55 protein-coding genes (1 of these 55 only partly in view) are annotated in these 57,135 nt (G+C 60.1%); 42 read left to right on the top strand and 13 right to left on the bottom strand.

The window, feature by feature from the left end:
• Positions 1-403, top strand: the 3' portion of a protein-coding gene (locus B7E11_RS00290) for a 50S ribosomal protein L25 (protein ID WP_080831654.1). It extends 239 nt beyond the left edge of the window; the window shows 403 of its 642 coding nt (coding positions 240-642); the start codon falls outside the window, past its left edge; it ends in the stop codon at positions 401-403.
• Between the two features lie 153 nt (positions 404-556).
• On the opposite strand, the gene B7E11_RS00285 is transcribed toward B7E11_RS00290, so the two are convergent.
• Positions 557-757, bottom strand: a complete 201-nt coding sequence (locus B7E11_RS00285; protein WP_080831653.1) for a hypothetical protein — start codon at positions 755-757, stop codon at positions 557-559.
• 167 nt (positions 758-924) lie between these two features.
• On the opposite strand from B7E11_RS00285, the gene pth reads away from it, so the two are divergent.
• The 4 genes from pth to B7E11_RS00265 all read left to right on the top strand — a co-directional run bounded on the left by pth (position 925) and on the right by B7E11_RS00265 (position 6,653).
• Positions 925-1,497: an aminoacyl-tRNA hydrolase gene (pth, locus tag B7E11_RS00280; protein WP_080831652.1), complete on the top strand. Its 573-nt coding sequence runs from the start codon at positions 925-927 to the stop codon at positions 1,495-1,497.
• A 71-nt stretch (positions 1,498-1,568) separates the two neighbouring features.
• Complete coding sequence (locus B7E11_RS00275) at positions 1,569-1,799, top strand: anti-sigma-F factor Fin family protein (protein ID WP_080831651.1); 231 nt, start codon at positions 1,569-1,571, stop codon at positions 1,797-1,799.
• A gap of 260 nt (positions 1,800-2,059) precedes the next feature.
• Positions 2,060-5,584 carry a transcription-repair coupling factor gene (mfd, locus tag B7E11_RS00270; RefSeq protein WP_080831650.1) on the top strand — a complete coding sequence of 1,175 codons (3,525 nt, stop codon included), beginning with the start codon at positions 2,060-2,062 and terminating at the stop codon, positions 5,582-5,584.
• Entirely contained in the window at positions 5,571-6,653 is a 1,083-nt protein-coding gene (locus B7E11_RS00265; protein ID WP_176220551.1) for a peptidylprolyl isomerase, read from the top strand. Before mfd ends, B7E11_RS00265 begins: the two co-directional genes overlap by 14 nt.
• Before the next feature lie 139 nt (positions 6,654-6,792).
• Here the strand turns inward: B7E11_RS00265 and B7E11_RS00260 are convergent, their stop codons facing one another.
• On the bottom strand, positions 6,793-7,872 hold the full coding sequence (locus tag B7E11_RS00260) for a TIGR03943 family putative permease subunit (protein WP_080831648.1): 1,080 nt from the start codon (positions 7,870-7,872) through the stop codon (positions 6,793-6,795).
• Positions 7,873-7,892: 20 nt separating this feature from the next.
• Complete coding sequence (locus B7E11_RS00255) at positions 7,893-8,900, bottom strand: permease (protein WP_245809585.1); 1,008 nt, start codon at positions 8,898-8,900, stop codon at positions 7,893-7,895.
• Between the two features lie 407 nt (positions 8,901-9,307).
• Between B7E11_RS00255 and urtA the strand changes: the two genes are divergently transcribed.
• From urtA to urtE, 5 genes are all read left to right on the top strand, one after another.
• Complete coding sequence (urtA, locus tag B7E11_RS00250; RefSeq protein WP_080831647.1) at positions 9,308-10,600, top strand: urea ABC transporter substrate-binding protein; 1,293 nt, start codon at positions 9,308-9,310, stop codon at positions 10,598-10,600.
• A gap of 127 nt (positions 10,601-10,727) precedes the next feature.
• Positions 10,728-11,633 carry an urea ABC transporter permease subunit UrtB gene (gene urtB, locus B7E11_RS00245; protein ID WP_080831646.1) on the top strand — a complete coding sequence of 302 codons (906 nt, stop codon included), beginning with the start codon at positions 10,728-10,730 and terminating at the stop codon, positions 11,631-11,633.
• A gap of 40 nt (positions 11,634-11,673) precedes the next feature.
• On the top strand, positions 11,674-12,783 hold the full coding sequence (gene urtC, locus B7E11_RS00240; RefSeq protein ID WP_080831645.1) for an urea ABC transporter permease subunit UrtC: 1,110 nt from the start codon (positions 11,674-11,676) through the stop codon (positions 12,781-12,783).
• A complete protein-coding gene (gene urtD / locus B7E11_RS00235) occupies positions 12,734-13,519 on the top strand; it encodes an urea ABC transporter ATP-binding protein UrtD (RefSeq protein WP_080831644.1) in 786 nt (261 codons plus the stop codon). The genes urtC and urtD overlap by 50 nt, the downstream gene beginning before the upstream one ends.
• Complete coding sequence (gene urtE / locus B7E11_RS00230; RefSeq protein ID WP_425430046.1) at positions 13,491-14,204, top strand: urea ABC transporter ATP-binding subunit UrtE; 714 nt, start codon at positions 13,491-13,493, stop codon at positions 14,202-14,204. Before urtD ends, urtE begins: the two co-directional genes overlap by 29 nt.
• 259 nt (positions 14,205-14,463) lie before the next feature.
• Here urtE and B7E11_RS00225 read toward each other — a convergent pair whose 3' ends face one another.
• Genes B7E11_RS00225 through B7E11_RS00195 form a run of 6 tightly spaced genes read right to left on the bottom strand, consistent with a single transcriptional unit; the run spans position 14,464 to position 19,741 of the window.
• Positions 14,464-15,051, bottom strand: coding sequence for a helix-turn-helix domain-containing protein (locus tag B7E11_RS00225; RefSeq protein ID WP_080831642.1), 588 nt, complete (start codon positions 15,049-15,051; stop codon positions 14,464-14,466).
• Positions 15,052-15,098: 47 nt separating this feature from the next.
• The gene (locus tag B7E11_RS00220; protein WP_080831641.1) at positions 15,099-15,971 is read right to left on the bottom strand and encodes an agmatinase family protein; all 873 of its coding nucleotides are present in this window, start codon (positions 15,969-15,971) and stop codon (positions 15,099-15,101) included.
• A 30-nt stretch (positions 15,972-16,001) separates the two neighbouring features.
• Positions 16,002-16,793 carry an ABC transporter permease gene (locus B7E11_RS00215; RefSeq protein WP_080831640.1) on the bottom strand — a complete coding sequence of 264 codons (792 nt, stop codon included), beginning with the start codon at positions 16,791-16,793 and terminating at the stop codon, positions 16,002-16,004.
• Complete coding sequence (locus B7E11_RS00210) at positions 16,783-17,610, bottom strand: ABC transporter permease (protein WP_080831639.1); 828 nt, start codon at positions 17,608-17,610, stop codon at positions 16,783-16,785. The genes B7E11_RS00215 and B7E11_RS00210 overlap by 11 nt, the downstream gene beginning before the upstream one ends.
• A gap of 5 nt (positions 17,611-17,615) precedes the next feature.
• Complete coding sequence (locus B7E11_RS28630; RefSeq protein WP_176220550.1) at positions 17,616-18,701, bottom strand: ABC transporter ATP-binding protein; 1,086 nt, start codon at positions 18,699-18,701, stop codon at positions 17,616-17,618.
• Positions 18,677-19,741: an ABC transporter substrate-binding protein gene (locus B7E11_RS00195; RefSeq protein WP_080831637.1), complete on the bottom strand. Its 1,065-nt coding sequence runs from the start codon at positions 19,739-19,741 to the stop codon at positions 18,677-18,679. Before B7E11_RS00195 ends, B7E11_RS28630 begins: the two co-directional genes overlap by 25 nt.
• A 369-nt stretch (positions 19,742-20,110) precedes the next feature.
• Here B7E11_RS00195 and spoVT point away from each other — a divergent pair, with 369 nt between their 5' ends.
• The 10 genes from spoVT (at position 20,111) to spoIIE (ending at position 30,427) form a co-directional block, all read left to right on the top strand.
• Positions 20,111-20,653: a stage V sporulation protein T gene (gene spoVT / locus B7E11_RS00190; protein ID WP_080831684.1), complete on the top strand. Its 543-nt coding sequence runs from the start codon at positions 20,111-20,113 to the stop codon at positions 20,651-20,653.
• Between the two features lie 233 nt (positions 20,654-20,886).
• Positions 20,887-22,611 carry an oligosaccharide flippase family protein gene (locus B7E11_RS00185; RefSeq protein ID WP_080831636.1) on the top strand — a complete coding sequence of 575 codons (1,725 nt, stop codon included), beginning with the start codon at positions 20,887-20,889 and terminating at the stop codon, positions 22,609-22,611.
• Positions 22,612-22,618: 7 nt separating this feature from the next.
• The gene (gene yabN, locus B7E11_RS00180) at positions 22,619-24,100 is read left to right on the top strand and encodes a bifunctional methyltransferase/pyrophosphohydrolase YabN (RefSeq protein ID WP_080831635.1); all 1,482 of its coding nucleotides are present in this window, start codon (positions 22,619-22,621) and stop codon (positions 24,098-24,100) included.
• Between the two features lie 171 nt (positions 24,101-24,271).
• On the top strand, positions 24,272-24,544 hold the full coding sequence (locus B7E11_RS00175) for an HU family DNA-binding protein (RefSeq protein ID WP_080831634.1): 273 nt from the start codon (positions 24,272-24,274) through the stop codon (positions 24,542-24,544).
• Positions 24,545-24,547: 3 nt separating this feature from the next.
• A complete protein-coding gene (locus B7E11_RS00170) occupies positions 24,548-24,829 on the top strand; it encodes an RNA-binding S4 domain-containing protein (RefSeq protein WP_080831633.1) in 282 nt (93 codons plus the stop codon).
• 675 nt (positions 24,830-25,504) lie between these two features.
• Complete coding sequence (gene yabP / locus B7E11_RS00160) at positions 25,505-25,786, top strand: sporulation protein YabP (protein ID WP_080831631.1); 282 nt, start codon at positions 25,505-25,507, stop codon at positions 25,784-25,786.
• Positions 25,783-26,376 carry a spore cortex biosynthesis protein YabQ gene (gene yabQ / locus B7E11_RS00155; protein WP_080831630.1) on the top strand — a complete coding sequence of 198 codons (594 nt, stop codon included), beginning with the start codon at positions 25,783-25,785 and terminating at the stop codon, positions 26,374-26,376. The genes yabP and yabQ overlap by 4 nt, the downstream gene beginning before the upstream one ends.
• Before the next feature lie 156 nt (positions 26,377-26,532).
• Entirely contained in the window at positions 26,533-26,841 is a 309-nt protein-coding gene (locus B7E11_RS00150) for an FtsB family cell division protein (protein ID WP_080831629.1), read from the top strand.
• Positions 26,842-26,963: 122 nt separating this feature from the next.
• Positions 26,964-27,404, top strand: coding sequence for a S1 domain-containing RNA-binding protein (locus B7E11_RS00145; RefSeq protein WP_080831628.1), 441 nt, complete (start codon positions 26,964-26,966; stop codon positions 27,402-27,404).
• Positions 27,405-27,883: 479 nt separating this feature from the next.
• Positions 27,884-30,427 (top strand): stage II sporulation protein E, encoded by a 2,544-nt coding sequence (gene spoIIE, locus B7E11_RS00135; RefSeq protein ID WP_080831626.1) that lies wholly within the window; start codon positions 27,884-27,886, stop codon positions 30,425-30,427.
• A 301-nt stretch (positions 30,428-30,728) separates the two neighbouring features.
• Here spoIIE and B7E11_RS00130 read toward each other — a convergent pair whose 3' ends face one another.
• Positions 30,729-31,913, bottom strand: coding sequence for a helix-turn-helix transcriptional regulator (locus B7E11_RS00130; protein WP_176220549.1), 1,185 nt, complete (start codon positions 31,911-31,913; stop codon positions 30,729-30,731).
• 162 nt (positions 31,914-32,075) lie between these two features.
• Between B7E11_RS00130 and B7E11_RS00125 the strand changes: the two genes are divergently transcribed.
• Entirely contained in the window at positions 32,076-32,957 is an 882-nt protein-coding gene (locus tag B7E11_RS00125; RefSeq protein ID WP_080831683.1) for an SDR family oxidoreductase, read from the top strand.
• Positions 32,958-33,008: 51 nt separating this feature from the next.
• Here the strand turns inward: B7E11_RS00125 and B7E11_RS00120 are convergent, their stop codons facing one another.
• Both B7E11_RS00120 and B7E11_RS00115 read right to left on the bottom strand, forming a co-directional pair.
• Positions 33,009-33,998 carry a sigma-70 family RNA polymerase sigma factor gene (locus B7E11_RS00120; RefSeq protein ID WP_176220548.1) on the bottom strand — a complete coding sequence of 330 codons (990 nt, stop codon included), beginning with the start codon at positions 33,996-33,998 and terminating at the stop codon, positions 33,009-33,011.
• Between the two features lie 14 nt (positions 33,999-34,012).
• Entirely contained in the window at positions 34,013-34,459 is a 447-nt protein-coding gene (locus B7E11_RS00115; protein ID WP_080831623.1) for a carboxymuconolactone decarboxylase family protein, read from the bottom strand.
• Positions 34,460-34,639: 180 nt separating this feature from the next.
• Between B7E11_RS00115 and B7E11_RS00110 the strand changes: the two genes are divergently transcribed.
• From B7E11_RS00110 to ftsH, 5 genes are all read left to right on the top strand, one after another.
• Positions 34,640-35,395, top strand: coding sequence for a vWA domain-containing protein (locus B7E11_RS00110; RefSeq protein ID WP_080831622.1), 756 nt, complete (start codon positions 34,640-34,642; stop codon positions 35,393-35,395).
• Entirely contained in the window at positions 35,379-36,296 is a 918-nt protein-coding gene (locus B7E11_RS00105; RefSeq protein WP_245809584.1) for a serine/threonine protein kinase, read from the top strand. The genes B7E11_RS00110 and B7E11_RS00105 overlap by 17 nt, the downstream gene beginning before the upstream one ends.
• A 35-nt stretch (positions 36,297-36,331) precedes the next feature.
• Positions 36,332-37,750, top strand: a complete 1,419-nt coding sequence (gene tilS / locus B7E11_RS00100; protein ID WP_080831620.1) for a tRNA lysidine(34) synthetase TilS — start codon at positions 36,332-36,334, stop codon at positions 37,748-37,750.
• A 63-nt stretch (positions 37,751-37,813) separates the two neighbouring features.
• Positions 37,814-38,353: a hypoxanthine phosphoribosyltransferase gene (gene hpt / locus B7E11_RS00095; protein ID WP_080831619.1), complete on the top strand. Its 540-nt coding sequence runs from the start codon at positions 37,814-37,816 to the stop codon at positions 38,351-38,353.
• Between the two features lie 100 nt (positions 38,354-38,453).
• The gene (gene ftsH / locus B7E11_RS00090; protein ID WP_080831618.1) at positions 38,454-40,454 is read left to right on the top strand and encodes an ATP-dependent zinc metalloprotease FtsH; all 2,001 of its coding nucleotides are present in this window, start codon (positions 38,454-38,456) and stop codon (positions 40,452-40,454) included.
• 75 nt (positions 40,455-40,529) lie between these two features.
• Here the strand turns inward: ftsH and csaA are convergent, their stop codons facing one another.
• On the bottom strand, positions 40,530-40,862 hold the full coding sequence (gene csaA, locus B7E11_RS00085) for a chaperone CsaA (protein WP_080831617.1): 333 nt from the start codon (positions 40,860-40,862) through the stop codon (positions 40,530-40,532).
• A 235-nt stretch (positions 40,863-41,097) separates the two neighbouring features.
• Between csaA and nadA the strand changes: the two genes are divergently transcribed.
• The 16 genes from nadA to lysS all read left to right on the top strand — a co-directional run bounded on the left by nadA (position 41,098) and on the right by lysS (position 56,794).
• Positions 41,098-42,036 (top strand): quinolinate synthase NadA, encoded by a 939-nt coding sequence (gene nadA / locus B7E11_RS00080; protein ID WP_080831616.1) that lies wholly within the window; start codon positions 41,098-41,100, stop codon positions 42,034-42,036.
• 35 nt (positions 42,037-42,071) lie between these two features.
• Positions 42,072-43,688 (top strand): L-aspartate oxidase, encoded by a 1,617-nt coding sequence (gene nadB / locus B7E11_RS00075; RefSeq protein ID WP_080831615.1) that lies wholly within the window; start codon positions 42,072-42,074, stop codon positions 43,686-43,688.
• On the top strand, positions 43,681-44,580 hold the full coding sequence (nadC, locus tag B7E11_RS00070) for a carboxylating nicotinate-nucleotide diphosphorylase (protein WP_080831614.1): 900 nt from the start codon (positions 43,681-43,683) through the stop codon (positions 44,578-44,580). The genes nadB and nadC overlap by 8 nt, the downstream gene beginning before the upstream one ends.
• A complete protein-coding gene (locus tag B7E11_RS00065) occupies positions 44,577-45,341 on the top strand; it encodes a type III pantothenate kinase (protein WP_080831613.1) in 765 nt (254 codons plus the stop codon). Before nadC ends, B7E11_RS00065 begins: the two co-directional genes overlap by 4 nt.
• Before the next feature lie 27 nt (positions 45,342-45,368).
• Entirely contained in the window at positions 45,369-46,247 is an 879-nt protein-coding gene (gene hslO / locus B7E11_RS00060) for an Hsp33 family molecular chaperone HslO (protein ID WP_080831612.1), read from the top strand.
• A gap of 13 nt (positions 46,248-46,260) precedes the next feature.
• Entirely contained in the window at positions 46,261-47,169 is a 909-nt protein-coding gene (locus tag B7E11_RS00055; RefSeq protein ID WP_080831611.1) for a peptidylprolyl isomerase, read from the top strand.
• Between the two features lie 172 nt (positions 47,170-47,341).
• The gene (cysK, locus tag B7E11_RS00050; protein ID WP_080831610.1) at positions 47,342-48,280 is read left to right on the top strand and encodes a cysteine synthase A; all 939 of its coding nucleotides are present in this window, start codon (positions 47,342-47,344) and stop codon (positions 48,278-48,280) included.
• A 181-nt stretch (positions 48,281-48,461) separates the two neighbouring features.
• Complete coding sequence (locus B7E11_RS00045; protein ID WP_080831609.1) at positions 48,462-50,054, top strand: anthranilate synthase component I family protein; 1,593 nt, start codon at positions 48,462-48,464, stop codon at positions 50,052-50,054.
• A 19-nt stretch (positions 50,055-50,073) separates the two neighbouring features.
• A complete protein-coding gene (pabA, locus tag B7E11_RS00040; protein WP_080831608.1) occupies positions 50,074-50,655 on the top strand; it encodes an aminodeoxychorismate/anthranilate synthase component II in 582 nt (193 codons plus the stop codon).
• The gene (gene pabC, locus B7E11_RS00035) at positions 50,652-51,539 is read left to right on the top strand and encodes an aminodeoxychorismate lyase (protein ID WP_080831607.1); all 888 of its coding nucleotides are present in this window, start codon (positions 50,652-50,654) and stop codon (positions 51,537-51,539) included. The genes pabA and pabC overlap by 4 nt, the downstream gene beginning before the upstream one ends.
• Complete coding sequence (gene folP / locus B7E11_RS00030; protein ID WP_080831606.1) at positions 51,536-52,402, top strand: dihydropteroate synthase; 867 nt, start codon at positions 51,536-51,538, stop codon at positions 52,400-52,402. Before pabC ends, folP begins: the two co-directional genes overlap by 4 nt.
• A gap of 6 nt (positions 52,403-52,408) precedes the next feature.
• Positions 52,409-52,801, top strand: a complete 393-nt coding sequence (gene folB, locus B7E11_RS00025) for a dihydroneopterin aldolase (protein ID WP_080831605.1) — start codon at positions 52,409-52,411, stop codon at positions 52,799-52,801.
• 7 nt (positions 52,802-52,808) lie between these two features.
• Positions 52,809-53,315 carry a 2-amino-4-hydroxy-6-hydroxymethyldihydropteridine diphosphokinase gene (gene folK, locus B7E11_RS00020; protein WP_080831604.1) on the top strand — a complete coding sequence of 169 codons (507 nt, stop codon included), beginning with the start codon at positions 52,809-52,811 and terminating at the stop codon, positions 53,313-53,315.
• A 3-nt stretch (positions 53,316-53,318) separates the two neighbouring features.
• Positions 53,319-54,347, top strand: coding sequence for a tRNA dihydrouridine synthase DusB (gene dusB, locus B7E11_RS00015; protein ID WP_080831603.1), 1,029 nt, complete (start codon positions 53,319-53,321; stop codon positions 54,345-54,347).
• Positions 54,348-54,592: 245 nt separating this feature from the next.
• Entirely contained in the window at positions 54,593-55,069 is a 477-nt protein-coding gene (gene greA, locus B7E11_RS00010; RefSeq protein WP_080831602.1) for a transcription elongation factor GreA, read from the top strand.
• Between the two features lie 222 nt (positions 55,070-55,291).
• Positions 55,292-56,794: a lysine--tRNA ligase gene (gene lysS / locus B7E11_RS00005; protein ID WP_080831601.1), complete on the top strand. Its 1,503-nt coding sequence runs from the start codon at positions 55,292-55,294 to the stop codon at positions 56,792-56,794.
• The last annotated feature ends 341 nt before the right edge of the window (positions 56,795-57,135 follow it).

The raw sequence follows: 57,135 nt of genomic DNA, 5'->3' as shown, positions 1-57,135 counted from the left end.
CGCCTTGAACGGGGAAGTGCTTCATGTCGATTTTCATCAAATCAATCTGAACGAGAAGATTCAAACGCCCGTTCGGCTTGATTTTACCGGCGAAAGTCCCGGCGAAAAGGAAGGCGGCATGCTGCAAATCGTCATGCACGAGCTCGAGGTGTCGTGCGTAGCCAAAGATTTGCCCGACCGGCTGACGGTGGACGTAAGCTCGCTCCAGCTTGGCGATCACTTGACCGTAGGCCAGATTCCTCTGCCGGCCGGCGTGACGGCGGCGTCGGAAGCGGATATCGTCGTCGTCTCCGTCCTCGCCCCGCAGAAAAACCTTTCCGAAGACGAGGTCGAGGCGATGGACGACGCAGCCGAGGAGAACGCGCAGCACAGCAAAGCCGCGAATACGGTGGACGTCGATTGAACGGCGCAAGCGAATCGAATCAGGCAACCGAAAGAGCGCGGACGGCTCACAGCTCCGCGCTCTTTTTTCGCGATCGGGATAAAAGCGCCGCGCCCGCCCGTCTGCTGCGAAGACGGCGGGCGCAGTGCCGAACCTTCTTCCGCCGTCCGTTCTTCAATAGCCGGGACGGGAAACGAAAGTGAATTGTTTGCGGCTGTAAAAAATGTTGTTGATCTTCACGAAGTCTCTGCCATAATATTCGATAAGTCCGATGTCGCTGTGCAGCCGCCCGCGATAAACTTGAATCGGAACTTCCGCGGACATGTGATCGTAGAAATGATTATCGTCGAAGATCATCTGGCCGTTCATGTACATGAATTCGCCTTCTTTCTCCAATGGTTTTATCAAGCTGTTGCATTTAGCGGTTATCTGATTTTGCTGTCATTATTTAGGACACGCAAGCGGCGGATTTCGTTGCATTCCCCCGCAAAAAGGCGTACGGCGCCGAAACGGACTCTATGAAGCTGGAGGGGCACCCGAAAATGAAGTGGATTGTCGGACTCGGAAATCCCGGTTCGGAATACGAAGCGACCCGGCACAATGCCGGATTCATGGTCATCGACGAGCTGGCGAGACGCTGGCAGACGAACGTCGGCCAGAGCAAGTGCAAGGCGTTGATCGGCGAAGCTCGCGTCGGAGGAACGAAGGTCGCGCTCCTGAAGCCCATGACCTACATGAACTTGTCCGGAGAGTCGGTCCGCGCTTTTATGGACTATTACAAAGCCAGGCTGGAAGACGCCATCATCGTTTACGACGATCTCGATACGGAGACGGGGCGGATCCGGCTTCGCTATCAGGGAAGCGCCGGCGGCCACAACGGCATTAAATCCATCATTCAGCATACGGGCACGCAGACGTTCAACCGCGTCCGCATGGGCATTTCGCGCCCTCAGCCGGGATTTCGGATCGTGGACTACGTGCTGTCGCCGTTTGCGAAAGCGGAGCAGCCGGACGTGCGGAAAATGGTCGAGGAAGCTTCCGACGCCATCGAGTATTCGCTCACTCACCCGTTCGAAGAGACGATGGCGAAATTCAATGCCCGCCAGAACGCTTAATTTTGGCGAATCGGGGACATACTGAAGAGGAACGCGGGAAGCCGCATACCAACTCTTTAGGAGGCATACATATGGCAGTAAACTATGTTTGCCGACATTGCCGCATGCCGCTCGGAAGCTTCGAGAACGGGCTTGTCCCCGAGTACAAGCTGGGCCTGCAATTCTTGACCCCCGATGAACGAAAGCGTATAATATCGTATAATTCCAATGGGGACGTTACGGTAAAAGTCATCTGCGATTACTGCAGCGAGACGTTGGATCAGCATCCGGAACTTTCTCTGCTGTCCAATCCCCTTCAATGAGCCTATGAATGCGTTGCGGCGTCGAAACGGAGGCCTTGGCATGAGCCGGGGCTTCTTTTTAACGATACGGAACGTTTTTCTCGCTTGGATCTCCTGGAACGAGTGCGCCCGGGTGCGTGGAGGGCGCAGTCGTTTTGCTTGCGTTACAATCCTTCGCGGATAGCGAATATCATGAATAAGGCGCTGTTGCGAGCGAAGCCGACCGTCTGCACGCTGTCTTTTGCAGCGGAAACGCTTTACGTCAGAAAGGGGAACCCGTCATGAAGGCGCTGTTGAATACGTTTGCGACCGATCCCGATTTGATTTCGGTGCTTTCCGGCGTGCGAAGCGGCATGCGGGAGCAGCTGGTGGCCGGCATGTCCGGATCGGCGCGGCAAGTGATGATCGCGACGATGTACCGGGAGCTTAAGCGGCCGATGCTCGTCGTGACGCACAATATGTTCTCCGCCCAGAAAATAGCGGAAGACTTGCAGGAATGTTTGCCGCAAGGAGAAGTGCTGCTTTATCCCGCCAACGAGCTGATCGCGGCGGAGACGGCCATTTCGAGTCCGGAAATGTCGGCGCGGCGAATGGATGCGCTGCTTCAACTCGCGGAAGGATTCCGCGGGGTCGTTGTCGTGCCTTTTTCGGGGGTTCGGCGGTTTCAGCCCGATCGCCGCACGATGGCGCAGGCTTCCGTCAAGCTTGCGGTCGGCGAATCGCTGCCGATGGAGACGTTTTTGAAGCAAATGATCGGTTTGGGCTACGAACGCGTCGACCGCGTCGAGCAGAAGGGGCATATGAGCGTTCGCGGCGGCATCGTCGACTTTTTCCCGTTAACCTCGCCGGTCGCCCTTCGCGTGGAATGGTTCGACGACGAAATCGATTCGATCCGCACGTTCGACCCGACCGATCAACGGTCGATCGACAAGCTGGACGAAACCCGCGTCAGGCCCTGCCGGGAAATGATCGCGGACGAGCGCCGGTTCGCGAACGCGGCCCAGCATGCCTTCGAACTGCTCGAGAAGCAGCTGGAACGGATGACCGATCGCCAGGCCAAGGATCGGCTGCGTTCGGAAATTGCCCGGGAAATCGATTTGCTTCGGCAAAACGTTTATTTTTCCGAAATCTACAAATATATCTCTTTGCTTTACCCGGAACGCCAGACGCTGCTTGACTATATTCCCGAAGATACGCTGCTGCTGATGGACGAACCGAACCGGTTGAATGAAACGGCCCGCCAACTGGAACGAGACGAATCGGAATGGTCGACGCATCTGCTGCAGCAGGGCAAATCGCTGCCCGGCTTCGTGCTGGCTGTGGAAGCGGAACGGGCGCTGTACCCGAAATCGTATCAAGTCGTGTACTTGTCCTTGTTCGTCCGGCAAATTCCTCACACCCAGCCGCAAAATATCGTCAATTTCGTCTGCCGGTCGATGCAAAATTTCCACGGACAAATGAACGTGCTCAAGGCGGAAATGGAACGCTGGCATAAGAGCGGCTCCCAAATCGTCATGCTGGCCGGCAACGGCGAGCGGGCAGACCGGATGAAGCGGGTGCTGGAGGATTACCATATCGAGCAGCCGGAAATCGCCCTCGGCAACCTGCAAAGCGGCTTCGAGCTCCCGTCGGTCAAGCTCGTCGTCATTACCGAAGGCGAGATGTTCACCCAGAAGCAGCGGAAAGCCCGCCGTGTCGACCGCCGCATGGACAACGCCGAACGCATCAAGAGCTACACGGAGCTCAAGGTCGGCGATTACGTCGTGCATCAAAATCACGGCATCGGCAAATATTTGGGCATCGGCACGCTGGAAATCAACGGCATTCACAAAGATTATTTGCACATCGTCTACGCCGGCGGGGATCGTTTGTCCGTGCCGGTCGAGCAGTTCGACCTCATTCAGAAATACGTAGGCTCCGAAGAGAGGGAGCCGAAGGTAAGCAAGCTCGGGGGAGCCGAGTGGACCCGGGCGAAATCGAAGGTCCGCTCGTCCGTCCAGGATATCGCCGACGATCTGATCAAGCTGTATGCCGAACGGCAGGCGACGACGGGCTACGGCTTCGGCGAGGATACGCCGTACCAGCAGGAATTCGAGGCGATGTTCCCGTACGAGGAAACGCCGGACCAACTGCGGGCGATCGAAGAGATCAAAAAGGATATGCAAAAGCCGCGGCCGATGGACCGGCTGCTTTGCGGCGACGTGGGCTACGGCAAGACGGAGGTGGCGGTGCGCGCCGCGTTCAAGTCGGCGATCGAAGGCAAGCAGGTGGCCGTGCTCGTGCCGACGACCATTCTCGCGCAGCAGCATTACGAGACGTTCCGCGAGCGGTTCGCGGGATATCCGTTTCAAATTCGCGTCTTGAGCCGGTTCCGTTCCCGCAAGGAGCAGAACGAGACGATCAAGGCGCTGAAGGCGGGCACGGTCGACGTCGTCATCGGGACGCACCGGCTGCTGTCGCAGGACATCGTGTTCAAGGATTTGGGGCTCCTGATCGTGGACGAGGAGCAGCGCTTCGGCGTCTCCCACAAGGAGAAGCTCAAGCGGCTGAAGACGAACGTGGACGTGCTGACGCTGACGGCGACGCCGATTCCGCGGACGCTGCATATGTCCATGCTCGGCGTGCGCGATCTGTCGGTCATCGAGACGCCGCCGGAAAACCGGTTTCCCGTGCAAACGTACGTGGTCGAGTACAGCCCGACGCTTGTGCGCGAAGCGATCGAGCGCGAGATGGCGCGGGACGGACAGGTTTACTTCTTGTACAACCGCGTGCAGGGCATCTACCAGATGGCGGAGCAAATTTCGGCGCTCGTTCCGGACGCCCGCATTGCCGTCGCCCACGGGCAAATGTCCGAGCAGGAGCTGGAGCGGACGATTCTCGATTTTCTCGACGGCGATTACGACGTTCTCGTCAGCACCAGCATCATCGAAACGGGGGTCGACATCCCGAACGTCAATACGCTTATCGTGCACGACGCCGACAAGATGGGCTTGTCCCAGCTGTACCAGCTGCGCGGGCGCGTGGGCCGTTCCAACCGGATCGCTTACGCCTATTTCACGTACCAGCGCGACAAGGTGCTGACGGAGGTGGCCGAGAAGCGGCTGCAATCGATCAAGGAGTTTACCGAGCTCGGTTCCGGGTTCAAAATCGCCATGCGCGACTTGTCCATCCGGGGCGCAGGCAATTTGCTGGGCGCGGAGCAGCACGGCTTCATCGCTTCGGTCGGCTTCGATCTGTATTCGCAAATGCTGGCCGAGGAAATTCAGGCGCGCAAGGCGAAGCAGTTCGGAGAGGAAGAAGCGCCGCCGCCGCAAGTCAACACCCAGCTGGACTTGGCCGTCGACGCCTACTTGCCGCCCGAATATATTTACGACAGCATCCAGAAAATCGAAATCTATAAAAAAGTGGCGGCCGCCGCTACGCTTGACGACGTGGGCGAGCTGTTCGACGAATTGGTCGACCGGTTCGGGGAGCCTCCGAAGTCCGTGCTCAACCTGCTTGCCGTCGCCCGTCTCAAAGTGTACGGCCGGCATTACGGCATCGAGTCGATCGTCAAGCGGGGGGACGAGGTGTGGATCAAGTTCGAGGAGCGCCATCGCCAGGTGATGGACGAACCGAAATTGAAGCAGCTCGAAAAGCGCTTCCAGGGCAAAATGCAGATCGCTTCGCTGCAGCCGCAGCCGCTGTTGAAAATGATGGTAAAGCGGCTTGACGACGATGCGATGTTGGCTTTTGTCGAGGATTTTCTGGTACAATACAAGGAAGCGACAAAAATTAAGGGGGAATTGCAGGATGTTGCGCCATAGAAGCAGCCTGGCCGGCCGGATTGCGGCTTTAACGCTGGCTGCGGTGCTGTTTGCGGGCCTGTTGGCCGCATGCGGCAAAAACGAGGACGACGCCAAAGTCGTCGCCGAATACGAGGGCGGTCAAATTGCGAACGGAGAGTTCGAAGCTTACAAAACCTTTTTGAAAATTTTCTATTACGCTTCCTTCCCCACGATCGTGGACGAGCCGACGTACCAGGAAGAAATTTTGAAGCAGCTTATCGGCATCCGCATTTTGAGCGACCGCGCGACCGACGACGTCAAGAAACAGTCGGAAACGGACGCCAAGGAGCAGTTCGACCAGATCAAGTCCGAGCTGGACGCCAACGAAGACGTGAAGAAGACGATGGAGGACGGCGGCCTGACCGAGGACAAGCTCCTTCAGTTCATGACCGAACAGGTGACGATGCTCAACCAGGGCGTGGCCGACGTTTCGGACGAAACGGCGCAAACGTATTACGACGAAAACAAAGACAGCTATAATTACGCCAGCGTGCGTCATATTTTGATCGGGCTTACCGACAAGAACAATAACACCCGCACCGACGAGGAGGCGCTGAAGCTCGCCAACGAAATCAAAGGCAAGCTGGAAGCGGGCGGCGACTGGACCGAGCTGGCCGCCGAATATTCCGATGACGGCGGTTCTGCGTCCAACGGCGGCCTTTACGAAAAGTACGATCCGAACCAATGGGTCGAAGAGTTCAAAAACGCCGCGCTGACGCTCGAGATCAACGAGATCAGCGATCCGGTCAAGACGTCGTACGGCTACCATGTCATGAAAGTCGAGGACCGCGGCACGAAGACGTTCGACGAAGTGAAGGCGGAAATCAAGCAGACGCTCGCCTCCGAAGAGGTCAGCAAGTTCATGACGGACGAGCTCCCGGGCTTGATTACGAGCACGGATTTGCCGGAGCCCCCGGCATCGGAGTCTCCTTCGGCTTCTCCGTCCGCCTCGGCATCTTCGACTCCGGGCGCATCGGCGCCCGCGACGGAATCCCCTGCGGCTTCCCCGGACGCAAGCGCGTCTCCGTCGGCCTCCGCGGCCGAATAATCGGCAGACGGCCCCCTATTAAATTAAAACCTCCGGTTCCGCTTGTTAATGGCGGACTCGGAGGTTTAATTTTTGGACGGAGCATCCGGGTCGCTGCCCGTGCCGTTAGCGCGCTTGCGCCCCGCAAGGTCGCGAGTCGTCAATCCAGCCCGAATTCCAGATCCGCGTAAATATACGGCTCCTTGATCGGCTCGATTTCCTCCGCATTCGTCAAATCGAGCTTCATGATCGTCATGCCGTTGTATTCCGTCGTCCCGATCGTGCCGGTCACCCGCAGCCAGCTGTCGTTTCCGAACCGGGACGCGTCTTCGGCTTCCACCATGACGCCGTAGGGCAGCGCGTCCGCGGTGCAGCATTGGACCGCAAAGCGCCCGATGACGAACTGATGATCGGCCATCGTTTCATCCCGGTAGACGAAGCCGTTGATCGCCATTTCCTTGCCGATGAAATTGTTCAAATACAAGTCGACCGTCGTCAAAATTTCCATGTAGCTTTTTTCGGTGACGGTGATGACGGGATCTCCGTATATTTGTTTGCCGTACTTCGCGTAAGCCGCGCTGAAGTTGTCGTAAGGGAACAGCGCGTCCAGCGGATCGGAGGAGGCCGAAACGCCGGCTTCGCCGCCGGAATGGTCTTCCGGGGCCGGGCTTTCCGAAGAAACGGGCGAACGGTCCCCCGTCGCGTTCCCCGTTCCCGGCGCATTCCCCGTGCCGTTCTCCTCCCCGGCGCCGGGCGCGTTCGCCGAATCCGGCGGGGCGGAGGCCGCAGAGGTCGGCTCCGCTTCGGGCAAGCTCCCCTGCGAGAAAGGCTGGAGCTGCTCCTTCATGTCGGCGGACGAGCTCAGGTTCATGCCCTTTTTGGCGGCCATCGCGCTGCCCATCGTCGTATCGGGCGTCAGGAAGCCGATGGCCAGGGGAACGGCAAAGCAGGCGTACAGCAGCACGCTCTTTAGAAGAGAGCGCGGCATCTCATGGTCGTGTCCGCAATCGCAAGCGGGCCGCGCGCCGTTCAGGAGCCGGACCGCCTGAAACAACTGGCCGGCCGCCAAAGCGTAAACGCCGAAAGCGGCCAGTTTGATGTAGATCGTCATCCGCGGCGCGACGTAGAGCGTCAGCGTATCCAGGCTATTCAGCCTGACGATGTAAAAGGCGATGCCGGCCAAAATAACGGCCCGCACGAGATGGTGGGCGATTTGCGCCCGGTCGGGGCGTGCATGCATGCGGTTGGCAGCTCCTTTCTTCAGACGAGTCCGACCCAATCGGCCAGGACGGTCACGACGAGCACGGTCGCAAAAATCAGAAACGACAGGCGAACGACGAATTTCTTGCGGAATACGGCGAGCATCATGATCGTGTTTTTCAAGTCGAGCATCGGGCCGAACACGAGGAACGACAACAGCGCTCCCGTCGGGAACGTTCCCGTAAAGGACGCCGCAATGAAAGCGTCCGATGTGGAACAGAGCGATATCAAGTAGGCGAAGGCCATCATGAACAAATGGCCGCCTCCGTCCCAGCTGAGGGAAAGGAGGGTGTCGCGGCTGACGAACGTTTGGATCGCGGCGGTAAGAAAAGCGCCGAGCAGCAAGTATTTCCCCATTTCGAAAAATTCGTCCGACGCGTGGGAAAACGCGTGGGCGAGCCGGTTATTGCCGTCGTGCCGGTGTTCGCGGCCGCGTGCGGCGGGAGCGGCCGGCGCCGAGCGCAGCGGCTGCTCCTTGACGGAGCGGTGCAAAATCAGGCCGATCGCCGCGACGGCGATAAAGGCGAGAAGCGTCCGGTACAGAGCGACCTCCGGTTGAGTCCGAAAGGCCATGAAGGTTGAAATATAGGTCACCGGATTGATGATCGGCGCTGCCAGAATATAGGTAATGCCGAGATAAACGGGCATCCCTTTTTGAATGAGGCGGCGGACGACCGGAATCATGCCGCATTCGCATAAGGGCAGCACGATGCCGAGCAGGGAGGCGATGCCGATGCCGAGCCAATGGTTTTTCGGCAGAAGCTTGCGCACCGTTTCCTCCGAAACGAACGTTTGCAAAAAGGAAGAAGTGACGACGCCCAGCAAAATAAACGGCAAAGCCTCCAAGAAGATGCTGATGAAGACGGTTTTCAGGCTTTCCAATTGGCCGGTTTCGATTTGCGGCAGCCTAAGCCCGAAGGAGGTTTCCCCGCCGAAAAAAATGAGATAGAGCATATACAGGCAGCCCAGCGTGAGCAAATTGACTCCCCATTTAAAAAAGGCAGGCACCCGAACCCTCCTCGTTGATTGTAACGATTACAGTTTATTTTACCTTATGTTGGTCGAGAGATAAATAGCCGAACGAGTTTGCCGAACGACCTCCCGAATGCGAACAGCGGCGGCCCAAATCCGGAAAAATCCGAACAGGAAATATAAATTGACGTACAATCCTTGCTTCGGAGGGGATTTAGGGCACATTTTTCGTTCATTAAGCATATTCATGGAAGTAAATCTAACACTAATCCAAAGAATAATTAATAATTATGTAAATTCATGTCGAAATTCCACTACTTTTGTTAGATATATTGACGCCAATCTTTTCCTCCCCTATAATTGGATCACGAACGGAAGACGCAATAAACCGTCTGAACGTTCGGAAAAAGAGATAGAAACCAGATGATCAGGGGAGTGGGGACATGAAAAGGAGAAAATGGTTGAACGGTCTGGCAACGCTTGCGGCGGCCTGCCTCGTTTTGGCGGCTTGCGGCGGGAACAGCGGCAATAACGGAGCGTCGCCGTCGGCGTCCGAATCTTCGCCGTCGGCTCCGTCATCGTCGGGATCGGCGTCGCCGTCGGCAAGCGGCGGAGACACCGTCAAAGTCGGAATCCTGCATTCGCTGAGCGGCACGATGGCGATCAGCGAAGTGTCGGTACGGGACTCCGAGCTGCTGGCGATCGAAGAAATCAACGCGAAGGGCGGGGTGCTCGGCAAACAGATCGAACCGATCGTCGAGGACGGCGCATCCGATTGGCCGACCTTTGCGGAAAAGGCCCGAAAGCTGATTTCGGAAGACAAGGTGGCGACCGTTTTCGGCGGCTGGACGTCGGCAAGCCGGAAAGCGATGCTGCCGGTTTTCGAGGAATTGAACGGACTGCTCTGGTACCCGGTGCAATACGAAGGCATGGAATCGTCCCCCAACATTTTCTATACGGGCGCGACGACCAACCAGCAAATCGTCCCCGCGGTCGATTACCTGCTGGAGAACGGCAAAAAGAAATTTTACCTGCTCGGCTCCGACTACGTTTTCCCCCAAACGGCCAACAAAATCATCAAAGAACAGCTGAAAGCCAAGGGCGGAGAACTGGTCGGCGAAGAATACACCCAGCTCGGCCATACCGATTACTCCACGATTATCGCCAAAATCCAGGCCGCCCAGCCGGACGTCGTCTTCAACACCCTTAACGGGGACAGCAACGTCGCCTTCTTCAAGCAGCTGAAGGATGCGGGCATCACGTCCGCGGATCTGACGACGCTGTCGGTCAGCATCGCCGAAGAAGAAGCGCGGGGCATCGGACCCGAATATCTCGAAGGGCATCTGGTCGCCTGGAACTACTATCAAACGACCGACACGCCGGAAAACAAAACGTTCGTCGAAAGCTACAAAGCCAAGTACGGAGCCGACCGCGTGACGGCGGACCCGATCGAAGCCGGTTACGTTGCCGTATACTTGTGGGCCGCGGCCGTCGAGAAGGCGGGCTCGTTCGAAGTCGACAAAGTGAAGGAAGCCGCCGCCGGCATCGAATTCGCCGCTCCGGAAGGCAAGGTTACGATCGACGGCGAGAATCAGCATATTTACAAGACGGTCCGGATCGGCGAGCTGCAAGCCGACGGGCAGATCAAGGAGCTCTGGAATTCCGGGGAGCCGGTCAAGCCGGATCCTTACCTGAAAACGTACGATTGGGCCGCCGGCCTGAGCTCGGGTTCGTAATCGAAAAAAACGGGAAGGGAAGCGTTCGGCGCTGCCGAGCCTTCCCTTGCTTTTCAACGACGATTTTTGCGCGGCTTTTCCTTTCCCGCCTCCGGAGGCGGAAAGGCCAGAAAGGAGATATCGGGCCATGGCGTTATGGTGGACGCAATTGTTCAACGGCCTTAGCGTAAGTTCCATCCTCCTGCTGATCGCGCTTGGCCTGGCCATCACGTTCGGGCTGATGCGGGTCATCAATATGGCGCACGGAGAGTTTATTATGATCGGCGCCTACTCCGCTTACATGGTGCAGCAATGGTTTCAAGCTTCGCTGCCCGAGAGCATGTTCGACACTTATTTTCCGCTGGCCATTCTGTTCAGCTTTGCCGTCGCGTTCGCGATCGGCTACTTGCTGGAAACGTCGCTGATCCGGTTTTTGTACGGGAGACCGCTGGACAGCTTGCTGGCGACATGGGGCGTCGGCCTCGTGCTGCAGCAGGCGGCGCGTTCGATCTTCGGCGCTCCGAACGTCGGCGTGACGAGCCCGTCCTGGCTCGACGGGGGCTTGAAGATCATGACGGGCGTCGTCCTTCCTTATAAAAGGCTGTTCATTATCGCGCTTGTCGCGCTCGTGCTGCTTGCGATGTATGTTTATATTTATCGCAGCGCGCCCGGAAGGCGGATGCGCGCCGTCATGCAAAACCGCGAGATGGCGGCTTGCCTCGGCATTTCCACCCGGCGCGTCGATTCCGTCACGTTCGCCATCGGTTCGGGCATCGCCGGCATCGCCGGCTGCGCGCTCACGCTGATCGGCCCGATCGGCCCGACGATCGGCACGAATTACATCGTCGACGCGTTCATGGTCGTCGTGCTCGGCGGCGTCGGAAAGCTCGTGGGAACGGTCGCCGGAGCGCTCGGGATCGGCACGCTGAACACGCTGTTCGAATGGTGGACGAATGCGTCGCTCGGCAAGGTGCTCGTCTTCCTGTGCATCGTCGCCTTCCTTCAATGGAAGCCGATGGGACTCGTTGCGGTCCGCAGCCGGTCGCTGGATTAACCGGCGCCGTTAAACTTCGCGTATAGGTGGTGAGCGACGGATGTTCGCTTCTGTACCTTTGACCCGCCAAAAGCTGTGGCTGCTGGCCGGTTATGCGGCGGCCATTGCGATTTTGCTGGCGGCTCCGCTTTTTTTGAACGACTTCAGACTTAACATTTTGGCGAAATGCCTGGCGTTCGCGATTGCGGCGCTCGGACTCGATTTGCTGTGGGGCTATACCGGCGTGCTCAGTCTCGGGCACGGAGTGTTTTTCGGTCTCGGCGGCTATGCGATGGCGATGCATTTAAAGCTTACGGCGAGCGGGGACCGGCTGCCGGATTTTATGGATTGGACCGGGATGACCGCGCTGCCCTGGTTCTGGGAGCCGTTCAAGAGCTTCGCCTTCGCCGCCTTGATGGGCATTCTCATACCGGCGGCCCTTGCGCTTTTCCTCGGCTTCTTTACGTTTCGGAACCGGATTCGCGGCGTTTATTTTACGATTTTGACGCAGGCGCTCGTCATCATTACGGTGACCCTGTTCGTCGGACAGCAGAAATATACCGGCGGCACGAACGGATTGACCGGCTATACGACGCTGTTCGGACAGCCGCTTTCCTCCGGCGCCATGAAGACGGGCATGTATATCGCGACGGTCGTCGCGCTCGTTCTCTCATTCCTGCTTTGCCGCTACCTGGTCAAAAGCCGGTTCGGCAAAGTGCTGCGCGCGATTCGGGACGGCGAAAACCGCGTCCGGTTTCTCGGCTTCGACCCGTCGCTGTACCAGATGGCCGCCTTCGCCGTTTCCGCCGCCCTCGCGGGGCTGGCGGGCATGTTTTTCGTGCTTCATGTCGGCATCATTTCCCCTTCGGCCATGGCGATCGTTCCCTCGATCGAAATGGTGCTGTGGGTAGCGGTCGGCGGCCGCGGGACGCTGGTCGGCGCCGTCGTCGGAGCGATCGCGCTCAATCAGGCCAAAAGCGGCTTGAGCGAATCGTTCCCCGACGTATGGACGATTTTCCTCGGCGCGTTGTTTGTCGTCGTGACGGTGTTCCTGCCCGGCGGGCTGATCGGCCTGATCCGGAAGCTGGGAGAGCGATTCGATAAAAGGAGGAATGAACGGCATGAGCCTGTCCTCGATTCTGTCGTGCCAGAAAGTAAGCGTACAGTTTGACGGCTTCAAAGCGGTTCAAGGAATGGATCTGACCCTTGTGCCCGGGGAGCTGAGGTTTCTGATCGGTCCGAACGGCGCGGGCAAGACGACGATGCTCGACGTCATCTGCGGCAAGGTGAAGCCTAGCGGGGGCAAGGTTACGTTCCATGCGAAAGCGGGCAGCGTGGATATCGCGAAGCGCCGGGAGCATGAAATCGCCGAGCTGGGCATCGGGCGAAAATTTCAAACGCCGTCGATTTTTGCCGGCTTGACCGTCGACGAGAACCTCGAAATCGCGATGTCGCAAAACCGGGGCATTTTCGCGACGCTCCGGGCGAAGATGACCAAAACGGACCGGGCGCGGATCGACGCCCAGCTCGAGCTGATCGGCCTCGCCGACAAACGGAACCAGCGGGCCGGCGGGCTGTCGCACGGAGAGAAGCAGTGGCTGGAGATCGGCATGATGCTGATGCAAGAGCCGGAAATTTTGCTGCTGGACGAACCGGTCGCGGGGATGACCGACAAAGAGACGGACAAAACCGGCGAGCTGCTGCAGCAAATCGTGCGCGAGCGGACCGTCGTCGTCGTTGAGCACGACATGGAATTTGTCCGCAATTTCGCGAGCTCCGTCACGGTCATGCACGAAGGAAAGCTGCTGAAGGAAGGCTCGATGGACGAAGTGCAGCGGGACGACCGGGTCATGGAAGTGTACCTTGGCAAAAGGCGGGATGCCGATGTTGTCGGTTCAACGGCTTGAATCCGGGTACGGCGAGAGCGTCATTTTGCGGGAAGTGTCGCTGGCGGTGGAGCCCGGGCAGGTCGTCTGCCTGATGGGGCGCAACGGCGTCGGCAAGACGACCCTGATCAAGAGCATCATGGGCGTCATCAAAAGCCGCAAAGGCTCGATCTCGTTCCACGGAGACGACCTGACGCGAAAAACGCCGGGCGAGCGGGCGCGCAAAGGGATCGGCTACGTGCCGCAAGGCCGGGAAATTTTCCCGCAGCTGTCCATTTACGAAAATTTGCGGATCGGGCTGGAGGCGAGCCGGGACAAGGCGCGGCGGCGGGCGAAGGAAATTCCCGAGGAGGCGCTTTCGAAGTTTCCCGTTCTGAAGACGATGTACAACCGCAGAGGCGGGGATTTGAGCGGCGGGCAGCAGCAGCAGCTGGCGTTCGCCCGGGCACTGGCTTCGGAGCCGGAGCTTCTGCTGCTGGACGAACCGACGGAAGGCATTCAGCCGTCGATCGTCGAGGATATCCGCGATGTCATTCGCGATATACGCAACGACGGCAAGACGGCGATTTTGCTCGTCGAACAGAGTCTGGAATTCGTCCGCAGCGTCGGTGATCGTTTCTATATTATGGAAAAGGGCTCGATCGTCTGGGAAGGCGGCCGCGACCAGCTGGACGATCCGGCGGTGATGCGGTATTTGACGGTTTGAGCGCCGACCGGCAGGCGGCAGCGGGCGAGTGAGGGAGGCTGCGGGCGGCAGGCGAATGCGGACGAGTGCGGGCAGCTGCGGCGCGTCCCCGCGAGTCCGATCTGGCCGTGGCCGCGCGCAGTTGGGTAAAAATGACTCATCTCGCCCGGCCGTGCGCCTAGAACGGCGCGCAGTTGAGTAAAAATGACTCATCTCGCCCGGCCGTACGCCTAAAACCGCTTGCAGTTGAGTAAAAATGACTCATCTCGACGGCTGTGCGTCACCCGACCGACGCGCGTCCGCGCGGCAGCATCACCCAGATGCCGACCGCGTCGCCGTCGCCGGGATTGTAAAACTCGTGTTTTTGCGAACTTTCAAAAACGATGCTGTCTCCGGCCTCCAGCCGAAAGGTTCGGTCTTCGATCAACACGTGAAGCTCGCCCTCGAGCAGGTATCCGATTTCCCGGCCTTGGCGGGCCAGTTGGGGAGAGGGCTTCGCTTCTCCCGGCCGGATCCGCATTTCGAACATTTCGAAGCCGTTGTCGAGCGACGGGCTCAAAGCCCGGTAAAGTACATTCGGATGAAGCATGTTCACCGTTTTCTGGTCTTGCCTTTTCGTTAAATGCACGTCGGAAGAGGCTATATCCTGAAAAAAAGAAAATACCGGAACGTTCAAACCATGACTGATTTTCCACAAGGTATCCAGCGAAGGATTCGTCTGGCCGGTTTCGATTTGCGAAACCATGCTCTGGCTGAGCCCCGCTTTTTTGCTCAGTTCGTCGACGGTCAGCCCTTGCTCCTTGCGGATTTTGCGGATTCGTCTGCCGATCACGCCTTTCGGAAATTCCATTTCCCCGATTTTGTCCATTTCGGCTCTCTCCTTTTAACGATAACCAGAAGAGTTGCCCCTTACCCTTATACTCTCGCCGTCGCGCAGTCGAACAGAATGCGCGCGGCCATGCCGCTCGTAATCCCCTGGTGATCGAATAAAGGATTCACTTCCGCTATATCCATCGCGTGAATGTGGCGGTACAGTCCGTCCAGAATGCCGAAACATTGCGGCGGCGTCAGCCCGCCCGGCTCGTTGGCGCCCGAACCCGGAGCGAAGGCCGAGTCCAGCACGTCGATATCGAACGTCAAATAGATCGCTTCGACGTCGCGCAGCGCCTCCAGCGTCTTGTCGATCACGTCCTGCGCGGTCATGCGGTGCACTTCCGCCGCCGTGATCTGGACGATCCCGGTCTCCTGCAAATATTGGCCGTACCAAGGATAATTGTAGCTTCGCACGCCGATTTGCACAATATGCTCGGGGTTCACGTTCGGAAATTCCAGCGCCCGGCGCATTTGGCTGCTTTGCGAAAACTTCCCTTGCACAGGGGAATCGTCGACGAGGTCGAGGTGGGTGTCGAACTGGATGATGCCGACCTTGCCTTTCGTCCGCTCCGCCAGCGCCTTGAAGCCCGGATACGAGATGGAGTGGTCGCCGCCGAGAATAAACGGGAAAATGCCTTGGTCGAACGCCTCGCCGATTTTGCGTTCGGCGTTTTCGAACGTTTTCTCCGTGCTGTAGGCGACGATGTCGATGTCGCCCAAATCGATCATTTCCGCGCCGTTGAAATCGATAAGCTGCCGTTTTTCCACGTTGTAGATTTTGCCGTCCTGAATCCGGTTTTGCAGCCACTTCGCGTTTTCGCGAATCGCCTGGGGCGCATAACGCGCGCCGGGACGGCCGAGCGATGCGCCGCCGTCCCAAGGAAACCCGATGATGCCGAAATTTTGACCGTTCATGTTCGTTATGCTCCTTTCAGACTCCAACGTTCAACCTTCCAAATAACGGTGTATCCTAAACTTTTTCTCCAAAATCACGATCAGCAGCGTCGAGACGATAATCGTCAGCCCCGCCAGCGCCGTCACGACGGGATTGATGTCGAGGGACACGAGCTGGAAAATGCGGATCGGCAGCGTGATCGTATCCGCCTGCACGAGAAAGTTCGTGACCGTATATTCGTCGAGCGAGACGAGAAACGACAGCAGCGCTCCGGAAATCAGCGCCGGGGTCAGCTGCGGCAGGACGACCGTCGCGAAGGCGTAGCCTTCTTTCGCGCCGTGCACGATGGCGGCTTCCTCCAGCACCGGGTCCAGATGCCGAATGCTCGCGATGGCGATGCGAATGACGTACGGCGCTATGATGACCGAATGGGCGAGCACGAGCGCAACCGGAGAGCCGGCGAGGCCCGCCTGCACGAAGATGATCAGAAAACCGATCCCCGTCGTGACCAGCGGCACGATGAGCGGTCCGAGAAATAACGATTCCAGCGCCGACTTGAACGGCAGCCTGCCCCTGACGATGCCGACGGCGGACAGCACCCCGACCGCGACGGAAAGCGCCGTCGAGCAAACGCCGACGATCAGGCTGAGCGTCAGGGAGGACCAGATCCGCCCGTCTTCGAACAGCGCCGAATACCGTTCCATCGACCATTCCGTCGGCGGGAACTGAAACATGTCCGACGCCCCGAACGAAACGGGGAGGATGATGACCATCGGCGCCGCGATGAACGCGAGGAGCAGCGCGATCCAGACATATCCGGCGATTTTCAGGCTATTCCGCATGGCGGCCTCCTTTCTCCAGCCTGCCGATCATCGACAGCGCCAGCACGACGACGATAAGCAGCAAAATCGAAATCGCCGACCCCAGGCCGAAATTGCCGATTTTCACGATCGAATCGTAGGCCATGTTCGACAGCATCTGGTTGGACGGGCCTCCGAGCATAATCGGCACCAGGAACGTATTGGCGGAAAGGGCGAAGGCGACCGACGCGCCGGCGAACACGCCCGGAAGCGACAGCGGAAACGTGACGCGCCAGAACGTTCTCGCGGAGGAGGCTCCGAGCATCGTCGAGGCCTCCAGCACCGCCGCGTCCATTTTTTTGAGCGACGTGTAAATGTTTAGCGCCGCGAACGGGAGAATGTAGTGCACGATCCCGAGAATGACGGCGGTCGTATTGAACAAAAGCGACAGCTCCCAGTCCGGGTTCAGACCCGTCAGGAACGAGTTGATCGGCCCTTCGCCGCCGAGCAGGATCATCCATCCGAACAGGCGGACGGTCAGGCTCATGAACATCGGGGCGAGCACGAACATCAGCCAGAGGCCTTGGGACCTGGCCGATCTCGTCGCGATGAAGTAGGCCAGGGAGTAACCGAGAACGAGCGCGATGACGGTGCTGACGACCGAAATCCAGAGCGTTCTTCCGAGCACTTCCAGGTACACCTTTCCGGCAAAGAAATCGGCGTAGTTCTGGAAGGAAAAAGCGCCGTCGTCGGTCAGGCTTTCGACCAGAACCCTGAGCAGCGGGTACAGGAACAACACGGCCATATACGCGACAGCGATCCAGCCCATGATCGTATAATATCGTTGGATTCTGGGCATGGGGCTTACCCTTCCTTAAAGAAGGCGACGGATTCGGGCAAAAATTCGCAGCGAACGCTCGAACCGGCTGCCGGAAGCGGGTGTACGAGCCTTTGCGTGATGACGGTCATTTCCGCGCCGCCCGCGGCTTCAAGCCGGAGCCGGTACTCGGTCGCCCCGCCCAGGTAGCGGCTGTCCGCTACGGTCGCGGCAACCGTCCCGGGCCGCTCTCCGTCCGCGATTTGCAGCGCGTTCGGCCTCAGCAGCACGACGCCCTTCGCGCCGTCCGCGCCGTCCACCGCATGCCCGACGGGCACGTCCAGCGACCCGATCCGGGCGAGGCCCCGGCCGACGAGCTCGGCGCCCTCGAGCCGGTTCGTATAGCCGAAGAAATCCGCGACGAACGGCGTGACCGGCGAGGTGATAATTTCCTCCGGCGCCGCGAACTGCTCGATTTTGCCTTTGTTCAGCACGGCGATTTTATCGGATAAGTAGAGAGCTTCGTTCTGGTCGTGCGTGACGAAAATCGCCGTAAACCCGAGCGATCGATGCAGGCTGCGGATCTCCTTCAGCATCTGTTCCTTCAGCCGCGCGTCGAGATTGGAGAGCGGCTCGTCGAACAGCATCAGGACGGGCTCGACCGCCAGCGCGCGGGCCAGGCTGACCCGCTGCTGCTGGCCGCCCGACAGCTGCTTCGGCTTGCGGCCGGCCAGGTGCGAAAGGCCCACCATCGCCAAATATTTTTCCACCCGTTCCTTGATGACGGACTTGCTTTCCTTTCGCGCCTTGAGTCCGTACGCGACATTGTCCCACACCGTCATATGCGGAAACAGGGCATACTGCTGAAACACCATGCCGAAATTGCGCTTGTTCGCCGGGGTGGAAATAATGTCGCGTCCGTTCAAAACGATCTGGCCGCCGTCCGGCTGCGCGAGCCCCGCGATCATCCGCAGCAGCGTCGTTTTGCCGGATCCGCTCGGCCCCAAAAGGGAAAGGAATTGGCCTTTGGCCAATTCCAGGTTGATGTTCTCTACGACGGTAACGTCTTTATACCGCTTCGTAATATTTTTCAGCGATATGGCGCCGTTTAGCGCGTGGTCGCTTCTGTCCATTTGGTCAGCCATTCCTCTCTTTTCGGAAGAAGTTCGTTCCATTCCGGAGCCAGCAGGTTCGCCAATCCCTCTTCGCCGTAAACGACCTTTTGCTGCAGCTCCGCATCCAGTTCAACCGTCTTGTTCGTCGGCCCGTAGAACAGGTCTTGCGCGAAGCCCTGCTGCGCTTCCGCCGTCAGCGTGAAGTCGATAAGCTTGGCCGCAAGCTCTTGATTGGCGCTGTCTTTCAAGATGCCCAGCCCGCTGCGGATCAACACGCCGCCTTCTTCCGGAATGACGAATTCGACCGATTTGCCGGCTTCCTTCATTGCGGTGGCCCGGCCGTCGAACCAGGCGGCCATCGTGACCGCTCCCGTTCCGAACAACGATTCCGGAGCCGAGAACGAAGAATAGTACTGCGCGACCGAAGGGGTAAGCTCCTTGAACGCCGTCCACACCGGATCCATGTTTTCGTAGTCCGCTCCGACCGCCTTCGCCGTCAGCAAAATATCCGGAATCCACTGGCTCATCAGCGCTACTTTGCCTTTGACTTCGGGGTTCCACAAATCGTTCCACGACGTCGGCGCTTCCGCCTTGTCCGGATTGTACGCAATGCCCCAGGCGCCGAACACGTTGACGAGGCCGTACGTTTTGCTTTCGTTGCCGTTCAGGATCGCTTGCGGATAAAGGTTGGACCAGTTCGAAAATTGATCCTGCGCAAGCTCGGACAGCAGCCCTTGATTGCCGGCTTCGATGAGGTCGAAATCGTCCAGCTGCACGATGTCGATTTTCTCGCCGCCTCCTTGCGCGAGCTTCGTGACGCCCGTATACGGGGCCAGCGTGACTTTGACTCCGGGATTCGCCGCTTCGAACGGCTCGATGACATATTTCGCGAACGCTTCGTCGTAAGTGCCCCCGAACGACGTCACGACGAGCTCTTGGCTTTGCGCCGCCCCGCCGGATGCCTGTCCGTTATTGGAAGAGGAGCTGCCTCCGCATGCTGACAACACGCTCACTGCTGCGATCATTAAAGCGACAAGCGAAATCCATTTGGCCTTCATTCCATACCCTCCATAAAATAGGAAAAAACATGACGAAATTCTCTGGTTGTCACTCGAATTCTCCTTATAAAATATTAACTATTTTTATATTTATTCATCTTAGTTAATATCATCATGGCTGTCAATGAACAAGCCCGTCACAAAAAATGACACTTCCGTTGCGGTTCCGGCGTCAACCGACCATTATTTGGCGAAATCCCCCAGCGGTGGGTATACGCATAAGAAAATGGGAGGGGTTGAATACTATGCCCAAGTTCAAGTTCACCCAACAATGGAGTGTTCTTGCGTACGTTAAAACAGCCGGCCGCCGAAGCGCGGCCGCTCCGGGCCAAGGTCCAAAACAACCAAGAAAGCGGGGCAACACGAGCCATGAAAGCAACCGGGATAGTACGCCGCATTGATGACCTCGGTCGAGTCGTTATACCGAAAGAAATCCGCCGCACACTCCGCATTCGCGAAGGAGATCCGCTGGAAATTTTCGTGGACCGCGACGGGGAGGTCATTCTGAAGAAATACTCGCCGATCGGCGAATTGGGCGATTTCGCCAAGGAATATGCCGAGTCTTTGTCCGAAAGCACCGGCCATATCGCCATGATTTCGGACCGCGACACGATCGTTGCCGTCGCGGGCGCTTCTAAAAAGGAATATTTGGAAAAACCGATCGGAAACCTGCTCGAAAATTGCATGGAAAACCGAAAAATATTGCTTGAATCGAGCTCCGGCTCGTATGAAATTTTACGCGATCATGCGGAGTCGATATCCTCCTATGCCGCCGCGCCGATCGTCGCCAGCGGGGACCCGATCGGCACGGTCGTTCTTCTGAGCAAGGAAGAAGGCGTCTCGATGGGAGACATGGAAAGCAAGATGGTGGAGACGGCGGCCGGATTTTTAGGCAAGCAAATGGAGCAGTAACCCGGCAATTTCGGGGTCGCGTCCGGAATCGGCATCGGAAAGCTTCGCGGCAGTGGCGGACCACTGGCCGGCGGAGCTTTTTTCGGATGGTTCGGCCGCGGCTTTCGGACATTCGAGCGCGCAAGGAGGACGCCGCCGGCGGTTCGCGGTATAATGGCTGTTAGAATGACGGGTAAAATGGTCTCGATGGCCGAAACGGATGCCGCGGGAGCGGCCTAGAAAGGAACTGCATCATGACGGAAAGACGGTCGTCCGGCAAGGGCTCCTCGTCGCTGCTCAAGGGAGCGGCGCTGCTCGGGGGCGCCGCCTTGCTGTCCAAGGTGATCGGCACGCTGCAAAAAATCCCGCTGCAAAACCTTGCGGGGGACGAGGCGTTCGGCCTGTACAGCGCCGTTTACGCGTTTGCCGTCATGTGGATGACGCTGGCGGCGGCGGGCGTGCCCGTGGCGGTATCGGCGCTCGTCGCCGAGCGCGTCTCCGAGGGCGACGAGGAAGGCGCGAACCGGGTGCTGCGTTGGTCCGCCGGGCTGCTGATCGCAAGCGGCGTTGCCGCGTTCGGCCTTCTCCAGCTCGGGGCGGACGCGTTCGCCCGCTGGATGGGCGTTTCGCAAGCGGCGGATGCCATTCGCACCAGCTCGCTTGCGCTGCTGTTCGCGCCGCTCGTCGCCGCGCTTCGCGGCGGCGCGCAGGGGCGCATGGACATGCTGCGGCCGGCGGCCTCGCAGCTTGTCGAGCAGTGCGCGCGGGTGGCGTTCATGCTCGCCGCGCTGCTGTGGGCGCTCCGGCACGCCTGGTCGCCGGAAGCGACCGCCGCCGCCGTCCATGGCGGCATGGCGGCGGGGGCCGCGGCGGGCCTCGCGGCGCTCGCGGGCCCGCGGGTTTGGCGCCGCGCGATCCGGCGGCGCGAAGCGGCTGCCGCCGCATCGCAGGCGGCGAGCAGCGGCGGCAGCGCGCGCGTAGCGCCTCGGGAGCCGCGCCGCGCGCTGCTTGGGCGCATCGCCGCCGTGGCGCTGCCGGTAGCGGTCGCGTCGCTCGCAGCCCCGCTGTTCGGGCTGATCGACGCGTTCACGCTGCCGCGCCTGCTGCAAAGCGCCGGGCAATCTTCCGCCGAAGCGCTCGCCTCGTTCGGCGCCTACAACCGCGGCATCGCCCTGCTGCAGCTGATCGTCATGGCGGCCGGCAGCGCGGCCGCGGCGCTCGTGCCGGCGCTGACGGCCGCCCGGGCGCGGGGCGATCTCGCGGACGCGGGCGCCCGCGCCGCCTTCGCCATGCGGCTGGCGGCGTGGTTCGCGGCCGCCGCGGCCGTCGGCCTGGCGCTGCTCGCCCGCCCGGTCAACGTCGCCCTGTTCGCCGACGGGCGCGGAACCGCCGCCATGGCGCTGCTCGCCTTCGCGGCGGGCGCCGGCGCCCTGCAGGCCGTGGGCGCCGCCCTGCTGCAGGGCCTCGGCGACTTGCGTTCGCCGGCCCTGCATCTTGCCGCCCCCGCGCTCGTCAAGGCGGCGGCCAACGCGGCGCTCGCGCCCGCTTTCGGCATCGCGGGCGCGGCGCTGGCCGCGGTGGCGGCGTACGGGACCGCCGCCGCCCTGACGCATCGCCGCCTGCGCCGCCAGGCGGCGATGCCGCGCCCGAGCGCCCGCGCCGCCGGCCGCGGGGCCCTCTCGCTCGCGGCGATGGCCGCCGCCGTCGCGCTGCTCGCCGCCGCGCTGAACGCGCTCGCGGGCGGCCTCGCGCCGCGGGCCGCGGCGGCGCTCACGGCGCTGCCCTGCGCGCTCGCGGGCGCCATCGTGTTCGCCGTCGCGCTCATCGCGACCGGCGCGCTCGGGCCCGCCGACTGGCGCGCGCTGCCCGGCGTCGCCGGCACCCGCCGGGAAGCGGCCCTGAACCGGCTTGCCGCCGTCTTGCGCCGCGGAACAACGGTTGCGGCCGATCCGCAAAATTCGATTCCCCCGAAAGGATGATTCCAAAATGTCTTCCTCCATTGTTGTCGTCGGCCTCGGCTCCGGCGGCGAAGACCGGTTGACGCTAGGCGTGCTGAAACAGCTGGAAGCGTCCGGGCGCCGGTTCGCGCGGACGGCGGACCACCCGGCCATCGCCGACCTTGCCCGGCGCGGCATCGCGTTCGAGTCGTTCGATTCCGTCTACGAGGCGCACGACGATTTCGAACAGGTTTACGAAACGATCGCGGAGCGGCTGCTGGACCTTGCCGCCGAATCCCCGGACGAACCGGTCGTATACGCCGTTCCCGGCCACCCGATGGTCGCCGAGCGCACCGTGCGGCTGCTGCGCGAGCGCGCGCCGGAACGGGGCGTCGGGCTGACGCTGGCCGGAGGGGAAAGCTTCCTCGACGAAGCGTTCGTCCGGCTCGGTTTCGACCCGATCGAAGGCTTCCAATTGCTGGACGCGTCCGAGCTTTCCCGCGAGCTTTTGCGCCCCCGGCTGCATACCGTCATCGGACAAGTGTACGACGCCTATACGGCTTCGGACGCGAAGCTTGCGCTCATGGACGTCTATCCGGACGACTATCCGGTCGTCGTCGGCCAGGCGCTGGGCGTGGACGGGCAGGAGCGCGTGCGCCGCATTCCGCTGTACGAGCTGGACCGGCTGGACGAGTACGGCAACCTTACGCTCGTGTACATACCGGCGAGCGAGGACGAGCGATTGCGCCGTCATTCGTTCGAGCGGCTGCACGAAATCGTCGGCATTTTGCGCAGTCCCGAAGGCTGTCCCTGGGACCGCGAGCAAACGCACCGGTCGATCCGCAAAAACTTCATCGAGGAAACGTACGAAGCGATCGAAGCGATCGACAACGACGATCCCGACAACATGAAGGAGGAATTCGGGGACGTCCTGCTGCAAATTTTGCTTCACAGCCAAATGGAGGAAGAAAACGGCGCGTTCACCGTGTTCGACGTGCTGGCCGAGCTGAACGACAAGCTCATTTTCCGTCATCCCCACGTGTTCGGCGGCGGCGACGCGCGGGACGCGGAAGAGGCGCTGCGCAACTGGGAGGCGATGAAGGCCGAGGAGAAGCGCCGCAAGGGCGCTCCCGAGCGGAAGTCCAGGATGGACGGCATCCCGAAGGATTTGCCGGCGCTGCCCCGCGCGCACAAGCTGCAGAAAAAAGCGGCCGCCGTCGGCTTCGATTGGCCGGATTTGGCCGGCGTGTTCGCGAAGATCGAGGAGGAGCTGGCCGAGCTGAAAGCGGCCGTTAAGGACGAGACCGAGGAGCGGCGCAAGGAGGAGCTCGGCGATCTGCTGTTCGCCGTCGTGAACGCGTCGAGGTTCATCGGGGCGGATCCGGAGGAAGCGCTGGCGGCGACCAATCGAAAATTCGTCTCTCGATTCCGATATATAGAAGAGCAATTAGGTATAAAAGGGCGAAGCTTTGACGAAACTGACTTAACAGAAATGGAAGATTTATGGCGGGAGGCGAAGAACCGGAAGTAGGCTCAAGACGGCCGAATTCGGCACGACTAGGCCCGATTCAACAATTTTCCTTAATTTTTTTGCCGGCGAAGCAGGATTTTTTCATGGCAGAAAGAATAGTATTCTTCGTGTCTTTTTGCCAGCTTTACTAAACTCAAATTTCCGATTTCAAATCTAGGAGGAATTTTTATTATGAACAAGACGGATCTGGTAAACAGCATTGCGGAGAAAAGCGGTCTGACGAAGAAGGACGTTGAGTCCGTATTGAACGGTTTCCTTGGCGAAGTTTCCGACGCCCTGGCCAAAGGCGAAAAAGTGCAGCTGATCGGCTTCGGCACGTTCGAAACGCGCAGCCGCTCCGGCCGCGTCGGCCGCAACCCGCAAACGGGCAAAACGATCGAAATCGCCGCTTCCAAAGTTCCGGCGTTCAAAGCGGGCAACAAGCTGAAAGAAGCCGTCAAGTAATTCATGCGGCTTGACAAGTTTTTGAAGGTGTCGCGCCTGATCAAGCGCCGGACCGTGGCGAAGGACGTGTCCGACCAGGGGCGCGTCCTTCTCAATGGCAGGGAAGCGAAGCCGAGCGCCTCGCTGAAGGTTGGAGACGAGCTGGAAATCCAGTACGGACAACGCATTTTGACGGTCCGCGTGGAGAAGCTGGCGGATTCGACGCGCAAGGAGGACGCGGAGAGCCTGTACTCCGTTGTGAAGGAAGAATACAGAAAGAGCGAAAACCCTCCGTTCCTCTCCTGATGAAGACGAAAGCTGGCCCCCACCGAGCGCGGTGGCGGCCGTTTTTTTTGCACCGTGTTAAGCGCCTCCGGATGCTTGCCGGGCCGCCGTTCGAGGAGGCGAAAAACCGGCCGATGGCGTCGGGAAAGCCTGCGTCGGGCAACCTTATGGCGTCGGAAAGCCTGCGCAAGAGCTATCGGGCCGCAGAATGCCTCATATCGGCCGCCTGCAGAATGACTCGCTCGGCCGCCTATGTTGGATTTTATCCAATCGACGTAGCGGGAAAGGAGAAAAATCCGATTTAGAGTGGATTTTATCCAACGAAAAACGGCCATTTCGGCCGGAATGGACGAAACGGACTTGCTAGAATGGACAAAATCCAATCAAGCCCGAGGTTTTTGCGAGAAAGCCGGTTTTGATTGGACAAAATCCACTGAAGCTCCGCCGCGCATGCTTACCCAACATCCCCGCCGCAGCAAGCCAAGAATACTACTCAGTCCCCCTGCCAACCCATCGAACGCGTCGCCACACGCCAAGAAGACCAGCCAGTCCGCTGCCAGCCCAACGTACCCGCCGCCGCTTCGTCCTTCAACCCGTCTGCGGCCCATCCAGGACGCGGCACCGGTTTTCTCCCGACCCCCGTTCTAATCCGAACTTCTCCCCCATAAGCTAGTCTCATAAAAGGAGGGACGTGCCATGGACTATGGGAAGGGCGCGAAGCGGCAGGAGGTTCGGCTGCTCAACCGCAAGTTGATGGACATTTCCGGCGTGCTCAACGTGGAAAGCTTCGATACGGACGAGTTTTTGCTGGAAACCGAGTGCGGTCGCGTGACGATCAAAGGCCAGAACCTTCATATGAAAAACTTGAGCCTGGAGCAGGGGCTCGTCACGATCGAGGGACATATCGACTCCTTCTTTTACATGGACGGGGCTTCCGTCGGCAAATCCAAAGGCTTGCTCGGGAAGTTGTTCAAGTGAATGCGGCCGTTCATTGGTCGACGATCGGCGCGATGATCGCGCTCGGGCTCGGCATGGGGTTCGCGTTCGACGCGTATCGGGTCGCGTGCGGCCGGTTCAACGTTCGCCGCTGGATGCTGCCGGGACTGGATTTGCTGTACTGGGCGGCCGCCACCGTCGTCGCATTCCAGCTTTTGCTGGCCAACAATTTCGGAGAGGTGCGCCTCTACGTTTTTCTCGGCATCGGCATCGGGGTCACCGGCTATTTTGGCCTGTTCGGCTCGTTCGCGCGCAAGCTGGTCGCCTGGCTGTACCGGGTGATCGAGGCGGCGGCAAAAGGGCTGTGGAAGACGGCGCGGATTTTGCTGATCGTCCCGGTCGTCTGGATCGTGCGCGTGCTGGCCCGGCTGATCGACATCGTTTTCGTGGTCGTCGTCGCGATTTTGCTGTGGACGGCAAAGCTGCTGCTCAAACCGCTTGGCGGCATCGGCGGGTGGCTGTGGAAACGCCTGCTGCCGGTTCGGCGGAAAGCCGGAAAGTGGTTCGCTCCGGTCGTTCGGGCGAAAGAACGCTGCGCAAGGTTATGGGAACGCCTCCGCCGAAAGTCATAATTCGACACGGCCGGAGGTTTTTTATGCGTCATAAGGCGTATTCTATCTAGCTTTTCGCGTATGCTATAATAGTAGCGCCCGATCTGTTTTTTCGATTATGGAAAGTCGTTTCGGTTCGGGGTACTCGGGGCAAGGGATCGGAAAGGGGAGCTTCGGATGGCTACGCGCACGACGTCAACGCCGGCATCGGTAGGAGCACGCAGACGGCTTAAGCTGCTGCTGCTTGTCATCGTCCTGTTCATGAGCTGGGCGACGTATACGATGCTGCATCAATACCACCAGCAATCCGAACGTTCCGCGAAGCTGCAGGAGGCCAAGAGCAAGCTGGCGGAAGCCGAGGCGAAGACGGCCGCGCTGAAGCTTGAGGTCGAAAGGCTCAACGATCCCGAATATATCGGCCAAATCGCCCGCAAAGATCAAGGGATGATGCTTCCCGGAGAACGCGCCATTCAAGTTCAACCCTAAAATGGCGGTATTTTCGAGATATCCGTCTGTTGACCTTGCTTTTCACAATCGGTTATAATCGGCGTAAGCCGGATTGATATATTGAACGGCACACTTATGTTCAGGGAGGAACATCGGTTTTTATGGCCATCGAAGTGGGCACGAAATTGGAGGGTAAAGTAACCGGCATTACGCATTTCGGAGCGTTTGTGGATTTGTCGGGCGGAGTTACGGGCCTCGTTCACATTTCCGAAATCGCGGACAGCTATGTTAAGGACGTCAACGAGCATTTGAAGATCAGCGACGTCGTTACCGTCAAAGTCATCAATGTGGACAAGGACGGCAAGATCGGCCTGTCCATCCGACAAGCTGTTGACAAGCCGCCGGAGCAACAGCAGCAGTATCGCGAACAACGCGGACCTCGCGGAGATCGCGGAGGTCGACCCTTCAAACCGGGCGGTCCGGGCCGCGCCTCGTTTGAGGATAAGATGAACCGGTTCCTCAAGGACAGCGAAGAGCGCATGTCCACCCTGAAGAAGAGCACGGAATCCAAACGCGGCGGACGGGGCGGACGTCGATCGTAATACCCGACCCCTCATTTTTATAGAAGTTTTATAGCAGCAACCAGATAACCGTCGGCTCGGCTGGCGGTTTTTCGCGTTTTCGGGAGCGTTCCGCGCAAGCCGAACGGCGGATGGCGATTCTTTCATTTATAACGGTTAAAAGTTTTTAACGAAAACCCGGATCGGGAGCGATCCGGGTTTTCTCTATTTCGAGGGCATCCGGCACGGCAGCGAAAAAAGAGGGCGTTTTGCGGTCGCCAATTGCCGTCGGATGGAGGCGTTTTCCTCTCCGGCATTCGACGGAAGGCATCGCAGGCGTCCGCTCGCGGAAGCCGTTTCCCCAACTCCGGCGCGGATTTGCCGGTTGCCGAACGGCGTCGCCGCCGCCTCGCGCCCGCTGTCGGAAAAAACTTTTGCTTCGCCAACGGCTTCTGACAAACTTCATGAAACGCCGCTCCTATAATTAGAGGCACACTCTTTGGAAAACGAGGTGCTCATTGATGATCAAGCAGTCCGTCATTCCCTTCGTGCCGCGCCAGCAGCAAAATCCAAATTCCGATGAGAACAAAAAGGAGAGACGATGGAAATTCAATTTGCGGAATCCGCGAAAAAAACCGGCGCCGTCCCGGCCCGGAGATCGCGCCTTGGTCGGTTTGTTTCAGCGTTATCGATGGGCATTGCTCGTCGTTGCCGTCGGTTTTTTGCTCGGGCGAGCGGCTATGCTGGAAGGGCTCGCGCCTTTTGCGGCCGCCTTCTTCGCCGTCGTGCTGTACACGCGCAGAGACTTGGCCGTGTGGGCCGCGGCGGGGGCGTTCGCGGGGAGCTTCTGGTCGCTTTCGGGGGAGCCGGCGGTCATCGCCGCGGAGATCGGCATCGTCTATCTGCTTGTCCGAGCGCTGGAGGCGTACGAGCGAGCGGATCTGTCCCACGCTCCGGTCGTCGTGTTTACTTCGACGCTACTGGTCCGCCTCTTTGCGACGGTCATGACGGAGACGTCGGCCGGCTGGCTGCCGTACGCGCTCACGGCGGTGGAGGCGGGACTTGCGTTCGTGCTGACGCTGCTGTTCCTGCACGCCCTGCCCGTCTTGTCCCGGCCCGCGAGAAAATCCCGCCTGCGCCACGAGGAGTGGGTGGGACTGATGATCCTGGCCGCCTCGGTGCTGACGGGCGTCGTCGGCTGGGCCGTCTACGGCGTTTCGCTGGAGATGCTGCTGTCCCGCTACGCGGTCGTGCTGGTCGCGCTTGCCGCCGGTCCTTTGGTCGGCACTTCCGCGGGGGTGATCGCCGGCATTATTTTGAGTCTTTCGGATTTGAGCGCCGTTTCGCAGATCGGCATTTTGGCCTTCGGAGGGCTGATGGCCGGGTTGATCCGACAGGGCGGAAAGCCCGCGGTCGCGTTCGGCCTGCTGCTGGGCACTTCGATGTTGTCGCTCTACGAAGGGCAGGCCCAGACGACGATGGCCTCGGTCTGGGCGTCCGTAGCCGCTTCCGTCCTGTTGTTCGCAACGCCCCGGAAGTGGATCGACTCTATTGCAGGATATGTGCCGGGGACGGCGGATTATGCCCAAAATCAACAGGACTACGCAAAAAAAGTCCGGGACTTGACCGCGGAGCGGGTCGAGCGGTTCTCGGAGGTGTTCCGCCAGCTGGCCGGCAGCTTCCGCCAGATCACGTATGCCGGAGAGACGGCCCGCAGCGAACGGGATTTCGAACATTTTATCAATACGGTGCACGAGACGAATTGCCAGAGCTGCCATCGGAGGTGGCAGTGCTGGGACGGACAGTTTTTTCAAACCTACAAATTGCTGACGGACATGATGAGCGCGGTGGAAACGGATCCGGAGCTCGCCGCTTCCCATCTGCCCAAGCCGTGGACGCGGCATTGCGTCAAAACCCCGCAGGTGCTGGAGGTGCTCAAGCGGCAATACGACTTGTACCGCCACGACCAACACTGGCGGCGCCAGGTGCAGGACAGCCGGCTGCTGGTCGCCGAGCAGCTGTCGGGCGTCTCCCAGGTCATGGACGACCTGGTGAAGGAAATCCGCAGGGAAGCGAAGGAGCTGAGCCGGCAGGAGGAGCAGATTCGGGAAGCGCTCGATGGCTTGGGGCTGGCGATTCAACGCATCGATATCATTAATCTGGAGGAGGGACAGGTCGAGATTGAAATGATCCATGCGTTCCGGCCGGGGTACGACGAGTGCCGGAAAATGATCGCGCCGCTGCTTAGCGACATCCTCGGCGAAAGCATTTCGGTGCGAAGCGAGCGCGTGGCGGAAGGACCGGGGAAGTGGACGACCGTCACGTTCGGTTCTGCGAAGGCGTTCGAAGTGACGACCGGGGTGGCCGCGGCGGCCAAGGACGGCGACCTGCTGTCCGGCGACAGCTTCAGCATGACGGAGCTGGGGAGCGGCAAGTTCGCGGTATCCATCAGCGACGGCATGGGCAACGGGGCGCGGGCGAGGCTCGAAAGCAGCGCGGCGCTGTCGATGCTGGAGCAGCTGCTGCAATCGGGCATCAACGAGCGGGTGGCGATCAAGTCGGTCAACTCGATTTTGCTGCTGCGCTCGCCCGAGGAAATGTTCGCGACGGTCGATCTCGCGCTGATCGACCTGTACACGGCGCAGGCGACGCTGCTGAAGATCGGTTCGACGCCGAGCTTCATCAAGCGCGGGCGCGAAATCATTCCGATCGCGGCGAACAACCTGCCGATCGGAATCCTGCAGGACATCGAGGTCGACTTCCTGCAGATCGATCTGGAGCCCGGCGATACGCTCATCATGATGACGGACGGCATCATCGACGCCCCGGGACACGCGATCAACAAGGAAATGTGGATGAAGCGGGTGCTTCAGGAAATCGCGAGCGACGACCCGCAGGAAATCGCGGACGCGCTGCTTCAGACGGCGATGCGCCAATATCCCGGCGGAAGCGTCAGGGACGACATGACCGTCGTCGTCACGAAGATCGCCCGGCGCGAGCCGGAATGGGCGGCGTTCCGCTGGCCGGGACTGGACCGGCTGGAGCGTTCGCGAACGGTCAGCTGACGGACTTTATCGGATGCTCGAATTTCTTCGGGCAAACACAGGCTCTGATCTTATTCAAGGAGGAGATGCACCGTGAATATGACATACGGTTCGAATGCCGCGAAGGAAAAACAAACGAGGGTCCGACGGCGCGACGGAATCGCCGCGACGGGTCCGCCGCCGCGGGCGCGGCGGGGAATCGCGCTTGAAGCTTGCCGCCGGCCGCGGGCCGTTCGTCCGGATCGGTAACGCTGCGTTGAACGCTAATGACCCATGAGGGTTTCATATAAATATTCCGTTTTGTTTTGGAGGTGGGACGAAGTCAATCGGTTGACCGGCTGTCCGCCTCGGGGAACGCCTCCCCGCCCTCCGCGTACAGCTTCAGCAGGGCCGCGGCCTCATTCGCCACGGACTGCCGGAGCGATTCCGGCCGGAGCGCGAGGGCGGAGGCGCCCAACCCGAGCAGCAGCCGCGCCGCGTACGACTCGGTTTGCAAGTCGACATCGGCCTCGACCCAAGCCTCCGACGCTTGCCGGGAGGACAATATGCGAACATATCGTTCCGAGGCGAATTGCCGCCAAGCGTCGGTCCTCACCCGCACTTGCGCCGGATAGCTGGGGAGCGAGGCTTTGAACCGGGCGGTCGACCGCTGCCACCAGGAAGCGAGGTCGAACGTTTCGGGCACTTGAAAACGATCTTCCAACAGCTCGGCCGAAACGAGCCGGGAAACGCGGAACGTGCGCACCCGGTCTTCGGGCGAAGCGCAGGCCATGGCGTCCGGTTTAACGTCGGGCTCCGGCTTCGGCTCGCGTTTCGGACCGGATTTCGCTTTCGGGCTCGCTTCCGGATCCGGGCCGCCCTTTCGATCGGCGTTCCCGTCCGATACGGCGTTCCGGTCCGGGACTTTCCCCGCTTTGCGATCTTCCCCGCGTTCCTCCTCCACCTGACCGGCGAAGTACCAGGTTTGCCGTTTGGCCACCAACCCCCACGGACAGACGGCGAACGGAGCGTGAATCCGCTCATCCGCGCCAACGTAGCGGATGAGCATTTTCCGCTGCTCCCACACGGCCTTCTGCACCGTCTCCAAAAAAGGCGCCGGCTCGCCGGCTTCATGCCACCCGGCCCCGTCGATATGCAGATGGCGGCGGACGAATTCGGCTTCGTCCCGCCTCGCGGGCGGCAGCGCGGAGAACAGCTTGCGCAGCGCGCTCGACGTGTCGTCCGGGAGCTTCAGGTCGCGCACCGCGCTCGACGATTGCAGCGCCAGCAGCGCGGTAATTTCCCCCGTCGTCAGTCCCGTCAGCCGGGTCCGGTAGCCTTCCTGCAGCACCCAGCCGCCGCTCGCGCCTCTTTCCGCGTAAATCGGAAAGCCGCTCGCGGACAGCGATTCCATATCGCGATGCACGGTTCGCGGCGACACCTCCAGCCGGCGGGCGAGCTCGCCGGTCGTCGCTTTTCCTTGAGCCTGCAGCAAATGGAGAATTCGCAGCAGCCGGTCGCCTCGCATGGGCCATCCCCCCATTCCCGTTCGCGCTTGCGCCTCGTTCGTTCGGCCCCGCGAAATGATTTTCCGAATACCGTCAGTATACCGTTTCAATTATGACACTAGTTGTCTTATATGCAAGAGTAGCATAACGGTATTCCGAATCCAAAGGCGGTGCTCATGAACATGGAAAAAACGTTGGCAGGAAAAGTGGCGGTCGTCGCGGGAGCGACGAGAGGGCTCGGCAGGGCGATCGCGATCGCGCTCGGCGAAGCGGGGGCCGTCGTGTATTGCACGGGCAGAAGCGTCCGGGGCAATCCGTCGGACATCGGGCGGAGCGAAACGATCGAGGAAACGGCGGAGCGGGTGACCCGTTCGGGCGGAACCGGCATTCCCGTTCGCGTCGATCATACGGACGAGCAGCAGGTAAAGGCGCTGTTCGAGCGGATCGCGGACGAGCGGGCGGGCCGTCTGGACATCGCCGTCAACGACGTCTGGGGCGGAGATTCGCTGATCGATTGGGAGAAAAAATTTTGGCAGCAGGATCTGGCAAGCGGATTGCTCGTCCAGCAGCGCTCGGTCTGGTCCCATATGATCACGAGCCGTTACGCCGCGCCGATGATGGTCGAACGGGGGAGCGGGCTGATCGTCGAAATTACCGACGGCTGGAATTACCGCTATCGGGGTCATCTGTATTACAGCTTGGCGAAAATTTCGTCCATTCACCTCGCCGAAGCGATGGCCGCCGATTTGAAGCCGCACGGCGTCGCCGCGGTCGCCGTTACGCCCGGTTTTTTGCGCTCGGAGGCGATGCTCGACCATTTCGGCGTCACGGAGGACAATTGGCGCGACGCGATCAAGATCGAACCGCATTACGCCATGTCGGAGACGCCGTTCTATGCGGCCCGGGGAATCGCGGCGCTCGCCGCCGACCCCAGACTGCTCGACAAGAGCGGCGGCATCTACACGTCGTGGGGATTGGCGGACGAATACGGGCATGCGGACGTCGACGGCCGGCGGCCCCATTGGGGAAATTACGCGAAGGAGCAGGGCTTTTACTCCGAGTGATCCCGGCAGCCATCAGACCCGCCGCTGCTCGCTGATTTCGGCAGACGGAGGTTATTCCTTTTGGGCGGACGGCCGCGATTCGAAGCCGGGTTGCGGAAGTCCCGCGATTGCTCGGCGCTCTTCTCCGGCAATCCTTCCGAAGGCTTGCAGCTTATCCGGATTCAGGACCGCATAAACGGCGCGCAGCGGCTGCGCGCCGCCGCCGGCAAGGCCGAACGCGAAGACGGCCTTCAGCTTCCCCTCTTCCCAAGCGGCGATGCCCGGTTCGCCGTTGACGTTCGCGACGGACAGCTCCGCATGCCGAAGCGAGCGGGAGGCCATCGCCTTCAGCAGCGCGACCACGCGGGAAGCGCCCGCAATCGGATTGATCGCCGCTTTCGTCCGGCCTCCGCCGTCGGTCAGCATGACCGCGTCCTTGGCGAGCAGGGCCAGCAGCTCTTGCACGTCGCCTTTGGCGAACGCGGCGGCAAACCGCCGCGCAAGCCGATCGCCCGCCGCCGGAAGCGGGCGTTCCCGATCGGCCGGACCGAGCTTGCGGAGCGCCCGGCTGACGAGCTGACGGCAGCTCGCCTCCGTCTTGCCGAGGATTTCCGCCATTTCCGCATACTCGAAACGAAGGGCTTCCCGCAATACGACGGCGGCTCTTTCGGCCGGGCCGAGCCGCTCCAGCAGCACCAAATAAGCGTAAGACATCATTTCCGCTTGTTCGGCGACGGCGGAAGGGGCAGCGTCCCGCCCTCCTTCCAGCGGCTCCGGAAGCCATGGGCCGACATACGTTTCGCGTCTTCGGCGGGCGGACTTGAGCGCGTTCAAGCAGCGGTTCACGGTCAGCTTGCTCAGATAGGCCTTCGGATTGCGGACGGCCCCCGGCTCGAAATCCGGATTCGCCTGAAGGGACGAAAACGTTTCCTGAACGATATCCTCCGCGTCCGTCCAGGTTCCCATGATCCGGTAAGCAATCCCCAGCAAATAACGGCTGAAGGCCGAATACCACTCCTCGATGCTCGATCCCGAATTTCGTTCGTCCGGCACGCCGTTCACGCGCCATCCCCCCTTTATGAATAACAGCCGGGAAACATCCCCGTGGACACCGCGATCCGGTTCCAGCAATTGATGGCGTTGATCGCCATGATCAGGTCGACAAACCCGGCCTCGTCGAAAAATTTTCGCGCGTTTTCATACGCCTCCAGCGGCACTCCGGTCTCGGACAGCCGGGTGACGCACTCGGTCAGCTCGAGCGCGGCCCGTTCCGATTCGCTGAAGCAGGGCGCTTCCCGCCATACCGGAAGAAGCGCGAGGCGTTCCGCGGATTCGCCGAGCTTCAGCAGGTCCCGGGAGTGCAGGTCGACGCAAAAGGCGCAGCCGTTCAGCTGCGAGGCCCGAACCTTGATCAGCTCGCAAAGGCGGCGGTCGAGGCCGCGGCCGGCAACGAAACGCTCCAGCGAGGCAAGCGCCTTGTAAGCTTCGGGATTGGCCTCCCGATAATTCATTCTCATTTTCACGGGTAAATCCTCCTTTTTCTCCTCTTCGGTTGCCGCGGGCAAAAATCTCCCGTCTACGAATAGACAAAACGCCTCCCTTTTTTGTGACATCAAGCCGCTCTTCGGCGCCGCCGGGGTTAAATCTAGCGATTTTTGCCCACAATAGATTGCTATAGGGCACAAAAAAGAGGAGTGAACGTCATGAAGCAAATTTTGCTTATTACCGACGGCGGATCCAATGTCGGCGAAAGTCCGGTCGTCGCCGCGGCGCAAGCGTATGCGGAAGGCATCGTCGTCAACGTGGCCGGGGTCGTGGACGACGGGGCGATCGGCGAGCACGGCGCGGCGGAAATCGCGGAGATCGCGCGGGCGGGCGGCGGCATGAGCCGCATCGTCGCGACGCCGCAATTGTCGGGGACGGTGCAGATGATGACGCGAAAAACGGTCGCGGCCACGGTGCAGCAGGCCGTCAATCACGAGCTGCGGCAATTGTTCGGCGTCGGATCGGTTGCCGAGCTGCCGCCGGCGAAGCGGGCCGAAGTCGTGCGCGTCATGGAGGAGATCGGGGAGACGGCCGAGCTGCGGGTGGCGCTGCTGATCGACGCCAGCGCGAGCATGCGGCCGAAGCTGTCCGCGGTGGAAGAGGCGATTCGCGATTTGTCGCTGAGCCTGCAGGCGCGGGAAGGGAACAGCCTGGCGGCGGTGTTTCATTTTCCCGGGGAATTCGGCGACGAGGCTTGCGTGATGGATTCCGGCTGGACCGGGGCCGTCGACCGGATCCGCATGCTGTCCGGGAAGCTGAAGATGCGGGGAACGACGCCGACGGGGCCGGCCCTGCAGCGGGTGTTGGAGTTTTTCCGGGAGACTTGTGGTAATATCATGGTAGAACCTGTACAAACATCCTCGCTTGCAAAGCGGGACGAAACGCTAGAGGTGCGGAGTGACTACGTCGTCTGAATCCCGCTTGCAGCCGGGAACGGTATTGCGCGGGAAATGGAATGGCAAAAGCTACACCCTGCAGCGTCTGCTCGGCATCGGCTCGAACGGCCAGGTGTACCTCGCGTCGCACGGACGGGCCGTTTGCGCGATCAAGATCGGCCAGGACACCGCGGACTTGCAGGCCGAAGCGAACGTGCTCGCCTCGCTCGACCAGCGGGAGCGGGGACGCTCGCCGTTCTTGCTGGACGTGGACGATGTCGCGGTCGGGGAGCGGGTGCTGCCTTTTTACGCGATGCAGTATGTGCCCGGCCAACCGGTGAAAACGTATATCCGGCGGCACGGCGCGGAGTGGGCCGGCGTCATCGGGTATCGGCTTCTCAAGCGCCTGGCGGAGCTGCATGCGGCCGGCTGGGTATTCGGGGATCTGAAGAGCGATAACATCCTGGTAGGAAAATACGGCCAGGTCGGCCTGGTCGATTACGGCGGGACGACCGCGATGGGACGCAGCGTCCGGCAGTTTACCGAAATGTACGACCGCGGCTTCTGGTCGGCCGGCAGCCGGACCGCCGAGCCGGCTTACGACTGGTTCGCGGTCGCCGTGCTGTGGATTCACGCGCTCGACGGGAAACGGCTCATCCATCTCAGCCGGACGCTCCTGCCGCAAAACCGGCACCCGCGCGAGCTGATGACGCTCGTGCGGACGAACCGGCTGCTGAGGCCGATGGAACCGTGGCTGCAACGGGCGCTGGCGGGGGAATTCCGGGATACCGCCGAAGCTTGCGAGGCATGGCGTGCCGCCCTTGCGCCGCAAGCCCGTCAGACGGACAAGACGGGCGGCGTGCCGGGCTGGATGGCCGGCCTGTTCGCCGTTTCGCTCGTTTTGTGCGTATCCGTTACGGCGTATTGGCTGCTTCAATAGGAAAAAGAGCATTAGCTGCGGACGGGGGGACACCATTGGACGATCTTTTGCTTCGGGTCGAAAAGGAAACCGCCGGACAAAGCTGGCGGAAGCCCGGCGAGACGATCGTAGCCGCCGTCTCCGGCGGGCCGGATTCTATGGCGCTGCTTCATATGCTGAAGGAGCTGTCGGAGCGGGACGGCTTTCTCGTCGTCGCCGCCCATGTCAATCATCGGTTTCGCGGAGCGGAAGCGGACGGCGAAGAGGCGACGGTGCGTCAGGTCGCGGAAGGCTGGGGCATCGTTTGCGAGACGGCGGCGATCGACGTTCCGGCTTACATCGCCGCAACCGGGAAAAATCCGCAATCGGCCGCCCGCGAAAAAAGATACGAATTTCTTCGGGAGGTCGCCCGGCGCCGCGGCGCGGGGACGATCGCGCTTGGCCACCATGCGGACGATCAGGCGGAGACGGTGCTGATGCGCATTTTGCGGGGCACCGGCATCGGAGGGATGGCAGGAATTCCGGAGCGCCGCCGCGAAAAAGAATTGGAACTGATTCGGCCGTTGCTGCGTATAACCAAACATGAGCTTCTCGAATACGGCGCGAGGAACGGGATTCCCCACGTCGTCGACAGCAGCAACGCCAAAACGCATTATTTTCGCAACGCGGTTCGATTGGATATTTTGCCGATGCTGGAGAAGTACAATCCCCGGCTGCGGCCGGCTCTCATCCGGTTGTCGGAGCTCGCTTCGGCGGAGAACGACTTTATGGAAGCCGAGGCGCGCAAGGCGCTCGAACGAACGGCGGAACGCCGGGGAGACGGCTGGACGATCGATCGCCGCGGCTTTCGCGGTTTGCACGTCGCTTTACAACGCAGATTGATTAAATTAATATTAAGCTGTCTTGAAAACGAGAACGAACCCGCCGATTTCGAAAGGGTGGAAGAGGCCGTCGCCGCGATTTCCTCGGAACGGACGACCGGCTGCCGCATCGACCTCGGACGGGGATGGACGGTCTTATGCGAGTACGAATCGGCTTTTATCGGATCTGCGCCGGCGTTAACGTCCGGCTTTTCCTATTCCGTTTCCGGACCCGGAACGGATGCGGCCGTGCCGGAAGCCGAGACCCTGTTCCGTTTTCGCTGGTTTACCGGAAGCAGCACCTCTCCTGCGGAGTTTCGAAGGGAGGCTTTTTTTGACGCGGCCGATCTGCGATTTCCGCTGACGATTCGCAGCCGCCTTCCCGGCGATCGGCTGGAGCCCCATGGATTAAAAGGCTCCAAAAAAGTGCAAGATATGTTCGTCGACGCTAAGGTTCCGCGTTCGCGAAGGGATTCGGTGCCGCTCCTTGCGGACGCGGACGGCCGCATTTTGTGGATTCCGGGCTTGCGCCGCTCGCGGCATGCCGTTCCGAACGACGCGACCGCGGCCACGGTTCGGGTCACGGCCGAATCTCTTCGCGACAATCGCGAATAACAGCGACATGAACGGAGTAATGCTATCATACCGTGTATTAAATCGGATCGGGAGGACCCATCTTTGCAGAACGACATTCAAGAAATTCTGTATTCCACGGAAGAGATCCAAGCGAAAGTCAAGGAGTTGGGCGCCGCCGTCAGCCGCGATTACGAAGGGCGCAACCCGCTCGTAATCTGCGTGCTGAAGGGCGCCTTTATTTTTATGGCGGACCTGGCCAAGAACATCACGGTCCCGATCGCTCTGGATTTTATGGCCGTCTCCAGCTACGGCAATTCCACCCGGTCTTCCGGAGAGGTGCGCATCGTCAAGGATCTGGACACCTCCGTCGAAGGCCGGGACGTCATCATTGTCGAGGATATTATCGACAGCGGCCTGACGCTCAGCTACATTATCGACGTTCTCGAGCGCCGCAACGCCCTGTCGGTTCGGGTCGTCGCCCTCTTCGACAAGCCGGGGCGCAGGACGGTCGACCTGAACGCCGACTATACGGGCTTCGTCATCCCGGACGCTTTCGTGGTCGGGTACGGTTTGGATTACGCGGAGAAATACCGCAATTTGCCTTTCGTCGGCATACTGAAACCTGAAGTTTATTCGAGCTAATGATGCGCTGATGACCGCCTTGACGAGCAGGCCCGAATTTGTTGTGATGCTCAGACAGGCTATGGTAAAATGATGTAAGCGTGTCGAGAGGAGGTCAGGGATGAATCGGATCATCCGGAACACAGGCTTTTATCTGCTTATTTTTTTGGTGACCGTCGGGATCGTTCAGTTTTTCATCAGCCGGAACGAGACGACGGAAGGACTTACGTATAACGAAATTTTGGCCGTTGTGCAGCAGGGGAACGTCAAGGACCTGCAGCTGCAAGTGGACAACGGCACTTATTTGGTAACGGGCCATTACAAAGAAAAACCGGCCGACCGGAGAAGCGACGCCTTCGCCGGGCGGGTGATGTATACCGAGGATGCCGCGCAAAATTTTGCGTCCCTGGCCGTGGAGAAAGGCGCGATCGTCGAATTCAAGGAAATGCGGGGTCAAAGCTTCTGGCTTACGTTCCTGACATCCATCATTCCGTTCGTGATCATGTTCATCCTGTTCTTCTTCCTGATCAATCAGGCGCAGGGCGGCGGCGGCAAGGTCATGAATTTCGGCAAAAGCAAGGCGCGTCTATATAATGAAGAGAAAAAACGCGTCACCTTCGAGGACGTGGCGGGCGCCGACGAAGAAAAGCAGGAGCTTGTGGAAGTCGTCGAATTCCTCAAGGACCCCCGCAAATTCGCGGCTCTCGGAGCGCGAATCCCGAAGGGCGTTCTGCTCAACGGGCCTCCGGGCACCGGTAAAACGCTTCTCGCCCGCGCGGTGGCGGGCGAAGCGGGCGTACCGTTCTTCAGCATTTCCGGTTCCGACTTCGTGGAAATGTTCGTCGGCGTCGGCGCGTCGCGGGTTCGCGACCTGTTCGAAAACGCCAAGAAGAACGCGCCCTGCATTATCTTCATCGACGAAATCGACGCCGTCGGCCGTCAGCGGGGCGCGGGCCTCGGAGGCGGACACGACGAGCGCGAACAGACGCTTAACCAATTGCTCGTCGAGATGGACGGTTTCGGCGCCAACGAAGGCATCATCATTATCGCGGCGACGAACCGTCCGGATATTTTGGACCCGGCCTTGCTGCGTCCCGGCCGTTTCGACCGCCAAATCACGGTCGACCGTCCCGACGTCAAAGGCCGCGAGGCCGTACTCAAGGTTCATGCCCGCAACAAGCCTTTGAACAAGGACGTGCGGCTGGACACGATCGCCAAGCGGACGACCGGCTTCACCGGCGCCGACCTGGAGAACCTGCTGAACGAAGCGGCGCTTCTGGCCGCGCGCAAAAACAAAAAAGACATCAATATGATCGACGTGGACGAAGCGATCGACCGCGTCATCGTCGGCACCGAGAAGAAGAGCCGCGTCATCAGCGAGCGCGAGAAACGGATCGTGGCCTACCACGAATCCGGCCATACGGTCGTCGGTTACTTCCTCGAGCACGCCGATATGGTTCACAAGGTGACGATCATCCCTCGCGGACGCGCGGGCGGCTACGTCATCATGCTGCCGAAGGAAGACCGGATGCTCGTCACGAAGCAGGAATTGCTGGATAAAGTGACCGGATTGCTTGCCGGACGCGTCGCCGAAGAAATTTTCATCGGCGAGATCGGCACCGGCGCCTACAGCGACTTCAAGCAGGCGACCAGCATCGTTCGCAGCATGATCATGGAATACGGCATGAGCGAAAAGCTCGGGCCGATGCAATTCGGCCAAAGCCAGGGCCAAGTGTTCCTCGGCCGCGATCTCGGACACGAGCCGAACTATTCGGACAAGATCGCGTACGAGATCGATCAGGAAATGCAAACGATCATTCAAAGCTGTTACGACCGGGCGAAGAAGCTTCTCACGGAGAAAAGCGAGGAAGTCCATTTGCTCGCGAAGACGCTGCTTGAGGAAGAGACCCTTGAGCTCGAACAAATCAAGAGCTTGATCGAGAAGGGCGATCTGAGCGGCGCGAACAGCGGCGGGAGCACTCCCGACGATTCCAAGGGCGAGCCGACCGTCGACGCGCTCGGAGCGAACGTCCGCGTCCGCATCCAGACGCGCGAGGGCGAAGCGACGCCTCCCGCGCCGGATCAACCCCGCGACGACGACGGTTCCGAAGAACCGAAATAACGGGAAATCGCATCCAGATTATAAAACCTCCGGCCCCCGCAATGCGCGGGTCGGAGGTTTTTTGATGCCGGTCGATCAGGCAATCGGCGTCCCGTTCGGAACGGGCTGGTCGGGCCGGAGCAAAATGACGTCTCCTTTTTCCGGCACGCCGCCGAGCACGAGCACTTCCGATTCGAAGCCGGCAATCCGGCGCGGAGGAAAGTTGACGACGGCGACGACCTGCTTGCCGATCATCGCTTCCGGCGCATAGCGCGCCGTAATTTGAGCGCTGGAGCGCTTGACGCCGATGTCCGCCCCGAAGTCGATTCGCAGCTTGATCGCCGGGACCCGGGCTTCGGGGAAAGCTTCCGCCGCGACGACGGTGCCGATGCGCATATCCAACGTCAAAAAGTCATCGATTGTAGCCAAATGAACGAAGCCTCCTTTTATAGAATCATCCTATCATACCCGTACAGATCGCGCATTTGAAATCGGCCGCCGTCTTTTTCCGAACTTTCATTGACAGCCCTATTTCCCGAGTGTAAATTAATTGTTGAACAGTTTGTGAGGCGACCCATGAAAATGTCGCGAATTGTTCAAACTAATGAAAGATCGACAACAACTTTGTGCTTATATTCACAAATTCAAGCGAGGAGAATCCGCCATGGAAGCCTTGGCCCTGGAACGCAAAGCGGAGCAAAACCGCGAGCTGCGCGAACGGCTGCTGCAACTGAAAAAAGAGCGCAACGCCATTATTCTCGCGCACTATTATCAGCGGGATGAAATACAGGAAGTCGCGGATTTTCGCGGGGATTCGTTCCTGCTCGCCCAGAAGGCGGCGGAGACGGATGCCGACGTCATCGTGTTTTGCGGCGTGCATTTTATGGGGGAGAGCGCCAAAATTCTCGCCCCGAACAAAACGGTGCTCGTGCCCGACGAACGCGCCGGCTGCCCGATGGCCGACATGGTCAACCCGATCGGCCTGAGGGAGCTGAAAGCGAAGCATCCGAACGCAAAAGTCGTCACGTACATCAATTCGTCCGCCGACGTCAAGGCCGAAACGGACATTTGCTGTACGTCCTCGAACGCGGTCAAGGTCGTCAACTCGATCGACGCCGAAGAAATTATCTGGTGCCCGGACAAAAACCTCGGCCACTGGGTGCAGCAGCAAACCGGCAAAAACATGATTATTTGGGAAGGTTACTGCAACACGCACGACATGCTCACGATCAAGGACGTCGTGGAGATGAAGGCGAAGTACCCGAACGCGCAGTTCGTCGTTCACCCCGAGTGCCGCCCGGAAGTCGTCGAGATGGCCGACTACGTCGGAAGCACGACCGGCATCCTCAAGTATTGCCGGGAATCGGACTGCAAGGAGTTCATCGTCGGCACGGAGGACGGCACGGGGTACCAGCTGCGGCTGGACAGTCCGGACAAAACGTTCCATTTCGCTTCGAAATTCCTCGTCTGTCCGAACATGAAGGTCAACAACCTCAAAAAAGTCGTCCGCTGTCTGGAGACGATGCAACCGCAAATTTACGTGCCTGAAGATGTAGCCGAAAAAGCCAGAACGTCGCTCATGCGCATGCTGCAAGTGAAGTAGCATGCGCTACTTTCTTCATGAGGAGATCTCCGATCATGATTCCACGTTATATAGTCGATTTCGATCCGCGCGAGCTGCCCGAGCATAAAACCGACGTTATCGTGATCGGCGCCGGCATTGCGGGCCTGTTCGCCGCCCTTCAGGCGAGCCGCAGCGGCAAGCGGGTGCTGATGATCACGAAAAAATCGCTGTTTGACAGCAACACGAGGTATGCCCAAGGCGGCATCGCCGCCGTCATTTCCGAGGACGATTCGCCCGAATTTCATCGGCAGGATACGCTGATCGCCGGGGTCGGCCTTTGCGATCCGGAAGCGGTCGACGTGCTTGTCCATGAAGGGCCCCGCGGGGTGGAGGACCTCATTCGCTACGGAACGCATTTCGACGAGGAGAACGGCCTGCTGGCATTGACCAAGGAAGGCGCCCACAGCCAGCGGCGCATTTTGCACGCCAACGGGGATGCAACCGGTTTCGAAATCGTGCGGGCGCTGGCGGAAAAAGTCGGGGCCGATTCCCGGATCGAAGTATGGGAAAATCATTTTGCGCTCGATCTGCTCACCGAGGACGGGGAGTGCCGGGGGGCGCTCGTCCAGAAGCCGAACGGCGCGCGCGTCGTCGTGCTCGGGCTCGCGACGGTGCTGTGCACCGGAGGCACGGGGCAGCTGTATCGCTACACGACGAACCCGGAGGTGGCGACCGGCGACGGCATCGCCATGGCCTACCGGGCCGGGGCCGTCATTCGCGACATGGAATTCATCCAATTTCATCCGACTTCGTTATGCTACCCGGGAGCGCCGCGCTTCCTGATTTCCGAGGCGGTGCGGGGCGAAGGCGCCGTGCTTCGGAATATTCGGGGCGACCGCTTCATGGAAAAATATCACCCGCAGCTGGAGCTCGCGCCGCGCGACGTCGTGGCCAGGGCGATCGTCAGCGAAATGGAAGCGACGAAATCGACCTATGTCTATATCGATATTACCCATGAAACGCCGGAGCTGATCAAGCACCGGTTTCCGACCATTTTCGAATACTGCCTTAATTACGGGCTCGATATGACGACCGACTGGATACCGGTCGCGCCGGCCGCCCACTATATGATGGGCGGGGTTCGGACCGACCTGAACGGGGAAACGAGCATTCCGCGCTTGTTCGCCTGCGGTGAGGTATCGTCGACCGGCGTGCACGGCGCGAATCGGCTGGCGAGCAATTCGCTTTCGGAAGCGATCGTGTTCGGCCGCCGGATCGTGGAAAGGATCGGCACGTTGCGGCCGCTCGCCGCGGGCGTGCGGTCCGGAAGCGGCGAAAGCCGGAAAGCCGGCCCGACGGGCGCGATCGTCGAACGGAGATTGAAGCTGCAAAAAGTGATGGTCCGTTCGGTGGGGCTCAGGCGCAATCGGTCCGGTCTGCAAAAAGGAATGGACGAGCTGAACCGCCAGCTTCCCGTGTTTCAGACGGCGCTGGCCAAACCGGAGGAGCTCGAGTTCGCCAATCTGCTGACGTGCGCGCTGCTCACGACGGAAGCGGCGCTCGCCCGCGAGGAAAGCCGGGGCGCGCATTATCGCGAAGATTTCCCGGAACGGAACGACGAGGCATGGCAAAAGCACACGGTGCTGCACCGAGAAAACGGAATCGGCGAGGAGGTTGTCGGACATGTTTGAGCGGGAGAGCGATTTTCGGATCGGGGGACCGGCGGTCGACGCCATCCGCGCGCAAATTCGCGCCTGGCTTGCGGAGGATATCGGCAGCGGCGACATCACGACGATGGCGACGGTGCCGCAAGGCCATCGCTCGAGCGGCATTATCCATGCGAAAGCAAGCGGCGTAGCAGCGGGCATGCCGCTCGCCCGGATCGTCTTCGAAACGGTCGATCCGTCGTTGGCGTTCGAAGCGAAAATCGCCGACGGGACCTTTCTTGAAAAAGGGACGGTGCTGGCGGTCGTCGAAGGCTCGACGCACAGCATTTTGACAGGGGAGCGCCTTGCGTTGAATTTGCTGCAGCGGCTTTCCGGCATCGCTACCCAGACGAAAGTTTATGCCGATGCGGCGGCCGGATACTCCGTCAAAATCGCCGACACCCGGAAAACGACGCCCGGCCACCGCACGCTGGAGAAATACGCGGTGCGGATCGGCGGGGGCTACAACCATCGCTACGGCCTTTACGATGCCGTCATGATCAAGGATAACCACATCAAGGCGGCGGGCGGCATAACGGAAGCCGTGCGGGCCGCCAAGTCAAGGGCGCCGCACACGATGAAAATCGAGGTGGAGGCCGAGTCGCTCGCCCAGGCGGAGGAAGCGGCCAAGGCCGGGGCGGACATCGTCATGCTCGACAACATGCCGACCGACCGGCTGCGCGAAGCGGTCGCGCGCGTGCGCGAGCTGGATCCGCACGTGCTGCTGGAAGCGTCGGGCGGCGTTCGGCCGGAACGGGTGAAGGAGCTGGCGGCCGCCGGCGTGGACATCATTTCGGTCGGGAGCCTGACGCATTCGTTTCAAGCGCTGGACATCAGCCTTGACCTTAACGCGATCAAAGAGGGGGCAAGTTCGTGATTTTGGTCGTCGATGTCGGCAATACGAATATCGTGCTCGGTCTCTACGATAACGGTACGCTCAAGCAGCATTGGCGGCTGAGCACGAACCGTTCCGCTACCGTAGACGAGTACGGCATTCAGCTTGTCACGCTATTTCAATTCGCCGGAGTGAAGACGGAACATATCGAAGGCGTCATGCTGGCCTCCGTCGTTCCGCCCCTCATGCCGACGCTCGAACAATTGTTCCGGAAATACGTCGGGCGCGAGGCGCTCGTCGTCGGACCGGGGATCAAGACCGGCCTGAACATCCGGTACGAAAATCCGAAGGAGGTCGGCGCGGACCGGATCGTCAACGCCGTGGCCGGTATCGAGCATTACGGCGCGCCGCTCGTCGTCGTCGACTTCGGGACGGCCACGACGTTCGATTATATCGACGCCTCGGGCGCTTATTTGGGCGGGGTCATCCTGCCGGGGATCGGCATTTCCGCGGAGGCTCTGTACCAGCGCGCTTCCAAGCTGCCCCGCGTCGAGCTGATCAAGCCGAAACGCGTCGTCGGCCGCAATACGGTATCCGCGATACAGTCCGGGCTCATATACGGCTATGCGGGACAGGTGGACGGAATCGTCAACCGGATTCGCAAGGAGCAGGGGGAAAACCCGAAGGTGATCGCCACCGGCGGGCTGGCGGAACTGATCGCCGGGGAGTCGGAGACGATCGAGCACGTGGACCCGCTGTTGACGTTGGAAGGGTTAAGAATGATTTACGAACGGAACCGATAAAAACAAACGAAAAAAGGAGCGAGAGGGATGAAGGACCAACTGGTACGCGGAACGGCGTGGAATGACGGAATTCGCGTGTTCGCCGCCAGAACGACCAATCTCGTCGGCGAGCTGCAGCGCCGCCACGATACGTACCCGGTCGCCACGGCGGCGCTCGGCAGAACCGCGACGGCCGCGGCCATGATGGGCGTCATGCTGAAGGGGCAGGAGAAATTGACGGTTCAGGTGAAGGGCGACGGCCCGATCGGCCAGGTGGTGGTCGACGCCAATGCCTCGGCCGAGGTGCGGGGGTATGTCGATTTTCCGCATGTCCATTTGGCCAGCAACGCGCAAGGAAAGCTGGATGTCGCCGGGGCGGTCGGCCGCAACGGCTATTTATATGTCATTAAAGACCTGGGGCTGAGAGAGCCCTACAAAGGAAGCGTCCCGATCATATCGGGAGAGCTCGGGGAAGATTTTACTTATTATTTCGCGCTGTCGGAGCAGACGCCTTCCGCGGTCGGCCTCGGCGTGCTCGTGGATACGGATCATTCGGTCCTCCATGCCGGCGGATTCATCGTGCAGGTCATGCCCGGCTTGGACGACGCGGGACTGTCCCGGCTGGAAAACGCCGTCGCGGCGATGCCGCCGGTCACGGCGCTGCTGCAGCAGGGAGAAACGCCGGAAAGCATCCTGAAATTTTTGGTCGGCGACGACCTTACGCTGCATGACGAAATGGAGCCCCGGTTCCAATGCCATTGTTCGGTCGAACGCGTCGAACGGACGCTCATCAGCATGGGCGCGAACGAGCTGCGGCAGTTGATCGACGAAGACGGGCAGGCGGAGGTACACTGTCATTTTTGCAACGAAACATATGCATTCGACGCTTCTCAATTAGAAGCGCTGCTCCGGCGGGCAGAATCATGAGGGGTTGAACGCGATGAGACGAACGAAACGGCAGCCGTATCCGCCGGTCGTTCTGCTCGCCATCGTCTTCTGTATCCTCATCGGAGAAACGGGCTGCATGGCCGGGAATTCGGATTCCGACACGGTTGCCACCGTCGGCGGCATCGACATCACGCGGCAGGAGCTGCTTGACGAGCTGCAGGAAGACGCCGGTGCCCAAACATTAAGGACGATGATGTTGCGAATCGCCGTCGACAAGGAAGCGGAGGAAGCGGGAATCGAAGTTTCGGAAGCCGATCTGGACCGGGAGCTTCGGCGGCTGGCCGAAGGCTACGGCGGACTCGATCTCTATTACGAGGCCATGAGCGGCCAGCTCGGCATGGATCCGGAGGAAGTGCGGGAAGATGCGTTGTACCGGTTGAAGTTAGAAGAGATCGCGATTCGGCCGATCGAGGTGTCCGACGAGGAGATTCGGGCTTATATAGCCGATCATGCCGACGAATTCGGCCCCCAGGTCGAGCTGCAGCTCTCCCGGATCGTCACCGGGGAGGCCGAGGAGGCCGAGCTTGTGATGCGGAAGCTGGAAGAGGGGGAGAACTTCGCGGATCTCGCGAGGCAATTTTCCTCAGACGAATGGACGGCCTCCGAAGGCGGAAGCCTGGGCTGGGTTTCCGGCACGGATCCGTTCGTCGGCGCCGATGTGCTGAGCGAAGCCTTGCGGTTGGATGTAGGCCAAATCGTGGGACCGATCGCCACGGAAGAGGGCTATCAAATCGTGATGGTCACGGGCCGCAAGGACAAGCCGGCGGCGGAGGCCTCTTTGGCGGAAGAGACGGCCAGACGTCATTTGGCGCTCGAGAGCGCGGGGCCGCTTCCTGACCTGGAGCAGGCGCTTTTGGACAAGTACGGGGCGGTCGTGCGGGATGAGGAGTTGAAGTCGTAGCCCGGTTCGAGACGGGATCGGCTTCGTGCGAATCGGCGGCATGGAAACGGTAACAGCTATTGACATTGCGGACATTCATTGATAAGATGAATCTAACGAAATGCCTACTGAAATAGTCGGATTAAAGGGCGGGCGACATCGGTCGTCCCCATATTCGGGAGGGAATTTGTCCATGGCCAAAATTGTACAAAATGTCACCGAGCTGATCGGCGATACGCCGCTTGTGCGCCTCAACCGCATCGTGCCGGAAGGCAGCGCGGAAATTTACGTAAAGCTGGAATATCAAAACCCGGGCTCCAGCGTCAAAGACCGGATCGCCATCAGCATGATCGAAGAAGCCGAGAAGGAAGGCCGGATCAAGCCGGGCGACACGATCGTCGAGCCGACGAGCGGCAACACCGGGATCGGCCTGGCGCTCGTCGCCGCGGCGAAAGGCTACCGCGCCGTCATCGTCATGCCGGAAACGATGAGCTTGGAGCGCCGCAACCTGCTCCGCGCTTACGGAGCCGAGCTCGTGCTGACGCCGGGATCCGAAGGCATGAACGGCGCCGTCAAAAAAGCCGAGGAAATCGTAGCCGAAAATCCGAGCTATTTCCTGCCGCAGCAATTCAAGAACAAAGCAAACGTGAAAATTCACCGCGAAACGACCGGCCCGGAAATCGTCGAAGCGATCAACTCCCTGGACGGAAAGCTGGATGCGTTCGTGGCCGGCATCGGCACGGGCGGCACGATTTCCGGCGCGGGCGAGGTGCTGAAGGCCAACTTCCCGAACATCAAGATCGTCGCCGTGGAGCCGTCCGCTTCCCCGCTGCTGTCCGGCGGCAAGCCCGGCCCGCACAAAATCCAAGGCATCGGCGCGAACTTCATTCCGGAAATTTTGAACCGCGAAATTTACGACGAAGTGATCACCGTGGAAAACGAAGAAGCGTTCGAAACGGCTCGCACCGTCGCGAAGAAGGAAGGCCTGCTTGTCGGCATTTCCTCCGGCGCCGCGATCCATGCCGCGCTCAAAGTGGCGAAGGAGCTCGGCGAAGGCAAGCGCGTCATCGCGGTCGTTCCGTCCAACGGCGAACGCTACCTGAGCACGCCGCTCTTCAACTTCGAAAATTAATCTTCAGTTCGGCCATAGGAGCTCCCGCTATCGCGGGGGCTTTTTTAATAAGGAATGTTTAAAATCTTCAATGAGCCTGCAAGCGGCATTTCGTCTAATGCCGCAGCCGGTTACGCTTTGTTCCGGCGTTCGAATCCTGTATAATAATGGGCACTAACGAGCGATGGGCGGGGGATCGGGCTTGATTTTGACAACTTGGGAGACGTGGTCGGGGTGGATTGCCGAAAAGGCGTACAACCGGCTGCCTTTCATGGCGGAATACCCGCTTGAGGCGGGCGAAGACCGCCCTTCCCGATGGCGGCGGGCTTGGGAAGAAGCGGATGCGGGCGCCTTCGTGCTGGAAAGCGGCAAAACGGGGCGCTATACGTTTTTGGGCTTGCGGCCGACCGAGACGATCCGGGGCAAGGACAGGCGCGCCGAGGTCGCGACGCCCGGGAACGGGGGAACGATGACGGCCATGGCGGGGCTTCCGCTGGACGTTTTGCGCTCCTGGATGGGCAGGCACCGCGCGCCCAGGCTAAAAGGGTGGCCGAAATTCGCCGGCGGATGCGTCGGGTTTTTGAGCTACGATGTCGCCCGCTCTCTGGAGCGGCTGCCCGATTCGGCCGCGGACGATCTCGCGCTGCCCGATTACGCGTTTATGCTGGTGGACGAGCTGTGGATCGTCGACCATGAGCGTTCCGCGCTGATCTGCGCGGTGCATTCTCCGCTGCCGAACGGCTGCGGACCGGAGACCGGGCGCGAAGCGTACGAGCGGGCGGCCGCCCGGACGGAAGCGATGAAGCGGCTGTGGGACGATCTGTCCGCCGCGGGACGGGAGGCTTCCGCAAGGCGGGAAGCCGCCGACCGTCAAGCCGCGATCGCCTCGGACCGCCTGCAGATCGACGTGGAGGCGATCCCGGGGCTTACGACGTCTTTCGACAAAGAAGCGTTCAAAAGCGCGGTCCGGCGCATCCAGGACTATATCGCGCAAGGCGACGTTTTTCAGGTCAATCTGTCGCTCCGCCAAAGCCTGCCGATCCGCTCGCGCCCGGAAGAGCTGTACGAGTGGCTGCGGTCGTTCAATCCGTCTCCGTACATGGGTTTTTTGCGTTTTCCCGATTTTTCCCTCGTTTCGGCTTCGCCGGAGCTGCTCGTCAAGCTGGAGGACGGGCGGATGAGCGCGCGACCGATTGCCGGCACCCGCCGGAGGGGGCGGACGGACGAGGAGGATGCGCGGTTCGAACGAGAGCTGCTGGCGAGCGAAAAGGAGCGGGCCGAGCATATTATGCTCGTCGATCTGATTCGCAACGATCTCGGCCGGGCGGCCGCCTACGGTACGGTCAAGGTGCCGGAGCTGCTTACGATCGAGCGCTACTCGCATGTCATGCACCTCGTATCCCAGGTGGAGGGACAAGCTGCCGAGGGCAGGGATGCCTATGACGTGCTGGCCGCCGTTTTTCCCGGAGGCACGATTACCGGGGCGCCGAAAGTGCGCACGATGGAAATCATCGAGGAGCTGGAGCCGGTCCGCCGCGGGCCATATACCGGGTCGATCGGATGGATTGACTATGCGGGCAATATGGAATTTAATATTATTATCCGCACGATGGTCGTGAAGGACGGGATTTGCCATATCCAGGCGGGCGCCGGCGTCGTCATCGATTCCGAGCCCGAACGGGAATTTTACGAATGCTTGAACAAGGCCAAGGCGCTTTGGAAAGCGGTGCAGTACGGGGAAGAAGCCGGCGCGGGGACGAACCGCGAACCGCCGCAAGCTCTTGAGCCCGTCTGACTCGAAGGAGGAAGCCTTCATGATTTTGGTGATCGACAACTACGATTCGTTTACGTATAATCTCGTTCAATACCTAGGCGAGCTCGGGGAAGAAATCGTCGTTCGCCGCAACGACGAGATCGACCTCGCCGGCATCGCCGCGCTTAAGCCGGATCATATTCTCATTTCCCCGGGGCCGTGCACGCCGAACGAAGCGGGGATCAGCCTCGCGCTGATCGATCGTTTCAAAGGGGAAATTCCGATTTTCGGCGTGTGCCTCGGCCATCAGTCGATCGGCCAGGCGTTCGGCGGCGACGTGGTGCGGGCGGACAAGCTGATGCACGGCAAAACGTCGCCCATCCGCCACGACGGCCTAACGGTTTTCGAAGGCATCCCATCGCCGTTTACGGCGACGCGTTATCACTCTCTGATCGTGAAGAGGGAAACGCTGCCGGACTGCCTGGAAATCAGCGCGGAGACCGAAGACGGCGGGATTATGGGGCTGCGGCACAAAGAGTACGCCATCGAAGGCGTGCAATTCCATCCCGAGTCCATTATGACGGACAACGGGCTGACGATGCTGCGGAATTTCCTCGCCCTCCGCTCCGGCACGCGCGCATGAAGCTTCTGCTTAACGGACAACTGGCAAGCAGCGAAGAGGCCGTGATCTCCGTCTACGATCACGGCTTTCTGTATGGGATGGGATTGTTCGAGACGTTCCGGACGTACGGCGGAAGGCCGTGGCTGCTGGAGCGCCACGCCGGCCGCCTCGCCGAAGGCTGCCGCTTGCTGGGCATCGAATACGAAGCCGATCCGGCGCGGATGAAGCGGGAGACGGCGCGGCTTCTGGAAGCGAACGGCCTTCGGGACGCCTATGTTCGCTGGTCGGTATCGGCGGGCGCCGGTCCGGTCGGCTTGCCTTCGGAAGACTACTCTCGGCCCAACGAGATCGTCTACATGAAGCCGCTGGCCGCGGACGAGCCGTCCGCCCGCGCGGCCAAGACGCTGCGGCTGCTGCGGCTTGCGCGCAGCGGGCCGGAAAGCGACATCCGGTTAAAATCGTTCCATTATATGAATAATATAGCGGCAAAGCGCGAGCTGTCCGCCGGGGGAGCGGCTCCGGGCACGGAAGGATTGTTTCTGAACGAGGCCGGGCACGTCTCCGAAGGCATCGTCAGCAACGTCTTTTGGGTGGGGGACGGCGTCCTGCATACGCCGGAGCTTGCGGCGGGACCGCTGGCCGGCGTAACCCGCGGCTACGTGCTCGAGCTGGCGCGGAATCTCGGGTTGGAGGTCTCGGAAGGACTGTACGCCTGGGACAGGTTGAAGGCGGCCGAGGAGATTTTCGTGACGAATTCCATCCAGGAGATCGTTCCGGTCGACAGGCTGGAGGAAACGGACGGGAGTTCGGCCTGGGAGGCAGTACAGGCAGGGGTCCCCGGACGGTGGACTTCATTGCTTATGAACGCGTATCGGCATGCCGCGGAGACGGGGGAACAACGATGAAACGACCGCTTGTTTTTTATAAGCGTACCTATACGTTCAAGGACGGTTTGACGCTTGAATTCGGCAATCGCACGCTCATTATGGGCATCTTGAATATTACGCCCGATTCCTTCTCGGACGGCGGGCGCTATTTGGACGTCGACGCGGCGGTTGCCAGAGCGCGCGAAATGGTCGAGGAGGGCGCCGATCTGATCGATATCGGGGGCGAGTCGACGCGTCCGGGCCACGATCCGGTGTCGGCCGAGGAAGAGATCGCCCGCATCGTGCCGGTCATCCGCGCTTTGCGGGGGAGCGTCCGCGTTCCGATCAGCGTGGATACGTACAAGGCGAAGACGGCGAGGGCCGCGCTCGCGGCGGGAGCGCACATTTTGAACGACGTTTGGGGGCTGAAAGCCGACCCGGAAATGGCGGCCGTCGTCGCGGAGCACGGCTGTCCCGTTATTTTGATGCACAACCGCAAGAAAATGGATTATGCCGATTTCGTGCCGGACGTGCTGGCGGATCTGCAGGAAAGCGTTCGGCTCGCGCGCGCGGCAGGGGTCGCGGACGATCATATCTGGCTCGATCCCGGCATCGGCTTCGCCAAGGACGACGAACGAAATCTGGAGCTGCTGGGCCGTCTCGGGGAACTCGCGGCGCTCGGCTATCCCGTGCTTCTCGCCGCCTCCCGCAAAACGGTCATCCGCAATACGCTCGGATTGCCCGCGGACGACGTGGTGGAAGGAACGGCGACGACGACGGCGCTCGGGATCGCCCAAGGCTGCCAGATGGTGCGCGTTCACGACGTGAAGGCGAACAAGCGAGTCGCCCGCATGGCCGACGCCATCGTCTACCGCCAGGCCGGGGAAAAGAAGGGGGACTGAGCGCATATGGATCGAATGGTTATGAAGCGGATGGTTTTTTTCGGTTATCATGGGGTCTACCCGGAGGAAAATAAGCTCGGACAACAGTTTATTGTCGATCTCGACATGAAGCTCGATCTGAGCCGGGCCGCTTTGAGCGACGATGTGAACGACACCGTCAATTACGCGGACCTGCATTCTTTTATAAAAGGAATCGTCGAAGGCCCGCCCGTGAAGCTGATCGAGGCGCTGGCCGGCAGGATTGCCATCGGCGTTCTCGAAACGTATACTAGTATCCATGAAGTTACCGTCGGGGTGACCAAACCGAATCCTCCGTTCGACATCCGTTTCGACGGGGTGACGGTGGAGCTTCGCAGGCGCCGGAACGGCGACGGGCAAATCGTTCCCGCGGAGGACTGAATGTTGCGTGTTTGAAGCTTATGCGGCGCTTGGCGCCAATCTCGGAGACCGGGAACGGTCGCTGCGGGAGGCGGTCAGACGCCTGGCGGCGACGGAAGGAATCGAGGTGCGGAGATGCTCCGCGCTGTACGAGACCGATCCGGTCGGATATACGGAGCAGCCCGCTTTTTTGAACATGGCGGCGGCTCTCGGTACGAATCTCTGCCCGCTGGAATTGCTGCGCGTCATGCTCGGCATCGAGCGGGAGATGGGCAGGGTGCGGGACATCCGCTTCGGCCCGAGGACGATCGATCTGGATTTGCTGCTTTACGAAGGAATAGAGCTGGATACGGAAGAGCTTGCGCTCCCGCATCCCCGCATGGGGGAGCGGGCGTTCGTGCTGGTGCCGCTGCGCGACGTTTGGGCGGACGGGCCGGAGGCGTTTCCGTGGAACGGCTTGCTGACGGAACCCGTTTTAAAGGAAGCGGGCATCAAGATATGGGCGCCGTGGGGAGGCGTCCCGAAGGAGCGATGAACGATGCTTAAAATCGGCAACATCGAAATGAACAACAATGTCGTGCTGGCTCCGATGGCCGGCGTTTGCAACCCGGCGTTCCGGCTGATCGCCAAGGAATTCGGCTGCGGACTCGTGTGCGCGGAAATGGTGAGCGACAAGGCGATTTTGCACGGGAACAAGCGGACGCTGGAAATGCTGTTCGTGGACGAGCGCGAGAAGCCGCTCAGCTTGCAGATTTTCGGCGGCGACCGGGAATCGCTCGTGGAGGCGGCCAAATTCGTCGACAAAAACACGAACGCCGACATTATCGACATCAACATGGGCTGCCCGGTGCCGAAGGTCACCAAATGCGACGCGGGGGCCCGTTGGCTGCTGGATCCGAATAAAATCTACGAAATGGTGTCGTCCGTCGTCGACGCCGTCGAAAAGCCGGTCACCGTCAAAATGCGGATCGGCTGGGACGACGAGCACGTGTACGCGGTGGAGAACGCCCAAGCGGTGGAGCGCGCGGGGGGATCCGCGGTCAGCGTTCACGGCCGGACCCGGGAACAATTGTATACCGGGAAAGCGAACTGGGATATTATCAAGGACGTCAAACAGGCGGTTTCCATTCCCGTCATCGGCAACGGCGACGTCTTCAGCCCCGAGGACGCGGAGCGGATGTTGAAGCATACGGGCGTCGACGGGGTCATGATCGGCCGCGGCGCTCTCGGCAACCCGTGGATGCTGTACCGGACCGTTCACTATTTGACGCGCGGCGAATTGCTGCCGGATCCGACCCCGGGCGAGAAAATCCGCATCGCAATGCTTCATCTCGACCGGCTGGTCAACTTGAAGGGCGAAGCCCAGGCCGTTCGGGAAATGCGCAAGCATTTGGCCTGGTATCTGAAAGGGCTGCCGGATGCGGCTCGCGTCAAAAACGAAATCATGGAGATGACGACCCGTTCTGCCGTCGCGGCCAGACTCGATCTGTACGTCCGGACGGTAGAGGAGGAAATGGCCCGCGCGGCCGAATCCGAGCCGGCGGACGGCGAGGCGCTCGTCCATTGAATATGCGGTTTTCCGCTAATTGACATTTCGATGGGGTTGAAATATAATCGTAACCAATATTCTCACGATCGGCTTTGGCAAGGGCTGTCTGAGTTTACGGCTGGCTTGCGGCAAGTGTCATGTCAGCGATAATCAGCCATATATTTGATTAGAAACGGACTGTGCCGAGCCGTCTCGCAAGAGTGGCAGCAGACCGTTCATGCGGACGCATGAAAATTATATCCAGATGACAGGAGATCGATGAGATGGCCGAGAAAGAAGTCCTTCTAACCCCGGACGGGTTGAAGAAACTCGAAGAAGAGCTTGAAAACCTCAAATCGGTCAAGCGCCGTGAAGTCGCGGAGCGGATCAAGGTCGCGATCGGTTATGGAGATATTAGCGAAAACTCCGAGTACGAAGACGCGAAGAACGAGCAGGCCTTCATTGAAGGACGGATTATCACGCTGGAGAAGATGCTGCGCAACGCCCGCATCATCAACAACGACGAAATTGACGTCGACACGGTGGGCATCGGATCGACCGTCGTCGTCGAGGATCTGGAGTTCGGCGATACGCTGGAATACACCATCGTAGGGACGGCAGAATCGGACCCGCTGCAAAATAAAATTTCGAACGAAAGCCCGGTTGGAAAGAGCATACTCGGCAAGAAAAAGGGAGCGACCGTCGAAGTCAACGTTCCAGCGGGTATCATTTCATACAAAATCGTCGAAATCAAGAAGTAACCATCGTAGCGCAAACGCACTTTGGGAATGGCGGTCGGCGCGGGCGGCATCGTGCGGCCGGGGCCGACCGCCATTTGTCGGAAATCCATATTCGATCGCGCGCGGCAACTTTTCTTTCCTTAATGATGAAGGAACATTGGATAAACGTCTCGTCCTCCCAAGGGCGAAGACGTTTAATTGCGTACGGAGGGTTGCAAGGCGTAGGCTGGAGGGAAATTGGTCATGAGTGAAGAAAATCAAATCGAAACTGCCGAACTGAGCGAAATGCTGCAAATTCGGCGCAACAAGCTGGACGAGCTGCGGGAGCTTGGCATCGACCCGTTCGGCGTCAAATTCGAGCGCACGCACCAGGCGGGAGAAGTGGTCCGCCGCTATGACGCGCTGCCCAACGAAGAGTTGGAGGCGCAGAACGTTCAAGTACGCATCGCCGGCCGCATCATGACGAAGCGGGCGATGGGCAAGGCTTCTTTTGCCCACATTCAGGATTTGAGCGGCAAAATTCAGATCTACGTTCGGGCGGACTCCGTTCCGGAGCACAAGTACAAAGCGTTTGGCCTGCTGGATATCGGCGACATCATCGGCGTCACGGGCATCGTCTTCAAAACGAAAACCGGCGAGACCAGCATTAAAGTGAGCGATTTGGAAGTGCTCACGAAGTCGCTCCTTCCGCTGCCGGACAAGTTCCACGGATTGAAGGACGTAGAGACCCGTTACCGCCAGCGCTACGTCGACCTGATCGTCAACCCCGACGTCCAGAAAACGTTCATCGCCCGTTCCCGCATCATCCAGTCGATGCGGCGTTATTTAGACGGGCTCGGCTATTTGGAAGTGGAAACGCCGACGCTTCATTCGATCGCGGGCGGCGCGGCCGCGCGTCCGTTCATTACGCATCATAACGCGCTGGATATGCAGCTTTACATGCGGATCGCGATCGAGCTTCATTTAAAGCGGCTCATTGTCGGCGGCCTGGAAAAGGTGTACGAGATCGGACGCGTATACCGCAACGAAGGGATTTCGACGCGCCACAATCCGGAATTCACGATGGTCGAGCTGTACGAGGCTTATGCCGACTACGAGGACATCATGAATTTGACGGAGAACCTGATCGCCCACATCGCGCAAGAAGTGCTCGGGACGACCAAAATCACGTACCAAGGCCAGGAGGTCGATCTGGCCCCGCCGTGGCGCCGGGTTACGATGGCTTCGCTCGTCAAGGAAGCGGTCGGGATCGATTTTACGCAGCAAATCGGCAACGAAGAAGCGCATCGCCTGGCCAAGGAACACAAAGTCCAGGTGGAGCCGCACATGACGACCGGGCATATTCTCAATGCTTTCTTCGAGACTTTCGTCGAGCATACGCTGATTCAGCCTACGTTCGTCATGGGCCACCCGGTGGAGATTTCTCCGCTTGCCAAGAAAAACGAAGCCGATCCCCGGTTCACCGACCGGTTCGAGCTGTTCATCGTCGCGCGCGAGCATGCCAACGCGTTCAGCGAACTGAACGATCCGATCGACCAGCGCCAGCGCTTCGAGGCGCAGTTGGCCGAGAAGGAAGCAGGCAACGACGAAGCGCATGAAATGGACGACGATTTCATTCGTTCGCTGGAATACGGAATGCCGCCGACCGGGGGACTGGGCATCGGTATCGACCGTTTGGTCATGCTGCTTACCGACGCCCCTTCGATTCGCGACGTGCTGCTGTTCCCGCATATGCGCGGAGAATAAGCTTATGCTTCAGCGCAGCCCGTTTCCGGCGACCGGAGCGGGCTGCTTCTTATTAGAAGGGTAACCGCGCGAATCGAAAATTACGCTTGATTTTTCTGTCAGATAATACCACGCATAAAATGTTTAAAAAACACTTGCAAATGGTTTGTAGGCTATGATATATTAATCAAGTCGCCGTTACGACAGCGACGCGAAAGCGAAGGCCTTCGGGCTGACGCGATTGCTCCTTGAAAACTGAACATCGAGCGTAATTGGAAACAAGTCGAATGCAGGCTTTGAGCCTGTGCGAGACAAACCAGCAATAACTTTTTGAGCCTAAGGGCTCTTCAATAAAGTAGTTG

The sequence above is a fragment of the Cohnella massiliensis genome, from assembly GCF_900169535.1.
Lineage (GTDB): Bacteria > Bacillota > Bacilli > Paenibacillales > Paenibacillaceae > Cohnella > Cohnella algarum.
The sequence above is the reverse complement of the archived record's forward strand: the minus strand, read 5'-3'. Positions and strand labels throughout refer to the sequence as shown.

Excerpts from the sequence above, each read along its gene's own strand:
- B7E11_RS00265 (WP_176220551.1), top strand. The coding sequence starts at position 5,571 with ATGTTGCGCCATAGAAGCAGCCTGGCCGGCCGGATTGCGGCTTTAACG.
- B7E11_RS00170 (WP_080831633.1), top strand. The coding sequence starts at position 24,548 with ATGCGGCTTGACAAGTTTTTGAAGGTGTCGCGCCTGATCAAGCGCCGG.
- nadA (WP_080831616.1), top strand. The coding sequence starts at position 41,098 with ATGGAAGCCTTGGCCCTGGAACGCAAAGCGGAGCAAAACCGCGAGCTG.
- B7E11_RS00210 (WP_080831639.1), bottom strand. The coding sequence starts at position 17,610 with ATGCCCAGAATCCAACGATATTATACGATCATGGGCTGGATCGCTGTC.
- urtE (WP_425430046.1), top strand. The coding sequence starts at position 13,491 with ATGCCGATGTTGTCGGTTCAACGGCTTGAATCCGGGTACGGCGAGAGC.
- spoVT (WP_080831684.1), top strand. The coding sequence starts at position 20,111 with ATGAAAGCAACCGGGATAGTACGCCGCATTGATGACCTCGGTCGAGTC.
- B7E11_RS00220 (WP_080831641.1), bottom strand. The coding sequence starts at position 15,971 with ATGAACGGTCAAAATTTCGGCATCATCGGGTTTCCTTGGGACGGCGGC.
- folP (WP_080831606.1), top strand. The coding sequence starts at position 51,536 with ATGAAACGACCGCTTGTTTTTTATAAGCGTACCTATACGTTCAAGGAC.
- nadC (WP_080831614.1), top strand. The coding sequence starts at position 43,681 with ATGTTTGAGCGGGAGAGCGATTTTCGGATCGGGGGACCGGCGGTCGAC.
- urtC (WP_080831645.1), top strand. The coding sequence starts at position 11,674 with ATGTTCGCTTCTGTACCTTTGACCCGCCAAAAGCTGTGGCTGCTGGCC.
- B7E11_RS00275 (WP_080831651.1), top strand. The coding sequence starts at position 1,569 with ATGGCAGTAAACTATGTTTGCCGACATTGCCGCATGCCGCTCGGAAGC.
- folB (WP_080831605.1), top strand. The coding sequence starts at position 52,409 with ATGGATCGAATGGTTATGAAGCGGATGGTTTTTTTCGGTTATCATGGG.
- B7E11_RS00125 (WP_080831683.1), top strand. The coding sequence starts at position 32,076 with ATGGAAAAAACGTTGGCAGGAAAAGTGGCGGTCGTCGCGGGAGCGACG.
- hslO (WP_080831612.1), top strand. The coding sequence starts at position 45,369 with ATGAAGGACCAACTGGTACGCGGAACGGCGTGGAATGACGGAATTCGC.
- B7E11_RS00260 (WP_080831648.1), bottom strand. The coding sequence starts at position 7,872 with ATGCATGCACGCCCCGACCGGGCGCAAATCGCCCACCATCTCGTGCGG.
- yabP (WP_080831631.1), top strand. The coding sequence starts at position 25,505 with ATGGACTATGGGAAGGGCGCGAAGCGGCAGGAGGTTCGGCTGCTCAAC.
- B7E11_RS00055 (WP_080831611.1), top strand. The coding sequence starts at position 46,261 with ATGAGACGAACGAAACGGCAGCCGTATCCGCCGGTCGTTCTGCTCGCC.
- B7E11_RS00175 (WP_080831634.1), top strand. The coding sequence starts at position 24,272 with ATGAACAAGACGGATCTGGTAAACAGCATTGCGGAGAAAAGCGGTCTG.
- lysS (WP_080831601.1), top strand. The coding sequence starts at position 55,292 with ATGAGTGAAGAAAATCAAATCGAAACTGCCGAACTGAGCGAAATGCTG.
- B7E11_RS00225 (WP_080831642.1), bottom strand. The coding sequence starts at position 15,051 with ATGGACAAAATCGGGGAAATGGAATTTCCGAAAGGCGTGATCGGCAGA.
- urtD (WP_080831644.1), top strand. The coding sequence starts at position 12,734 with ATGAGCCTGTCCTCGATTCTGTCGTGCCAGAAAGTAAGCGTACAGTTT.
- pabC (WP_080831607.1), top strand. The coding sequence starts at position 50,652 with ATGAAGCTTCTGCTTAACGGACAACTGGCAAGCAGCGAAGAGGCCGTG.
- B7E11_RS00185 (WP_080831636.1), top strand. The coding sequence starts at position 20,887 with ATGACGGAAAGACGGTCGTCCGGCAAGGGCTCCTCGTCGCTGCTCAAG.
- urtA (WP_080831647.1), top strand. The coding sequence starts at position 9,308 with ATGAAAAGGAGAAAATGGTTGAACGGTCTGGCAACGCTTGCGGCGGCC.
- dusB (WP_080831603.1), top strand. The coding sequence starts at position 53,319 with ATGCTTAAAATCGGCAACATCGAAATGAACAACAATGTCGTGCTGGCT.
- nadB (WP_080831615.1), top strand. The coding sequence starts at position 42,072 with ATGATTCCACGTTATATAGTCGATTTCGATCCGCGCGAGCTGCCCGAG.
- B7E11_RS00195 (WP_080831637.1), bottom strand. The coding sequence starts at position 19,741 with ATGAAGGCCAAATGGATTTCGCTTGTCGCTTTAATGATCGCAGCAGTG.
- urtB (WP_080831646.1), top strand. The coding sequence starts at position 10,728 with ATGGCGTTATGGTGGACGCAATTGTTCAACGGCCTTAGCGTAAGTTCC.
- yabN (WP_080831635.1), top strand. The coding sequence starts at position 22,619 with ATGTCTTCCTCCATTGTTGTCGTCGGCCTCGGCTCCGGCGGCGAAGAC.
- spoIIE (WP_080831626.1), top strand. The coding sequence starts at position 27,884 with ATGATCAAGCAGTCCGTCATTCCCTTCGTGCCGCGCCAGCAGCAAAAT.
- B7E11_RS00150 (WP_080831629.1), top strand. The coding sequence starts at position 26,533 with ATGGCTACGCGCACGACGTCAACGCCGGCATCGGTAGGAGCACGCAGA.
- B7E11_RS00130 (WP_176220549.1), bottom strand. The coding sequence starts at position 31,913 with ATGCGAGGCGACCGGCTGCTGCGAATTCTCCATTTGCTGCAGGCTCAA.
- ftsH (WP_080831618.1), top strand. The coding sequence starts at position 38,454 with ATGAATCGGATCATCCGGAACACAGGCTTTTATCTGCTTATTTTTTTG.
- pth (WP_080831652.1), top strand. The coding sequence starts at position 925 with ATGAAGTGGATTGTCGGACTCGGAAATCCCGGTTCGGAATACGAAGCG.
- cysK (WP_080831610.1), top strand. The coding sequence starts at position 47,342 with ATGGCCAAAATTGTACAAAATGTCACCGAGCTGATCGGCGATACGCCG.
- pabA (WP_080831608.1), top strand. The coding sequence starts at position 50,074 with ATGATTTTGGTGATCGACAACTACGATTCGTTTACGTATAATCTCGTT.
- B7E11_RS00145 (WP_080831628.1), top strand. The coding sequence starts at position 26,964 with ATGGCCATCGAAGTGGGCACGAAATTGGAGGGTAAAGTAACCGGCATT.
- B7E11_RS28630 (WP_176220550.1), bottom strand. The coding sequence starts at position 18,701 with ATGGACAGAAGCGACCACGCGCTAAACGGCGCCATATCGCTGAAAAAT.
- mfd (WP_080831650.1), top strand. The coding sequence starts at position 2,060 with ATGAAGGCGCTGTTGAATACGTTTGCGACCGATCCCGATTTGATTTCG.
- B7E11_RS00110 (WP_080831622.1), top strand. The coding sequence starts at position 34,640 with ATGAAGCAAATTTTGCTTATTACCGACGGCGGATCCAATGTCGGCGAA.
- B7E11_RS00285 (WP_080831653.1), bottom strand. The coding sequence starts at position 757 with ATGTACATGAACGGCCAGATGATCTTCGACGATAATCATTTCTACGAT.
- B7E11_RS00215 (WP_080831640.1), bottom strand. The coding sequence starts at position 16,793 with ATGCGGAATAGCCTGAAAATCGCCGGATATGTCTGGATCGCGCTGCTC.
- greA (WP_080831602.1), top strand. The coding sequence starts at position 54,593 with ATGGCCGAGAAAGAAGTCCTTCTAACCCCGGACGGGTTGAAGAAACTC.